The organism is Sorangium sp. So ce726 (genome assembly GCF_051521405.1).
Taxonomy (GTDB): Bacteria; Myxococcota_A; Polyangia; order Polyangiales; family Polyangiaceae; genus Sorangium.
This window is the reverse complement of sequence record NZ_CP150349.1, coordinates 6,564,216-6,621,886: the sequence shown is the minus strand read 5'-3', so window position 1 is coordinate 6,621,886 and position 57,671 is coordinate 6,564,216. Positions and strand designations below refer to the sequence as shown.

Annotated in this window: 40 protein-coding genes and 1 pseudogene (2 of these 41 cut by a window edge); 23 read left to right on the top strand and 18 right to left on the bottom strand. The window is 69.5% G+C overall.

The annotated features are described in order from the left end of the window. Window positions 1-198, bottom strand: the 5' end (the start) of a protein-coding gene (locus WME79_RS24615; RefSeq protein ID WP_437539563.1) for a PAS domain S-box protein. The gene continues 2,721 nt to the left of window position 1, outside the view; the window shows 198 of its 2,919 coding nt (coding positions 1-198); the start codon lies at window positions 196-198; its stop codon lies off the left edge, out of view. A gap of 350 nt (window positions 199-548) precedes the next feature. On the opposite strand from WME79_RS24615, the gene WME79_RS24610 reads away from it, so the two are divergent. Further along, entirely contained in the window at window positions 549-3,128 is a 2,580-nt protein-coding gene (locus WME79_RS24610) for a DEAD/DEAH box helicase (protein ID WP_437539561.1), read from the top strand. A 153-nt stretch (window positions 3,129-3,281) separates the two neighbouring features. Here WME79_RS24610 and WME79_RS24605 read toward each other — a convergent pair whose 3' ends face one another. Genes WME79_RS24605 through kdpF form a run of 6 tightly spaced genes read right to left on the bottom strand, consistent with a single transcriptional unit; the run spans window position 3,282 to window position 11,368 of the window. After that, window positions 3,282-3,998, bottom strand: a complete 717-nt coding sequence (locus WME79_RS24605; protein WP_437539559.1) for a response regulator — start codon at window positions 3,996-3,998, stop codon at window positions 3,282-3,284. A 15-nt stretch (window positions 3,999-4,013) separates the two neighbouring features. Then, window positions 4,014-6,737 (bottom strand): DUF4118 domain-containing protein, encoded by a 2,724-nt coding sequence (locus tag WME79_RS24600; RefSeq protein ID WP_437539557.1) that lies wholly within the window; start codon window positions 6,735-6,737, stop codon window positions 4,014-4,016. Between the two features lie 14 nt (window positions 6,738-6,751). Beyond that, complete coding sequence (gene kdpC / locus WME79_RS24595) at window positions 6,752-7,324, bottom strand: potassium-transporting ATPase subunit KdpC (RefSeq protein WP_437539555.1); 573 nt, start codon at window positions 7,322-7,324, stop codon at window positions 6,752-6,754. A gap of 20 nt (window positions 7,325-7,344) precedes the next feature. Then, entirely contained in the window at window positions 7,345-9,540 is a 2,196-nt protein-coding gene (gene kdpB, locus WME79_RS24590) for a potassium-transporting ATPase subunit KdpB (RefSeq protein WP_437539553.1), read from the bottom strand. Beyond that, window positions 9,537-11,279, bottom strand: a complete 1,743-nt coding sequence (gene kdpA, locus WME79_RS24585; protein ID WP_437539551.1) for a potassium-transporting ATPase subunit KdpA — start codon at window positions 11,277-11,279, stop codon at window positions 9,537-9,539. The genes kdpB and kdpA overlap by 4 nt, the downstream gene beginning before the upstream one ends. Next, on the bottom strand, window positions 11,276-11,368 hold the full coding sequence (kdpF, locus tag WME79_RS24580) for a K(+)-transporting ATPase subunit F (RefSeq protein ID WP_437539549.1): 93 nt from the start codon (window positions 11,366-11,368) through the stop codon (window positions 11,276-11,278). Before kdpF ends, kdpA begins: the two co-directional genes overlap by 4 nt. Before the next feature lie 294 nt (window positions 11,369-11,662). Here kdpF and WME79_RS24575 point away from each other — a divergent pair, with 294 nt between their 5' ends. Further along, window positions 11,663-13,999, top strand: coding sequence for an alpha/beta fold hydrolase (locus WME79_RS24575; RefSeq protein WP_437539547.1), 2,337 nt, complete (start codon window positions 11,663-11,665; stop codon window positions 13,997-13,999). 95 nt (window positions 14,000-14,094) lie between these two features. Continuing rightward, window positions 14,095-14,643, top strand: coding sequence for a DUF892 family protein (locus WME79_RS24570; RefSeq protein WP_437539545.1), 549 nt, complete (start codon window positions 14,095-14,097; stop codon window positions 14,641-14,643). A gap of 391 nt (window positions 14,644-15,034) precedes the next feature. On the opposite strand, the pseudogene WME79_RS24565 reads toward WME79_RS24570, so the two are convergent. The 4 genes and pseudogenes from WME79_RS24565 to WME79_RS24550 all read right to left on the bottom strand — a co-directional run. Next, window positions 15,035-15,682, bottom strand: a pseudogene (locus WME79_RS24565) (DNA alkylation repair protein); the annotation flags it as partial. Between the two features lie 96 nt (window positions 15,683-15,778). Beyond that, a complete protein-coding gene (locus WME79_RS24560; protein WP_437539543.1) occupies window positions 15,779-16,786 on the bottom strand; it encodes a chemotaxis protein CheB in 1,008 nt (335 codons plus the stop codon). A gap of 99 nt (window positions 16,787-16,885) precedes the next feature. Continuing rightward, window positions 16,886-17,254: a response regulator transcription factor gene (locus WME79_RS24555; RefSeq protein WP_437539541.1), complete on the bottom strand. Its 369-nt coding sequence runs from the start codon at window positions 17,252-17,254 to the stop codon at window positions 16,886-16,888. Between the two features lie 74 nt (window positions 17,255-17,328). Next, window positions 17,329-20,703, bottom strand: a complete 3,375-nt coding sequence (locus WME79_RS24550) for a CheR family methyltransferase (protein ID WP_437539539.1) — start codon at window positions 20,701-20,703, stop codon at window positions 17,329-17,331. Window positions 20,704-21,200: 497 nt separating this feature from the next. On the opposite strand from WME79_RS24550, the gene WME79_RS24545 reads away from it, so the two are divergent. Further along, window positions 21,201-21,935 carry a Uma2 family endonuclease gene (locus WME79_RS24545; protein ID WP_437539537.1) on the top strand — a complete coding sequence of 245 codons (735 nt, stop codon included), beginning with the start codon at window positions 21,201-21,203 and terminating at the stop codon, window positions 21,933-21,935. On the opposite strand, the gene WME79_RS24540 is transcribed toward WME79_RS24545, so the two are convergent. After that, complete coding sequence (locus WME79_RS24540; RefSeq protein ID WP_437539535.1) at window positions 21,932-22,792, bottom strand: lysophospholipid acyltransferase family protein; 861 nt, start codon at window positions 22,790-22,792, stop codon at window positions 21,932-21,934. The two genes, WME79_RS24545 and WME79_RS24540, sit on opposite strands and share 4 nt — an antisense overlap. 103 nt (window positions 22,793-22,895) lie before the next feature. On the opposite strand from WME79_RS24540, the gene WME79_RS24535 reads away from it, so the two are divergent. Continuing rightward, window positions 22,896-23,288, top strand: coding sequence for a DsbA family protein (locus WME79_RS24535; protein WP_437539533.1), 393 nt, complete (start codon window positions 22,896-22,898; stop codon window positions 23,286-23,288). A 343-nt stretch (window positions 23,289-23,631) separates the two neighbouring features. Then, window positions 23,632-24,876, top strand: a complete 1,245-nt coding sequence (locus tag WME79_RS24530) for a hypothetical protein (RefSeq protein ID WP_437539531.1) — start codon at window positions 23,632-23,634, stop codon at window positions 24,874-24,876. Between the two features lie 168 nt (window positions 24,877-25,044). On the opposite strand, the gene WME79_RS24525 is transcribed toward WME79_RS24530, so the two are convergent. The 3 genes from WME79_RS24525 to WME79_RS24515 all read right to left on the bottom strand — a co-directional run bounded on the left by WME79_RS24525 (window position 25,045) and on the right by WME79_RS24515 (window position 31,157). Next, window positions 25,045-28,842: a serine/threonine-protein kinase gene (locus tag WME79_RS24525; protein WP_437539529.1), complete on the bottom strand. Its 3,798-nt coding sequence runs from the start codon at window positions 28,840-28,842 to the stop codon at window positions 25,045-25,047. Window positions 28,843-29,179: 337 nt separating this feature from the next. Further along, window positions 29,180-30,478: a hypothetical protein gene (locus WME79_RS24520; RefSeq protein ID WP_437539527.1), complete on the bottom strand. Its 1,299-nt coding sequence runs from the start codon at window positions 30,476-30,478 to the stop codon at window positions 29,180-29,182. 397 nt (window positions 30,479-30,875) lie between these two features. Next, window positions 30,876-31,157 (bottom strand): DUF433 domain-containing protein, encoded by a 282-nt coding sequence (locus tag WME79_RS24515; RefSeq protein WP_437539525.1) that lies wholly within the window; start codon window positions 31,155-31,157, stop codon window positions 30,876-30,878. Window positions 31,158-31,490: 333 nt separating this feature from the next. Here WME79_RS24515 and zwf point away from each other — a divergent pair, with 333 nt between their 5' ends. The 3 genes from zwf to pgl are packed head-to-tail and all read left to right on the top strand — an operon-like array spanning window position 31,491 to window position 34,899. Continuing rightward, entirely contained in the window at window positions 31,491-33,080 is a 1,590-nt protein-coding gene (gene zwf / locus WME79_RS24510; RefSeq protein WP_437539523.1) for a glucose-6-phosphate dehydrogenase, read from the top strand. Beyond that, entirely contained in the window at window positions 33,077-34,150 is a 1,074-nt protein-coding gene (locus WME79_RS24505; RefSeq protein WP_437539521.1) for a glucose-6-phosphate dehydrogenase assembly protein OpcA, read from the top strand. The genes zwf and WME79_RS24505 overlap by 4 nt, the downstream gene beginning before the upstream one ends. 23 nt (window positions 34,151-34,173) lie before the next feature. Further along, entirely contained in the window at window positions 34,174-34,899 is a 726-nt protein-coding gene (gene pgl / locus WME79_RS24500; RefSeq protein WP_437539519.1) for a 6-phosphogluconolactonase, read from the top strand. A 160-nt stretch (window positions 34,900-35,059) separates the two neighbouring features. On the opposite strand, the gene WME79_RS24495 is transcribed toward pgl, so the two are convergent. Beyond that, window positions 35,060-35,995 (bottom strand): diiron oxygenase, encoded by a 936-nt coding sequence (locus WME79_RS24495; protein ID WP_437539517.1) that lies wholly within the window; start codon window positions 35,993-35,995, stop codon window positions 35,060-35,062. Window positions 35,996-36,635: 640 nt separating this feature from the next. On the opposite strand from WME79_RS24495, the gene WME79_RS24490 reads away from it, so the two are divergent. The 14 genes from WME79_RS24490 (at window position 36,636) to WME79_RS24425 (ending at window position 54,542) form a co-directional block, all read left to right on the top strand. Then, a complete protein-coding gene (locus WME79_RS24490; protein WP_437539516.1) occupies window positions 36,636-37,256 on the top strand; it encodes an anthranilate synthase component II in 621 nt (206 codons plus the stop codon). 11 nt (window positions 37,257-37,267) lie between these two features. After that, entirely contained in the window at window positions 37,268-38,740 is a 1,473-nt protein-coding gene (gene pabB / locus WME79_RS24485; RefSeq protein ID WP_437539514.1) for an aminodeoxychorismate synthase component I, read from the top strand. Window positions 38,741-38,754: 14 nt separating this feature from the next. Next, the gene (locus tag WME79_RS24480) at window positions 38,755-39,657 is read left to right on the top strand and encodes a prephenate dehydrogenase dimerization domain-containing protein (RefSeq protein ID WP_437539512.1); all 903 of its coding nucleotides are present in this window, start codon (window positions 38,755-38,757) and stop codon (window positions 39,655-39,657) included. 49 nt (window positions 39,658-39,706) lie between these two features. Next, on the top strand, window positions 39,707-39,979 hold the full coding sequence (locus tag WME79_RS24475; RefSeq protein WP_437539510.1) for a chorismate mutase: 273 nt from the start codon (window positions 39,707-39,709) through the stop codon (window positions 39,977-39,979). Between the two features lie 2 nt (window positions 39,980-39,981). After that, complete coding sequence (locus WME79_RS24470) at window positions 39,982-41,304, top strand: hypothetical protein (protein ID WP_437539508.1); 1,323 nt, start codon at window positions 39,982-39,984, stop codon at window positions 41,302-41,304. Beyond that, on the top strand, window positions 41,301-43,019 hold the full coding sequence (locus tag WME79_RS24465; RefSeq protein WP_437539506.1) for a thiamine pyrophosphate-binding protein: 1,719 nt from the start codon (window positions 41,301-41,303) through the stop codon (window positions 43,017-43,019). Before WME79_RS24470 ends, WME79_RS24465 begins: the two co-directional genes overlap by 4 nt. A 21-nt stretch (window positions 43,020-43,040) precedes the next feature. After that, a complete protein-coding gene (locus WME79_RS24460) occupies window positions 43,041-47,207 on the top strand; it encodes an amino acid adenylation domain-containing protein (protein WP_437539504.1) in 4,167 nt (1,388 codons plus the stop codon). Continuing rightward, window positions 47,204-48,820: a (2,3-dihydroxybenzoyl)adenylate synthase gene (locus WME79_RS24455; RefSeq protein WP_437539502.1), complete on the top strand. Its 1,617-nt coding sequence runs from the start codon at window positions 47,204-47,206 to the stop codon at window positions 48,818-48,820. The genes WME79_RS24460 and WME79_RS24455 overlap by 4 nt, the downstream gene beginning before the upstream one ends. A gap of 7 nt (window positions 48,821-48,827) precedes the next feature. Next, window positions 48,828-49,469: an isochorismatase family protein gene (locus tag WME79_RS24450; protein ID WP_437539501.1), complete on the top strand. Its 642-nt coding sequence runs from the start codon at window positions 48,828-48,830 to the stop codon at window positions 49,467-49,469. Continuing rightward, complete coding sequence (locus tag WME79_RS24445; protein ID WP_437539499.1) at window positions 49,466-49,705, top strand: phosphopantetheine-binding protein; 240 nt, start codon at window positions 49,466-49,468, stop codon at window positions 49,703-49,705. Before WME79_RS24450 ends, WME79_RS24445 begins: the two co-directional genes overlap by 4 nt. Before the next feature lie 67 nt (window positions 49,706-49,772). Continuing rightward, a complete protein-coding gene (locus WME79_RS24440) occupies window positions 49,773-50,552 on the top strand; it encodes a 2,3-dihydro-2,3-dihydroxybenzoate dehydrogenase (RefSeq protein WP_437539497.1) in 780 nt (259 codons plus the stop codon). A 28-nt stretch (window positions 50,553-50,580) separates the two neighbouring features. Beyond that, on the top strand, window positions 50,581-51,735 hold the full coding sequence (locus tag WME79_RS24435) for a 3-deoxy-7-phosphoheptulonate synthase (RefSeq protein WP_437539495.1): 1,155 nt from the start codon (window positions 50,581-50,583) through the stop codon (window positions 51,733-51,735). After that, window positions 51,732-53,144 (top strand): chorismate-binding protein, encoded by a 1,413-nt coding sequence (locus WME79_RS24430; protein ID WP_437539493.1) that lies wholly within the window; start codon window positions 51,732-51,734, stop codon window positions 53,142-53,144. The genes WME79_RS24435 and WME79_RS24430 overlap by 4 nt, the downstream gene beginning before the upstream one ends. A gap of 45 nt (window positions 53,145-53,189) precedes the next feature. Further along, a complete protein-coding gene (locus WME79_RS24425) occupies window positions 53,190-54,542 on the top strand; it encodes an MFS transporter (protein ID WP_437539491.1) in 1,353 nt (450 codons plus the stop codon). A gap of 99 nt (window positions 54,543-54,641) precedes the next feature. Here the strand turns inward: WME79_RS24425 and thrS are convergent, their stop codons facing one another. Together thrS and WME79_RS24415 are read right to left on the bottom strand one after the other, a co-directional pair. Next, entirely contained in the window at window positions 54,642-56,909 is a 2,268-nt protein-coding gene (thrS, locus tag WME79_RS24420) for a threonine--tRNA ligase (protein ID WP_437539489.1), read from the bottom strand. 386 nt (window positions 56,910-57,295) lie between these two features. Further along, window positions 57,296-57,671: the end of a glucokinase gene (locus WME79_RS24415; RefSeq protein WP_437539487.1), read on the bottom strand. The gene runs 716 nt beyond the window's last position; the window shows 376 of its 1,092 coding nt (coding positions 717-1,092); its start codon lies off the right edge, out of view; it ends in the stop codon at window positions 57,296-57,298.

Below are 57,671 nucleotides of genomic sequence, written 5' to 3'. Positions count from 1 at the left end.
CGGCTGCGCGAGATCCGACAGCTTCTTCTGGCGCAGCTCGTCCTCCGAGTAGCCCAGCAGCTGGCAAAGCGAGCTGCTGACGTGCAAGAGCCGCCCGCTCGATGCGTCGATCTGCGCGGTCCCCCTGCTGGGCGATCGCGTCGCCCAGACTGGCTGTCCGGCCGTCTCCCCCATCCGCCGCCCGCCCTGATCCTCCATGCACCCGCCCGCTCGGCCGTGTGTGCATGGCGTTTCCCCCTGTTGTTTCGTCCGGCCACGCTATCACGATCGCGTGACGCTGCGGGCGGTATGGCGCCCCGATCGCCTCCGTCCTCTGCTCGTCCGGATTGCCTGGGCGGAGCCTGCTGCGTCCGCTCCGCCCCTTCCGTCTGCTGTGTCGGTTGCGCCAGCGCGACAGCGGTGTCGGTTGCGCCTGCTGCGTCGGCCCCGTTCCGTTCGCGCGTCGCTGGCGATCCGACCTGGACATGGAGGAGTTTGCTTGCATTCTCGCTGAAACCAGGCTTCTGCATGGTGCGCCCGCGCCCACGGGCGCGCGCCCGACAGCCGCCATGGATCAAGCCTCCGCTCCGCTCCTCGCCCGTCTCCCGCCGTCACCTCACGACTTCACGGCGGACGACCTCCTGAACGGCTTCCTCGACTACGTCGCCGAGCGGGGGCTCGAGCTCTACCCGGCGCAGGAGGAGGCCATCCTCGAGATCTTCGGCGGCAAGAATGTGATCCTCAATACGCCGACCGGCTCGGGCAAGTCGCTCGTCGCGGCCGCCATGCACTTCAAGGCGATCGCCGAGGGGATGAAGTCGTACTACACGTGCCCGATCAAGGCGCTCGTCAGCGAGAAGTTCTTCTCGCTCTGCAACGACTTCGGCCCCGAGAACGTGGGCATGTTGACGGGCGACGCGGCCGTGAACCGCGACGCGCCCATCATCTGCTGCACCGCGGAGATCCTCGCGAACATCGCGCTCCGCGAGGGCGAGAAGGCGCTCTGCGACTACGTGATCATGGACGAGTTCCACTACTACTCGGATCGCGATCGCGGCGCGGCCTGGCAGATCCCGCTGCTCACGCTGCCGCAGGCGAGGTTCTTGCTCATGAGCGCCACGCTCGGAGGCACCGAGTTCTTCCAGGAGGAGCTCACGCGCCTGACGGGCGAGCAGACCGCCGTGATCAAGTCGACCGTGCGCCCGGTGCCGCTCGACTTCGAGTACCGCGAGACGCCGCTCCACGAGACCGTCGCGACCCTTGTGAAGAGCGGCAAGGCGCCGATCTACATCGTGAGCTTCACGCAGCGGGGCTGCGCCGAGGAGGCGCAGAACCTGATGAGCCAGGACTACTGCACCAAGGAGGAGAAGCGGGCGATCACCGCCGCCCTCGCGGGCGCAGTGCCGGGCTCCGCGTTCGGGGGCCCCTTCAAGTTCTCGAGCCCCTACGGCCGCGAGGTGCAGCGCTTCGTGAGGCACGGGATCGGGCTCCACCACGCGGGGCTCTTGCCGAAATACCGGCTGCTCGTCGAGAAGCTGGCCCAGCAGGGGCACCTCAAGATCATCTGCGGCACGGACACGCTCGGCGTCGGCGTCAACATCCCGATCCGCACGGTGCTCTTCACGAAGCTCTGCAAGTTCGATGGCGAGAAGACGGCCATCCTGAGCGTGCGCGACTTCCAGCAGATCAGCGGCCGGGCCGGCCGGAAGGGGTTCGACACGCAGGGGAGCGTCGTCGCCCAGGCGCCGGAGCACGTCATCGAGAACATGAGGCTCGAGGCGAAGGCGGGGAACGACCCGGCCAAGCGGCGGAAGATCGTCAGGAAGAAGCCGCCGGAGAAGGGCTATGTGCACTGGGACCGGCAGACGTTCGAGAAGCTGATCCAGTCGCCGCCCGAGCCGCTCGTGTCCCGGTTCCAGGTCACGCACGGCATGCTCGTCAACGTGCTCGGGCGCGAGGAGGGCGGCTGTCAGGCGCTGAAGCGGCTCATCCGCAGCACCCACGATCGGCCGGCGGTCCGGCGCCAGCACGGCAGGACGGCGATGCTCCTCTTCCGCTCGCTCGTGGAGGCGCGCATCATCGAGTTCGTCCCCAGGGAAGACGGGCCGGGCAAGCGCATCCGCATCAACGCGGATCTCCAGGAAGACTTCTCCCTGAACCACGCCCTCTCGCTCTACGTCCTCGAGACGGTGGGCAAGCTGGATCCCGACAGCGGCACCTATCCGCTCGATCTCTTGACGCTCGTCGAGTCGATCCTCGAGAACCCCGATCTCATCCTGCAAAAGCAGCTCGATCGGTTGAAGACCGAGAAGCTGGCGGAGCTGAAGGCGGCGGGCGTGGAGTACGAGCAGCGGATGGAGGAGCTCGAGAAGCTCGATTATCCGAGGCCAAACCGCGAGTTCATCTACGGGACCTTCAACGACTTCGCGCGGCGGCACCCCTGGGTGGGGCAGGAGAACATCCGGCCGAAGGGCGTGGCGCGCGAGATGTACGAGCAATACCTCTCGTTCAGCGAGTACATCCGGGAGTACAACCTGGAGAGGGCGGAGGGGCTGCTCCTCAGGTACGTCTCCGAGGTGTACAAGGCGCTCGTCCAGACGGTGCCTGAGTACGCGAAGGACAGCGACACCATCGACATGACCGCCTATTTCCGGGCGCTCATCCGCGGCGTGGACTCGAGCCTGCTCGACGAGTGGGAGCGGCTGCGCGATCCTTCGTTCCAGCCGCGCTCGGCGGCCCCGGGCGGCGCCGTCGAGCAGGCCGCGTTCGACGTCACGCGGAACGTCAAGGAGTTCACGGTGCTCGTGAGGAACGAGCTCTTCTTCTTCCTGCGCGCGCTGGCCCGCCGCGACTACGAGGTCGCCGCCGAGATGGTGGAGGGGGAGGAGGCGCCGTGGACGGCGGAGCGGCTGGACGAGGCGCTCCGAGCCTATTACGCGGAGCACGCCGCGATCCGCACCGATCCGGCGGCCCGGAGCCCGAGCAACACGATCATCCACCCCGCCGAGGACGGCGGCTCCTGGGTGGTCCAGCAGATCATCGCCGATCCGGAGGACCACAACGACTGGATGCTCGACTGCAAGGTGGATATCGATCGCTCGCGCGACGCGGGGCGGCCGGTCATCGTGCTCCGGCGCATCGCGAGCTGAGAGGGATCTGTCTCGCGAGCGAGGAGAGATTCAACGCAAAGGCGCAAAGACGCAAAAATGCATGAAATTTGTTCTTTTTTGCGCCTTTGCGCCTTTGCGCCTTTGCGTTGAAATCTCTCTCCGGATCCCCGGCCCTCCTCCTGGAGGGTGGAACTACGGCTCGACTCGAGTTCCCTTGAGCCGGTAGCCCACGCCGGGCTCGGTGATCAGGATCTGCGGTCGCGCCGGGTCACGCTCCAGCTTGTGCCGGAGCTGCGCCATGTAGACGCGCAGATAGTGTGTCTGCCCGGCGTAGGCAGGGCCCCACACCTCACCGAGGAGCTGGCGGTGCGTCAGCACCTTCCCCGCGTGTCGGATCAGCGTCGTGAGCAGCTTGTACTCGATCGGTGTCAGGTGGATCTCCTCGCCCGCCCGCAGCACGACCCGGCGCGCTAGGTCGACCTCGACGTCCTGCACCTTGAAGCTCGAGTTCTCCGCCTTCGCCCCGTGCGCTGCGTGGGCGGCATGGCGCAGCGCCACGCGCAGCCGCGCCAGGAGCTCGCCCGCGCTGAACGGCTTGGTCAGGTAATCGTCGGCGCCGCCGTCCAGCGCGTCGATCTTGTCCTGCTCCTGGCCTCGGGCCGACAGCACGATGATCGGGACCGCGCTCCACTCCCGGAGCCGCCGGGTCACCTCCAGGCCGTCCATGTCAGGGAGCCCGAGATCGAGGAGCACGAGATCCGGATTGCGCGTCGTCGCCTGGGCGATCCCGTCGGCGCCCGTCTCCGTCTCCACGAGCCGATAGCCGCGGGCCGCCAGCATCGCGCGCAAGAAGCGGCGCATCTGCGGCTCGTCCTCGATCAGCAGCACGAGAGGAGACGCTTCCGCCATCGCCCACCCACGATATCAAGCGCCCGCGGCCGCCGGCAGCTCCGGGGCGGCGAGGTTCGGCGGGCGGCCCTCGATGGGCAACGTCACGCGGAAGACCGCGCCCCCATGAGGCCGATTCTCGGCCGTGATCTGTCCGCCATGCGCGGCCACGATGCCTCGGCAGATGGTGAGGCCGAGGCCGAGGCCGCGCTGCGTCTGGCCCCGGCCCCGGTGGAATTTCTCGAAGATGGCCTCCTCCTCGCCGGGCGGCAGGCCTGGACCGCGATCCGCGATCTCGAGCATCGCCATGCTCCGCTCGGTGAACCCCCGGATCCCGATCGGGCTGCCGGCGGGCGAGTACTTGAGCGCGTTCTCGAGCAGGTTGATGAGCACCTGCTCCATCAGCACGCCATCCATCGGGACGAGCTCCGCCGCCCGGTCGAGCTCGATCGAGACCTCCCGACCTTCGAGGTGCTCCTCGACCCGGTTCAGCGCTGCCCCCACGAGCTCTTCGAGCGGCAGCCACTCCTTCTTCACCGCGAGCGCGCCGGACTCCAGGCGCGTCATGTCGAGCAGGTTGCGCACGAGGCGCTCGAGCCGCTGCGCCTCCTCCAGCACGGTCTGCGTCAGGTCGCGCCGGGCCGCCGGGTCGAGCGCGGCCCCCTCGTCGAGCAGCGCGCCCGCGACGCCCGTGATCGTGGCGAGCGGCGTGCGCAGATCGTGCGAGACCGAGCTCAGGAGGGCGTTGCGGAGCTCCTCCGCCTGGGCGTGGAGCTGCGCGCGCTGGGCCTGCCTCGCGAGCAGGGCGCGCTCCAGCGCGAGCGCCGTCTGCGTGGCGAAGGCGCCGAGCAGCTCGCGCCGGCTCAGGTCGAGGGACTGCCAGGATCCGCGCGGCCGGACGCTGAGGACGCCGATCGGCCCGGTGGACCCCTGGAGCGGCAGGTGCATCGCGCCCGCGCTCGGGAGCGTATCGGTCCCGGCCCCCGCGGCCTTGCCGCGCGCATACGCCCACTCCGCGACCGCCCGCTCCTGCTCGCTGGCGACCAGATCCTCCGCTGTCCCCGCGCAGACGGCGAGGCGGCCGTCGGGGCCGGGCAGGAGGACGACCGCATCCGCCTCGAAGACGTCGCGCACGTGGCGCGCCGCCGCGAGGCTGAGCTTGTCGGTCTCGCGCAGGGCGGTCAGCTCCCTGCTCATCGCGTAGAGCGCCGCGGTGCGCTGCTCGCGCTGGCCGGCGCTCTCGGCGTCGAGGCGGATGCGCACGGTGAGGCCGGCGATGATCAGCGCCACGAGCAGCATGATCGCGAACGTAAGGAGGTACCGGAGATCGCTGACCACGAAGGTCAGGTACGGCTTGACGAAGAAGTAATCGAAGGCGGCGACGCCGAGCACCGACGCGAGCACCGAGGGGCCTCGCCCGAAGCGGCTCGCGACGAAGACCACCCCGAGCAGGTAGACCATGATGAGGTTCGCCAGGTCGGAGAACGGGTGCATGGCCCACGAGAGCAGCGTGCAGAGCGCCACCACGCAGGCGCTGAGGGCATAAGCCAGCGGCGCGACGCGGCGCCGCTCCGGCGGCCCGACCTCGGAGCGCTGCGCCTCCGCGGTCCCCTGGATGACGTAGACGTCGATGTCGCCGCTCTGGCGCACGAGATCGTCGAGCAGCGAGCCGTAGACGAAGTCCTTCCAGCGAGGGTGGGTCGGCTTTCCGACGACGATCTTGCTGACGTTGTGCTGCCTGGCGTACCGCAGGACCTCCCCGGCGATCTCCGCGCCGTGGAGCTGGACCGTGCTGGCGCCGAGGCGCTCCGCGAGCGCGAGGTTCCGGTCGACCCGCGCGCGATCGGCCGCGGTGAGCCGCGCCTGCGCCGGCGTCCGCACGTACACCGCGTGCCACTCCGCCTTCAGGCTGCCGGCCATCCGCCGCGTCGCCCGGATGAGCCGCGCCGACATGGGGCTCGGGCCCACGCAGACGACGATCCGCTCGGCGACGGCCCACGTCTTCTGGATCCCGTGGGCGCGCATGTAGCCGCGCATCTGATCGTCGACCCGCTCGGCGGTGCGCCGCAGGGCGAGCTCGCGCAGGGCGATCAGGTTGCCCTTGCGGAAGAAGTGGGTCGCCGCGCGCTCGATCTGCTCCGAGAGGTAGACCTTGCCCTCGCGCAGCCGCTCGAGGAGGTCGTCCGGCGGGAGGTCGATGAGCTCGATCTCGTCGGCGCGCTCGATCATCGAGTCGGGCACCGTCTCCCGGACCACGACGCCGGTCACCTGGGCCACCACGTCGTTCAGGCTCTCGATGTGCTGGACGTTGACGGTGGTGTAGACGTCGATCCCCGCGTCGAGGAGGTCCATGACGTCCTGCCAGCGCTTCGGGTGCCGGAGCCCCGGCGCGTTCGTGTGCGCGAGCTCGTCGACGAGGAGGACCTTCGGACGGCGCTTCAGCGCGGCCTCGAGGTCGAAATCGCGCAGCGTCCTGCCGCGGTGCTCGACCTCGATCGGTGGCAGGCGGGGCAGCGGCGGAGGCCCGTCGAGGAGCGCCTCCGTCTCGGCGCGCCCGTGCGTCTCGACCCACCCGACGCCGACGTCGACCTCATCCTCGAGGAGCGACCGCGCCGCCTGCAGCATCGCGTACGTCTTGCCGACGCCGGGCGCGGCGCCGAAGAAGATCTTGAGCTTGCCCTTCCGCTCGCGCTCCTCCTCCTCGCGCGCCACGGCGAGCAGCGCCTCGGGATCCGGCCGGTCGTCGCGTGCGTCCTCCACCGCTCGCGCTCTCCTCAGCGGGCGCCGTCGAGGGCGAGGTTCAGGAGGAGCACGTTCACGTGGGGCTCGCCGAGGAGTCCGAGCCAGCGCCCCTCCGTGTGCCGCGCGACGAGCCGGCGCACGTCGTCCTCTGCCAGGTTCCGCGCGCGCGCCACGCGGCGCACCTGGTACTCCGCCGCCGCGGGGCTGATGTGCGGATCGAGGCCGCTGCCGGAGGCGGTCACCAGGTCGACCGGCACCGGCGCGGCGCCCTCCGGATCCGCGGCGCGGAGCGCCTCGATCCTGGCCTTGACCGCCTCGGCCAGGGCAGGGTTCGTGGGCCCGAGGTTGCTCCCGGCGGAGGCCTGCCCCGCGTAGGGGGCAGGGCTCGTCGCCGAGGGGCGGCCCCAGAAGGTGCGCGGATCGTTGAACGGCTGGCCGAGCAGGCTCGATCCGACCACGCGGCCGCCCTGGATCATGAGGCTGCCGTTCGCCTGGTGGGGGAACGCGGCCTGCGCGACGGCGGTCGAGAGCAGCGGGTAGGCGAACCCCGTGAGGCCGGTGAGGACGAGGAGGAGGACGAGGGCGGGTCGCAGGTGCGCGAGCATGGTGTTCTTTCCTTGGGGCCTCAGGCGAGGCCGAGGGCGGAGAGGAGCAAATCGATCCCTTTGATCCCCACGAACGGCACGATGAGCCCGCCGAGGCCGTAGACGAGCAGGTTCCTGCGGAGCATCCGCTCCGCGCCGACGGACCGGTAGCGGATGCCCCGGAGCGCGAGCGGGATGAGCGCGACGATGACGAGCGCGTTGAAGATCACCGCGGAGAGCACGGCGCTGCGCGGCGTGGCGAGCCCCATCACGTTGAGCCGCCCGAGCGCAGGATACGTCGAGACGAAGGCCGCCGGGATGATGGCGAAGTACTTCGCGACGTCGTTCGCCAGGCTGAAGGTCGTGAGCGCGCCCCGCGTCATCAGGAGCTGCTTGCCGATCTCGACGATCTCGATGAGCTTGGTCGGGTTCGAATCGAGGTCGACCATGTTCCCGGCCTCCTTCGCGGCCTGGGTGCCCGTGTTCATGGCGACCGCGACGTCCGCCTGCGCCAGCGCCGGGGCGTCGTTCGTCCCGTCGCCGGTCATGGCGACGAGCCGTCCGCCCGTCTGGTAATCGCGGATCAGCGCGAGCTTGGCCTCGGGCGTGGCGTGCGCCAGGAAGTCGTCGACGCCGGCCTCGGCGGCGATGGCGGCGGCGGTGAGCGGGTTGTCGCCCGTGATCATCACCGTCTTGATGCCCATGCGCCGGAGGTCGCCGAAGCGCTCCTTGATGCCGCCCTTCACGATGTCCTTGAGGTGGATGACGCCGAGCACCGCGCTGCCCTCGGCGACGACGAGCGGCGTGCCGCCCTTCCGGGCGATGGCCTCCGTCGCCGCGCGCACCGCGGGCGGGACCGCGCCGCCCTTCTCCTTGACGTAGGCCTCGATCGCGTCGACGGCGCCCTTCCGGATCTCGCGCGCGCCGCTGTCGACGCCGCTCATCCGGGTCTGCGCGGTGAAGGGGACGAAGCGGGCGCTGAGGGTCGAGAGATCGCGCTCGCGCAGGCCGTACTTCTCCTTGGCGAGCACGACGACGCTGCGCCCTTCGGGCGTCTCGTCGGCGAGCGACGCGAGCTGCGCGGCGTCGGCGAGCGCCTGCGCCCCGATCCCGTCCGCCGGGATGAGCTCCGTGGCCTGCCGGTTGCCGAGCGTGATCGTGCCGGTCTTGTCGAGCAGCAGCACGTCCACGTCGCCCGCGGCCTCGACCGCGCGCCCCGACATGGCGATGACGTTCGCCTGGATCATGCGGTCCATCCCGGCGATGCCGATCGCCGAGAGCAGCCCGCCGATGGTGGTGGGGATCAGGCAGACGAGCAGCGCCACGAGCACGGTGATGCTGACCGGGGTCCCCTGCGCCGCCGCCCGGACGCTGAAGATCGAGTACGGCAGCAGCGTCACGGTCGCGAGGAGGAAGACGAGGGTGAGCGCGGCGAGCAGGATGTCGAGCGCGATCTCGTTCGGCGTCTTCTTCCGCTTCGCCCCTTCGACCATCGAGATCATGCGGTCGAGGAACGCCTCGCCGGGGTTGGCGGATATGCGGACGATGAGCCAGTCGGACAGCACGCGTGTCCCGCCGGTGACCGCGCTCCTGTCGCCGCCGCTCTCCCGCACCACGGGGGCGCTCTCGCCCGTGACGGCGCTCTCGTCGACGGACGCGACGCCGACGGCGATGTCGCCGTCGCCGGGGATGATCGCGCCTGCCTCCACGAGCACGAGGTCTCCTCGCCGGAGGCTCGACGCCCGCACGGTGGTCCGCGCCGCGTCGCGCTCCGGGGCGGAGAGCTTCACGGCCTCGACATCGCGCCGCGCCTTGCGGAGCGTGTCCGCCTGCGCCTTTCCGCGCCCCTCGGCCACGGCCTCCGCGAAGTTCGCGAAGAGCACGGTGAACCAGAGCCACAGCGAGATGGCGAGGGTGAACCCGGCCGGCTCGGCGCCCTCACGCTCGTGGTGAAAGAGCGCGTGAACGAACAGGGCCGTGGTGAGCGCGCTCCCGGCGAGGACCACGAACATCACCGGGTTGCGGACCTGGTGGCGCGGGTCGAGCTTGCGGAACGCGGCGACGATCGCCGGCCTCAGGATCGCGGGATCGAGGAGCGGCCTCGCCGCGGTCTTCTTCCCCTCCACGTCGCGGGACGGGTGGCGCGGCCTCGGCGGCGGCGACAGCTCGGGGAGCACGGGAGCAGGCGCGCCGCGCCTGGGGCTCGCCTCGCCGGTGCGATGAAGATCCATGGTCATCGGGTCATCTCCAGGTGCTCGACGATCGGCCCGAGCGCGAGCGCGGGGACGTACGTGAGCGCTCCGACGAGCACGACGGTGCCTGTCAGGAGCGCGACGAACAGCGGTGTGTGCGTGGGCAGCGTGCCCGGGCCGGCCGGGACGAGCTTCTTCCGCGCGAGCGCGCCCGCGAGCGCGAGCACGGGGACGATCAGCGCATAACGGCCGATGAGCATCGCGACGCCGATGGCGGTGTTGTAGAACGGGCTGTTCGCGCCGAGGCCGCCGAAGGCGCTGCCGTTGTTGTTCGCGCCGGACGAGAACGCATAGAGCACCTCGCTGAACCCGTGCGGCCCGGGGTTGAAGACGCCCTTCTGGCCTCCCTCTGTCATCACCGCGATGGCGGTGCCAAGGAGGACCGTGATCGCGGGGAAGAGCACGACAAGGGACGCCATCTTCATCTCGAACGCCTCGATCTTCTTGCCGAGGTATTCCGGGGTGCGGCCGACCATCAGGCCGGCCACGAAGACGGCGATGACGACGAACATCAGCATGCCGTAGAGGCCGGAGCCGACCCCGCCGAAGACCACCTCGCCGAGCTGCATGAGCCAGAGGGGCACGAGCCCGCCGAGGGGCGTGAAGGAGTCGTGCATCGCGTTCACCGCGCCGTTCGAGGCTGCCGTGGTGGCGGTCGCCCAGAGGGCGGAGCTCGTGATCCCGAAGCGCGCCTCTTTCCCCTCCATGTTGCCGCCGGCCTGGAGCGCGCTCGCCGCCTGATCGACGCCCAGGCCGGAGAGGGCGGGGTTGCCCGCCTGCTCCGAGGCGATGCAGGCGACGAGGAGGACCGCGAAGATGGCCGTCATCGCGGCGAGCACCGTCCAGCCCTGGCGCCTGTCGCCCACCATCCGGCCGAACGTGTGGCAGAGCGCGGCGGGGATGAGGAGCAGCGCGAGCATCTCGAGGAAGTTCGAGAGGGCTGTGGGGTTCTCGAACGGGTGCGCCGAGTTCACGTTGAAGAAGCCGCCGCCGTTCGTCCCGAGCTGCTTGATCGCGATCTGCGACGCTGCGGGCCCCATCGGGATCACCTGATGAACGACCGCGCTGCCGCCCTGGTCCTTGACGGCCTGGAGCAGCGACGCGCTCTGGTAACTCCCGAAGCCCTGCACGACCCCCTCGGACACGAGGAGGATCGTGAGCAGGAGCGAGAGCGGCAGGAGGATGTAAAGGGTGCTCCGGACGAGATCGACCCAGAAGCTGCCGACGGTGTCCGCTGTCTTCCGCGTGATCCCGCGGATCAGCGCGACGAGCACGGCCATTCCGGTCGCCGCCGAGACGAAGTTCTGCACGCCGAGCCCGGCCATCTGCGTCAGGTAGCTGAGCGTCGACTCGCCGCCGTACGCCTGCCAGTTCGTGTTGGAGGCGAAGCTCGCGGCGGTGTTGAACGCGAGATCGGGCGGGACGGCGGCCATGCCCTCCGGGTTCAGGGGCAGGGCGCCCTGGAGCCGCTGAAGGGCATAGACGACGAGGAGCCCGGCCAGGTTGAACGCGAGCACGGCGAAGGCGTAGTCCTGCCAGCGCATCTCCTGATCCGGACGCACGCCCGCCGCGCGGTAGATGAGCCGCTCGACTGGCCCGAGCACGCGGACCATGAGGCCGCGCTCTCCCTGGTAGACCCGCGCCATGTAGAGGCCGAGCGGGACGGAGAGGGCAATGAGGACGGCCAGGTAGAGCGCGACCTGCAGCGCCGCGTTGGCTGTCATGACAGGCTCTCCGGCTTGAGGAGCGCGAAGAGCAGATAGACCAGCAGACCGAGGGCGAGGATGCCCGAGATCCAGGTGAACGCGATCATGGCGCTCAAACCCTCTCGCAGAGCTTGATGAGCCCCGCGAACAGCGAGAAAAGGAGGAGCGTCAGCCCCATATAAACACCATCCATGGCGACCTCATCGGCCGCGTGGAGCGCGCTTGCGTCCGTGCCGGCCGGGCGGGACTGAACGTAGTGCTCCGCGGGTCAAAGAGCCGTCAAGATGGGGGAGGGGCGCCATCAAGAAAGTATCAAGACGAAGGTGAGCTCGCGCGCCTCGGCCTTTCCCGCGGCGCGCAGCGCTGTTTGACATCGCCATGGCGACGGGAGAGAAGCGGCCATGCGAAGTCCGCTGGTTCCCGCGCGCTTTGGGTTGCTCTCCGTCCTCTCGGTCGCCGCGTGCGCCCCGCCCACCGGCTCGTCCCCGCCGAGGGCCGCCCCGCCCACCCAGGCCGCCCCGGCCGGGGTCGCCGCGGCGGTGAAGCAGGCCGCCTCGCCGGAGAAGACGCGCATCGCCGGACCGGAGGCGAGCCGCATCACGTATGCCCACCTCGGCCGGCAACCCCCGCTCGGGGCGCGGCTGCCCAGGGCGATCCAGTACGCGCCCGGCGGCAAGCTGATCACCTACCTCCAGCGGCAGGCGGACGGGCCGGAGCAGGCGCTCTTTGCCTTCGACACCACATCGCGCGAGATTCGGCAGCTCGTCGCATCGGGCGATCTGCTGAAGGACGCGAAGCCGCTGTCCCGCGAGGAGGAGCTCCGCCGCGAGCGACAGCGCATGTTCTCCAAGGGGATCACGGCCTATTCGTGGGCGAAGCGGGCGGAGGTCGCCCTCATCCCCTTCGGCGGCGACCTCTTCTTGCGTGACTTGCGCGATTTGCGCGACCCGAAAGGGGCGATCGCGCGGCTCACCGACACGCCCGAGCCGGAGATCGATCCGAAGGTGTGCGACGGCGGCGAGCGCGTTGTGTTCGTCCGCGGGCGCGAGCTCGTCATGATCGACGTCGCCTCGCGGCGCGAGACGGCGCTGACCCGGGGGGCGCCTGAGGGGGTCTCGCGCGGCCTGAGCGACTTCAACGGTCAGGAGGAGTTCGATGAGCCGAGCGGCTTCTGGATCTCCCCCGGCTGCGATCGGGTGGCTTACCTGGAGGTCGACGAGCGAGAGGTCGAGAAGGTGCCGGTCCTCGGCTTCCGCGACGGCAAGGAAGATCTCATGATGGCGCGTTACCCGCGCGTCGGCGGCAAGAACCCCCGCGTCCGGGCGGGCATCCTCGATCTCGCCACCAGGAAGACGACATGGCTCACGTGGAAGGGCGGCGGTGGCGAAGACGAGCGCTACCTCGGCCGGTTCGCCTGGGCGGAAGACGGCAAGGCGCTCTGGTTCCAGACCCTCTCGCGCGACCAGAAGCGCCTCTCGCTCCTCCGCGCGAGGCCGCGTTCGGGCGAGGCCGCCGAGGTCGTCGTCGAGACCTCGCCGACGTGGGTGGACTTCGCCGATATGCGGCTCCTCGAGCGCTCGCCGAGGTTCGTCTGGTCGACCGCCGAGGGCGGCCATCGCCACCTCGCGCTGCGGGACGCCGACTCGGGCGCCGAGCTCGCGAGGCTCACCCAGGGCGACTGGGACGTCACCTCGCTCCTCCCGCCGGACGAGGAGCGCGGCCTCGCGCGCTTCGTGGCGACCAAGGACGGCCCGACCGAGCGCCACCTCTACACCGTGCCGCTCGCGGGCGGCGAGGTGAAGCGGCTCACGTCCGACCCGGGGATGCACCAGATCACCGTGGATCCGAGGGGGCCGGGGTACGTCGAGCTCCACGCAGCCCTGGATCGCCCGTGGAAAGGGGCGGTGAGGGGCGCGGACAACGCCGAGATCGGCGCGCTGCCGGCGCCCGTGGACCGCGAGCTCGCGGAGCTCGAGCTGCGCGCCCCCCAGATCGTCGAGGTGCGCGCCGCGAGCGGCGACACGCTCTACGGCGCGCTGCTCGCGCCGCGGAGGATCGAGCCCGGCCGCCGCTATCCGGTCGTTGTGAGCGTGTATGGAGGGCCCGGCGTCCAGACGGTCTTCAACTCGTGGTCGCCATGGCTGCTCTGGAATCACCTCGCGGATCGCGGGGTGGTGGTCTTTCAGCTCGACAACCGCGGCTCGGCGAACCGCGGGCGCGCGTTCGAGTCCGCCATCTACGGGCGCCTCGGCGAGGTCGAGCTCGCCGATCAGATCGCGGGCCTCGATTTCCTGAAGACGCTTCCTTACGTCGACGCGGGCCGCGTCGGGATCTACGGCCACAGCTACGGCGGCAGGATGGCGCTGGACGCGCTCCTCATGGCGCCGGACCGCTTCCACGTGGGCGTCGCGGGATCACCGGTGACCGACGATCGGCTCTACGACACGGGCTATACGGAGCGGTACATGGGCCTCCTCGACAAGGAGGCCGCGCGGTACGAGGCGACCGATCTCACGAAGCGCGCGGGCAACCTGCGCGGCAAGCTGCTCCTCATGCACGGGCTCATGGATGAGAACGTGCACTTTGCGCACACGGCGAAGATGATCGAGGCGCTGATGGCCGCGGACAAGCGGTTCGACACCCTCGTGTTCCCGGGCGAGCGGCACGGCTACCGGTCGCCGGCCGCGAGCCATTACGCGAACCGCGCCATCGTCGAGTACCTGACAGAGCACCTCTGATCGCCCGCGCGCCGCGCCCGGCCGGCGCTCTGCCCGCCTCGCAGGCGCGGCGCGCGGCGGCCTGCGAATCGCATACGCCCCGGTCGGAGGCATCCATGAAGAAGCTTGCACAGATGAACAGGGACAAGGCCATCGACCTGCTCAGCGAGCGGCTGACCTTCGAGCGCGCAGGCGTCAAGCTGTACGACTCGGTCGTGGAGAAGATCGGGCGCGCGGCCGATCCCCTCCTGATGACCCGGCTTGGCCAGCTCAAGGAGCACCGGGACCAGGAGAAGGAGCACGAGGAGTGGCTCGAGGCGCAGATCCGCGCGCTGGGCGGGGACGCGCACGCCGAGACGGACATGTCGCGGCTCATCACGGTCGAGTCGCGGGGCATCGAGCAGATCGTGCTCGACGGGGACATGAACCCGACCCACCTCTTCCACGCGCTGCTCACCGCGGAGCTCGTCGACAACGCCGGCTGGCAGCTGCTGCTCGAGCTCGCCGACGAGGCCGACGACAACGAGGCGAGGCAGGCGTTCCGGCGCCGCCTGCACGAGGAGGAAGATCACCTGATCTTCACGCGCAAGGTCGTCGAGCGGCTCACGCGCAAGGAGCTGCTCGGGTTGACGGGCGAGCCGTTCACGATGGCGCACCCGGCGTGATCCAGCGCCGGACGGCGCGTGTCCTTCAAGGGAATGCGGGAAAAAGACAAACCGCAAGGACGCAAGGGGCGCAAGGGATGAGAGATGAGAGAGTTCCTGCCTTTCCCTTGCGCCCCTCGCGCCCTTGCGGTTTGTCTTCTCTTCTGTCGATTTCCCTGAGACCTCTCATGGGATCGGTGTTCTAGGCTCGCTTCGCGGCGGCGGGCTTGGCGGTGGCCTTGGCGCTCCTGCCGGCCTTGGCGGGCTTCGCGGCGGCCTTGGCGGGCTTCGCGGCGGCCTTGGCGGGCTTCGCAGCGGCCTTGGCCTTCGCAGCGGCCTTGGCGGGCTTCGCAGCGGCGGCCCTGGCCGGCTTTGCGGCAGGCGCGGCGGCCGGCTTCCTGGACCAGATCGCCTCGATGTAGGAGGTCGCGTCGGGCGTCTTGCAGCTCGTCTCGCCGTGGTCGATCTCGACCTTGCCGATGCGCCGCGCCGCCGTGAGCGCCTTGCCGCGCAGCGGCTCGTTCCGCCCGCCGATGCTGATGAGCGCGCTGTTCATCCCCTCGCGGGCGCGGTTCTTTGCCCGGTGGATCGACGCCTCGATCACCGAGAGCCGCTCCTCGAACACGCTGTCGGGCAGCGACGGGTCCTCGGTCGCGAGCAGGCCGAGGAGCGTCCAGCCCGCGCGGCCGAGCCACTCGTCGTTCGACGCGGTCCAGCGCGCCATCGCGTCCCGGGCGAACGGCGTCTTGAGCGCGACGCGCTTCATGAGCAGGTCGATGAGCACCGGAGAGCGCAGGCCGTGGAGCCACGCCTCGAGCTTGTCCCAGGTGAAGCGCCCCGGATCGGCGATCGACACCGCCAGCGTCCTCGCGTCGGCGTTGCCCGTCGCCCAGAGCGCCTCGGCGAGCTCGTGGTCGCGCTTGATCCGCTTCTCCAGCGCGTTCATGTGGGCGAAGCTCACGCCGAAGAGCGGATCGGTCATCCCGTGGCGCCGGTAGACCTTGCGGTTCTGCTCGGTGCCGAGCCGCTCCAGCTCGCTCATCACCTTGGTGACATCCATGGGCCACACCTAGCCCTTCTGGCCATCGTGCGCCATTGCTCGCCCGCCGCGCCCCTCGGCGGCGCCGCGGTCTCGGTCCGCTCCGCGAGCGGCCGCTCACCCCGTCGGCGGCAGCCGCCCCCCGTGGCGCCTCGGGTGGGCGCTCCCTGTCGGTCCGTTGCCCTCACCGGTGCCCAGCAGCGCCCGGCGCACCAGGGCGCTCCGCTCCTCGGCCACCCGGACTTTCTCCTCGAAATGGGCCATCATCTGCGGCTGGTTCCGCTCCGCCGCGCGCGCCGCCATCCTGCGCGCCAGCGCCGCGCTGTCCTCGATCGTGCGGAGCGCGATCCACAGCGCCGCATCGAGCGCCGAAGCCTGCTCGTCCTCCAGACCCTCCGGAGAGTAGCGATGGCCGACCTTGCACCTGAAATGGAGCATCGCGCCGTCGTCGCTCCGGATCAGGTTGCCGCCGCACCCCGGACAAGTGAAGTCGCTCTCGATCGCATCCACCTTCGCTCTCTCCGTCCCCGCTCGCGCCTCTGCGGGGGAGCGGCTGGCCTTCTGGTGCACCAGATCCGTGAGCAGCGGCGATAACCGCGCCAGCGGGACACAGTGGTCCACCGGGACGTTGTCGAGCGCGTTCTGCGGCATCTCCGAGAACAGGGCGTCCTGCGGATCCTGAACGACAGCGATACCGCCGTAGCGCTTCACGTCGAGCAGACCGGCCGTGCCGCAGTCGCGCATGCCGGAGAGGACCACCCCGATGACGCGGACGCCGTACACCTCTGCCGCGGTCCGGAACAAAGGGTCCACGGCCGGCCTGTGCCCGTTCTCGCGCGCGCTGTGCACCACGCGCACCACGCCATCGCCGAGCAGGAGGTGGTTGTCCACCGGCGCGACGTAGACCCGCCCTCGCTCGATCGGCTCGCCGTCGACCGCCACCCCCACCTGCAGGCGGGTCGACCGCCCGAGGATCGTGGCGAGCATGCTCCGCGCCGTCGGCGGAAGGTGGAGGACCACGAACAGAGACGCTGGCAGATCGGCAGGCAGCCCCCCGAGGAGCACGATCAGCGCCTCCACGCCTCCAGCCGACGCCCCGATCGTGATGATGTCCGGTTCCGGCACAGTGCGCCTCGCTGGGGAGAAGGGGGAGAAGGGGGAGAAGCGAAGCAGACGAGGAGCAGACGAGAAGAGGAGCGATGCCGCCCCGCTCGCAGGCGCCGCCTACGAAGGCCGGCGCGCCACCCGCGCCACGGTGGAGAGGAGCACGCCCATGCTCGCCGGCTTCTGGATCACGGCCGCCGCCTTGAGCTGCTCGGCCGCTGTCCGGAGATCATCGGGTGTCCGCGCCGAGAAGAGCACGATGGGCGGCCGATCCGACACGCCCTGCAGCCGCTGGATCAGCTCCTCTGTCGTCGCGCCGGACACGGTCAGATCGAGCAACGCGGCGTCGTAGCGCCGCTCCGTCATCGCGGCGATCGCCTGGTCGGCGGTCTCGGCCGACTCGACAGCATAATCGGCCATCCCCAGCAGCTCCCGGAGCATGTTGCTCGAATCCAGGTCGTCTTCCACCACCAAGATGGTCCCCTTCATGGGCCTGGTCCCTCCCCGCAGCGCCGCCCGACCGGCCGCGTGCGAGCGCAGGAGAGCGGGGTCGATTCAGCGCATCAGTCGTGTGCTTGTCGGTCCTCGATCAGGGGCAGCCTGACTGTGAAGGTCGCCCCCTTGCCTTCCGTGCTGCGCACAAAGATCTGGCCGCCGTGCGCCCTGACGATCTCCCTGCAAATGAAGAGCCCGAGGCCCATGCCGCCGGAGGAGTGGCCGGCTCTCTCCACCTGGTAAAAGCTCGAGAACAGGTGCGGCAGGTTGGCCGAGGGGATCCCCGGGCCGTAGTCCTCCACGTCGAGCTCGGCGCCCCCGCCGGCGCGCCGCAATCGCACCTCGATCTGGGGGGTGGCGCTCGCGTGCTTGAAGGCGTTGATGATCAGGTTCATGAGGACCTGCTCCAGCCGCGCGGCATCGCCCTTCACCACGAGCGGCTCCGCCGTGCCTGGGGGCAGCACGACGTGGATCTTTGGCGTTGTCGCGAGCGACTGGGCGCCCTCGGCGGCGCTCGCGACCAGCGGGACGAGGTCCACGTCCTCGAGCTGGAGCTCGAACTTCCCGGTCTGGATGCGGCTCGCGCTCACGAGATCGTCGACCAGCCGCGCGAGGCGCTCGCTCTGGGTGCGGGCGAGCGAGGCGAACCGGTGAAGGCGTGGGTCGCCGTCCGTGGGGAGCAGGCTGAGCAGCATGTCGAGGTAGCCGTGGAGGGGCACGAGCGGCGTGCGGAGCTCGTGGCTCGCGATCGCGATGAAGCGATCCTGCAGCTTGCGGAGGCTCCGGTCCGTGATGTCGCGGATGACGATCACGCCGCGCTCCGCCGTCTCTGCGGGGCGCGGGCTGGCGGTGTCGATGGGCTGGCCGGTGGCCTCGAAGTGCCGGCTCGTGCCGCCCGGGCCGGGGATGGAGAACTCGATCTGGAACTTCTCGCCTCGCGCGGCCCGCTGCTCCGGCGCGTCGTGGGCGGGCAGCAGCCGGCCCTTGTCGTCCATCGCGACCGGCCGGCCCTCACCGAACATCGTGAAATACGCGTCGTTCGTGAGCACCGGACGCCCGGCGCCGTCGACCACGAGGAGCGCGTCGCCCATGCTGTGCAGGATCGCGGAGAGCCGCGCCCGCTCGTTCTCGATCGGCGCGGAGAGCTCCTGGATCTCGCGGCTCCTCGCCTCGAGATCGGCGTTCGTCGTGTTCAGCTCCTCGATCGTCGCCTGGAGCTCCTCGTTGACGGTCTCCAGCTCCTCGTTGGTCGCCTGGAACTCCTCGTTCAGCGTCTCGACCTCCTCCATGGCGGCCTGCGCCTCCTCGGTGGAGACCATCAGCTCCTCGTTGAGGGCGCGGAGCTGCTCGTGCGCCGACGTGAGCTCCTCGTTGGCCCGGAGCAGCTGCCGGTTCTGCTCCGATAGCCGCCGGATCATCAGCCTGTCCTCCTCGCCAGCGCGCTCCGCCTGCGAGCGCGCGGCGGTGTGCGCGTCGACCTCGGAGCGCACGCGATCGAGCTCGGCCACCGTCCGATCGAGCTCCGCCTGGAGCTGCCCCGCCTGGGCGATCGCGTCGTCGCTCGCCTCCCGGCGCTGCACGGCCGCGGTGATGTCCTCGATCACCAGCAGCGCGACGCCGAGCTTGCTCGGGTCGAGCTCGATCTGGGGCGCGAGGCAGGAGAGCTGGATGGTGGTCTGCTCGCCTTGCGGCGTCGGGTCGAGGGCGATCTCGATCGGATCCCGCGCCTCGCCCCGGAAGGCGGCGTCGATGGCGTCGAGCAGCGGCCGGTGGGGGATGACCTGCGCCAGGTGCACGAAGTCCTGCCCGAGCGCCGTGCCGTGGATGCCGAGCAGGCGCCGCGCCGCGAAGTTGATCTCCAGGATGTCGTAGCGGCTGTCGATGACCACGAGGCCCTGGCGGAAGCCAGAGAGCAGCAGGTCGATGGACAGGCGGGCGCGCGGCTGCTCCCTGAGGGGCCGCATGGTCATGGGGAGGCTCTTGCCGCGGGGAGCGCGCCTGGGCAGCACGGGGGGGATGGAGGGCGCGGGGGGGATGAGGATGCGCTCGCCGCGGCGCACGTAGATCTTGTAGTGGATGTCGTGGGGGACGAAGTACTCGCTGAGCGGGCTCGTCGTCTCGGCCTTGCCGAGCACGAGGTAGCCGCCTTCTCGCAGGGAGAAGGCGAAGAGGTGCAGCGTGCGGCGCTGGAGATCGCTCGTGAAGTAGATGAGCACGTTGCGGCACACCACCAGATCCAGGTGCGGGAAGGGCGCGCGCTGGCCGAGGTCGTGCTCGCCGAAGACGGTGAGGCTGCGGATGCGCTTCTTGACCTGGTACTGGCCGTCGACGGCGACGAAGTAGCGATCGAGCAGGCCGTGGGGCAGGTCCTCGACGGCGCTCGCCGCGTAGATCCCGCGGCGGGCGAACGCGATCGCCTCGCTGTCGACGTCGGTCGAGAAGATGCGGATGTTGAAGGCGTCGAGCTCGTCCCCGAGCAGCTCGCTGACCAGGATGGCGAGCGAGTACGCCTCCTCGCCGGTGGCGCACCCGGCCGACCAGATCCGCAGCGCCTTGTTGTCGCTGCGGGCGTGCGCGATGAGCCCGGGCAGGATCACGTCCCGGAGCTGCGCGAAGAGATCGGGGTCGCGCATGAACTCGGTGACCTTGATCAGGAAGCTGTTGATGAGCCGCTGGAGCTCGTCGGGGTGCTCGGCGAGGTGCTGCCGGTAGGCCTCGATGGACTCCGTGTTCGTGGCCGCCATCCTGCGCCGGAGCCGGCGCAGGATGGTCGCCTGCTTGTACTTCCTGAAATCGATCCCGCTCCGCTCGCGCACGAGATCGAGGAGCTCCTGGAGCCGCTTCTCGTCGTCCGCAGGGGGCTCGACATACGTGCCCGTGAGCAGCTCGTTGAGGATGGGCCCTATCCGATCGAGATCGGCCACGATGTCGACGGTGCTCGGGGCCAGCGACTCGGGCATGCCCGGGAAGCTCGCCGTCTGGGGGTTCTCGATGATGACGGTGCCGCCGCTCTTCTTGACGTGGAGGGCGCCGGCGCTGCCGTCGGAGCCGTTGCCGGTCAGGATGACGGCGACGAGGCCCTCGCCGAAGACCTCCGCCGCGGTGCGAAAGAGCATGTCGACCGACGGCTTGGGTCGATCGGTGTTGTCGGGCCGGAGCCGGAGCTCGTGGTCGCTGATCTCCACATCGCGCCCCGAGGGCACGACATAAACGACGCCGTCCTCGAGCGGGGAGACCGTGGCGACGCTGCGGACGGGCAGCGCGCTGCGGCGGGCCAGCACGTCGACGAGGTGGCTGGGCCGTCGGGGGTCGAGGTGCTGGGCGATCACGATCGGCGCCGGGAACGGCGCCCTGAACGTGGAGACGAGCGTGCTGAGGGCCTGGATCCCACCCGCCGAGCAGCCGATCACCACGAGCTGAGGTTTGACGCGGGGGTCTGCCATGAATCTGTAATGAGCTCTTATATACGAGAACCTCAGGACGGATGAGGTGCGATGGGGCGGTTATGTTCAAAATAGGGTCAAAAAACACGGGCGCTCCTGAGCCTGGTGCGGCGCTTGGTCAGGCGCGTGACCGGCGGGCGCGGCGGCGTCGCGCCTCCGGAGGGGGTTCGAAGAAGGACGAAAATTCGCTGACAGCCGCGAGAGGATGGAGTGAAGAGCTCGTGATTCGCTAGAAGAGCTCGCGGCTCGCGGGCCGCCCTTGTGCGCCATTGCGCGCTCGTCCCGAATTTTATCATGCAGAGTTCTTCCGGGGTGCGCCTGTCGGCGCGGCGCGGGGGCGGAAGGCGCAGAGCGCGCCGGGAGCGGCGGGCCGTCGGTGCTCCTGGCATCGTCACGGAGCTCCGTCGCGGCCGGTGTGGGGCCGTGGTACGGGGGGCCCTCCGCGACACGTTCGACCGCGAGGGCGACGAGCGGTACTCTCCCTGGAGGAGCGACGCATGGCCTTTCAGAGCGACACCTCGTTCGTCCCGATCCCGCCGCCCGGCGAGGACGAGCTGCCGTACGATGACGGGGAGCCGATGGAGTCCGAACGGCATCGCAAGCAGATGGACCTCCTCATCGAGGCGCTGGATCTGCTGTGGAAGGAGCGCGACGACGTGTACGTCGGCGGCAACATGGCCGTCTACTTCAGCGAGCTCCAGGCAAAGAAGAACGACTTTCGCGGGCCGGACGTGTTCGTGGTGCTCGACACGGTGAGGCGCGAGCGCAAGTCCTGGGTCGTTTGGCAGGAGGACGGAAGGACGCCCGACGTGGTGATCGAGCTGCTCTCCGAGAGCACCGAGAAGGTCGATCGCACCGACAAGATGCGGATCTACGCGAAGCTCCTGCGCGTGCCCGAGTACTACCTGTTCGATCCGTTTACCGGCGTCCTCGAGGCCTACGTGCTCGATCTCGCCACGATGGCGTACGCGCCCGTCGCGCCCGGTGCGGGCGGCGACGTGGCGAGCCCGCGGTTGCACCTCCGGCTCGGCGTCCGCCGCGGCACGTACCACGGCCTCGAGGCCGACTGGCTCCGCTGGCTCGACCCAGAAGGGCGCGTGGTGCCCACGGGCGAGGAGCAGGCGCGGGCCGCCGAAGAGCAGGCACGCGCGGCGCAGCACGAGGCGACGCTCCTCGCAGCGCGGCTGGCCGAGTACGAGCAGCGGTTCGGCAAGCTGCCCGGCGGCGGCTAGCTCTGGTCGGAGGCTGTCGGGAGCCTCTTGGGAGAGGTGAAACTGAATTCCCCCTCCCGGAGCGCCTCGGGCAGTGCCGACGCCACGGCGGACCTGCACGCCTCCATCGCGGCGTGCAGCGCCTCGGGCGACGCCCCCGGCGGGTCGAGCGGCGGGTGCACCACGACCCGCACGACGCCGGGCGCGGCGGCATAACGCCCCTTCGGCTGGAGCGCGCCCGCGCCGTCGAGGGTCACCGGCAGGATGCGCGCGCCCGCGGCCGAGGCGGTCCGGAACGCACCCAGCCGGAAGGGCAGGAGCCGGCCCGTCGCGCTCCGCGTGCCCTCGGGGAAGAACACCGTCGACCACCGCTGCATCACGTTGCGCCGCGCCTCGCCGAGATCCGCGAGCGCCCCGCGGGCGCGCCGCCGGTCGACTGGGGTGTGGCCGTACAGGCGCATGCCCCAGCCCAGCACCGGCACGTGGAACAGCGCGCGCTTCGCCAGGAAGCGCATCGGTGTGCGCCCCTGCAGCACCACCAGGAGCGCGAGGATGTCGAGCGCGCTCTGGTGGTTCGCCGTGATCACGTAGCGCTCGCCCGGCCGCACGTGCAGGACGCCCTCGGCCTCGACCCTCACGCCGACCAGCCAGAGCGCCCCGCGCGCCCACACGACCGAGAGCCGATCGTGCATCCGCTGCCGGGGATCGAAGGGGAAGCAGAGCAGCCCGACCGGGAGCAGCACGACCAGAAACAGCATCGCCCAGATGTGGGCGAGCGCTGTGCGCACGATGTCGACTGGGCCGGCCGGCGCCGCGGCAGCGCTCGCGCCGCGCGCGTCACGCTCATCACGCGCGTCGGGCTGAACGAGGGATCGCACCGGCCGCGATGGTACCATCCCGGGCGCCGCGCCAGGGCTCCTCCAGGGCGACCCCCAGGACCTCGGGCGCAGCGCGCAGTCCACGAGCGCTCGGAGGCTCGCGATGGCCGGCCGCGTCGATATCTACTTCGATTACATCTCGGGTTACGCGTACTTCGCCTGGCTGCGGATCCAGGAGATCTGCGACCGCCGCGGCGTCGCGCTCGACATCCACCCGGTGCTCTTCGCCGGCCTGCTCGAGCACTGGAGCCAGCTCGGGCCCGCCGAGATCCCGCCGAAGCGGGAGTGGGCCTACAAGGACGCCTTCCGCCACGCCCGGCTCCACGGCATCGAGCTCTCCTGTCCCAAGGTCCACCCCTTCAACCCGCTGCTGGCCCCGCCCCAGGGGAGCCGACCGGCGCAAGGTGCGCGGCACCGGCGACGGCTGAGCGCCGGCCGCGCTGCGCCCTGGCCACGCGCAGCGCCCCCCCGGCAGCGCGCGCAGCGCCCCCGCTGATCCGCCGCGACGCGCACGGCCCGCGCGGCGCTGCACGCTCCCTCATCGCCCAGCGCGTCGAGCGCCTCGGCGTGGCGCTCGAGCGCCGTCACCAGCAGCATCCGGTGGCCCGACGCGCGGATGAGCATCGAGCGTCTCCCGGCCTTACGGCGCCGGCGGCGCTCTGCTCGGCCTCGGCGCACAGGCCAGACGCCAGCGAGCTGGCGTCATGCCCTGCTCTTGCCGCGATCGTGTCAGTGACGACAAGCCCCTACGCTACGGCACCTTTCCGGACCCCCAAGTGGCGGCCCGAATACCCGTGTCGAGAGTGGGGACGGAATGTATTGATACCCACATTTTCGGAATGAACCACTGGGGTGTGCTGGACTTCGACGGCCCCGGCGGCGGCGTGCTGAGCACGTCCACCACCGCTGGCTTCGTCGCGAAGTTCGATCACGGCGGCAGCCACATCTGGAGCAAGAGCTTCGATGAAGTGCACGTCGTCTCCGTGGCCGCGGATGGCGAAGACAACGTTTACATCGCCGGCTACACCAGCCAGGACGTCGACTTCGGAGGAGGAACGCTCTCCGTCGGCGACGGCACCGCGCTCTTCGTCGTGAAGCTCGACAGCGACGGCGATCACGTCTGGAGCAAGGTCTACGGCGGGGTCGATGTCTTCGACAGTGCCGGCGTCAACAGCATCGCGGTCGACTCCGCAGGCGACGTTTACATCGCCGGCTATTATTCGTACTACCTCACGATTGGCCTTGACACCAGCTGGGCGGACACGCTGGACGCCTTCCTGGTGAAGCTCGACGGCGCTGACGGCAGCCCGGTCTTCGGCAAGTTCTTCGGGGTGCCCTACGGGACCATGGCGGCGTCCTTCGGCGTCGCCGTGGATCCCGACGACAGCGTCGTCGTCTCGGGCACGTACTCCGGTACCGTGAATTTCGGCGGCAGCTCGTTCACCGCGAACAGCGGGGGACCTTGGATCATCGACTTCAACAAGGGAGACGCGTTCCTGGCGAAGTTCGAGAGCGACGGCGATCACCTGTGGAGCAACAGCTTCGGCGACGACGACTACGCGGGCGCCAATGAGGTCGCGATCGACGGCGCCGGGAATATCGTCGTGATCGGCGATTTCGGCGGCAGCGTCGACTTCGGCAGCAACACGGCCACGCTCACCGACCCGTGGAGCAGCGATATGAACGTGTTCCTGGCGCAATTCAGCGCCGCCGGCGTCGACCAGTGGAGCGACGGCTACGGAGGCACGGGTTGGGACGAGGGCCGCGGGGTCGCGGTGGACAGCGCCGGGAACGTGAGCGTCGTGGTGGCTTCCTCCGGAGCCGTCAACTTCGGTGGCTCAACGCTGACCAGCGCAGGAAACATGGATATCTTCGTCGCGCACTTCGATGACGCCGGCGCCCATGACTGGAGCAACAACTACGGCGATTCGAGCTACCAGGTCGCGGACGCCATCGCGCTGGACAGCTCCGGGAACGCGACGATCGCAGGATCGTTGATCGGTAGCGCCAATTTCGGCGGCTCGACGCTGACGAGCGCCGTGGGGGGATATAGCGACGTCGTGCTCGTCCAGTTCGAACCCTGACGCCCTCGCGGGGCGGGCGGCCTGCAGTTGACCGTCGCGACGGCGGCGGCGTTCCACATCCGCGAGGCATGAGTCTACGCGGTTTGAATGTGTGACGCTCCGCCGCCTCACCCGCTCCCCGCGTTGCTCCCTTCCCGGGCGCCCGCGCGGCGCCGCCGTCCTCCGCCGTCACTTGGCGACCGGCGGGGCCTCCGGCCCGTCGAAGCGCGGGACGAAGCCCTCCACCGAGGCCAGCGTCTCCAGCAGCGTGACGTGGCGGAGGCGCGGGATCGCGACGATCGTCGGCCCGCCGAGCTCCTCCTCCGGGACCGCGATCGTCGCCGCCGCCGCGAGCTCCGCCACCGTCACGCCCACGACCTGCGTCGTGCCGACGTTGCTCGGGCCCGCGCTCCGGACCTCGCGCGGCAGATCGGCCCAGTACGCCCGCGGGGGGCCCTGGAACGCCGCCTCGGCCGGGACGCGCGGCCAGAACGTCGGATCCGTCAGGCCGAGCTCCGCGACGAGCGCCGCGCGCTCGGCGCGGACGCCGCTCGCCGCCCTCGCGTCACCGAGCGCGTCGAGCGCCTCGGCGTACCGCTCGAGCGCCGTCACCAGCAGCGTCCGGTTGCCCGACGCGCGGATGAGATCGAGCGTCTCCCGGCCGTACGCGGCGAGCAAGCCAGCCTGGCCAGCGTCGCTGGCGTCGTTGGCGAGCAGCGCCCGCGCGTGAATCCGGCCGACCCGGCCGAGGCTCACGGCGTACGCGTCGCCCGTCCCCGCCGAGCCGATCTCGATCGCCCGCTCGTAGGCGGCGAGCGCCTCCGGGAGCAGGCCCTGCACGAAGTACACGTCGCCCAGGTAACCCTCCGCCCAGCCGCGCCCCATGCCGATGCCCAGCACGCCGCTCAGGTTGACCGCGTTCGCGATCAGCACGCGGGCCCGCCCGAGCTGGCCCATGTGGAACTGGTGCCGGCCCGCGTACATCGTTCCCATGTACAGGTAGAGACCGCTCAGGCCGTGCTCCTCGGCGTACGAGAGCAGCTGCGCGGTCGACCGGACCCCGAGATCCCAGTCGAACCGGCCCTCCGCGAGCACCGCGTGGTAGAACCACGTGCCGAGCAGCCGCACCGGGTCCCGCAGGCGCTCGGCGAGGCGCGCGGCGTCCGCGGCGTTCTGCTCGGCCTCGGCGTAGAAGCCGGCCTGGCTCAGCGCGACGCAGAGGATGCCGCGCGAGTGGCAGAGCTCGACGTACTCGCCCGCCGCCTCCGCGAGCTCGCAGCCGCGGCGGAGCGGCTCGGTCGCCGGGCCCACCTTGCCGGCCGCGCACAGCGCGCGCCCGAGGATGTTCGCCGGCAGGCACTGGTACGGGCGCAGCTCCGGGCTCGCGCCGATCGCCTCGAGCGCCTTGCGGCTGTGGGCCACCGCGTCGGCGAACTCGCCCCGCACGTAGTGCACGCGCGACAGCGCGCTGGAGAGGGCCGCCGTGACGAGCGGCGTCTCCGGCAGCGCCCCCTGCGCGCGGCGGAGCAGATCGAGCGGCTCCGCCGTGCTGCCGAGCAGGCACGCCACGCGCGCGAGCTCGTGCGCGCAGCGCGCCCTGAGCTCGATCCGCGCCGGGTCGAGCGGCAGCCGCTCGAGCAGCGCGAGCGCCTGCTTCAGCCGCCGGCTGGCGCCGTGCGGATCCTGGAGCCGATCGGCCTCGCCCGCCGCGAGCAGGTACGTCGACGCGGCGCGGTCGAGGTCGCCGGCGCGCTCGACGTGGTGCGCGAGCGTCCCCGGATCGCCGCCGCGCAGCTCGATGCGCCGCGCGATGCGCCCGTGGTAGTCGGGGCGCTCCTTAGGCGGGACGCGGGCGGCGAGCTGCTCGCGCGCCGCGTCGTGCGAGAACGACGTGAGGCCCCCGTCCTCGCTGAGGCAGACGTAGTGCGCCGCGGCGTCGCGCAGGGCGCTGTCGACCTCCGCCGGGTCGAAGAGCCCGAGCTCGACCAGATCGTCGCGCAGGAACTGGCGGCCGATGAGCGCGGCGACGCCGAGGACCTGGACCGTCGTGGGATCGAGCGCGTCGATGCTGCGCGAGAGGACGTCCGAGACCGACGCGGGCGCGAGGTAGGTCGCATCGGCGCGGGAGATCTCGAGCGCGCCGCTCCGGCTGCGCTGCAGGAAGCCCTCGGTCTCCATGTTGCGGACGACCTGGATGTTGAAGAGCGGGTTGCCCGCGGCGAGCAGCGGGACGCGGCGCACGAGCTCCTGGACGAGGTCGTCCCCCGCGCCGCGGCCGAGCGAGGAGAGGAGCGCCCGGTTCGCCTCGGGCCGGAGCGGGCCGAGGTCGAGGCGCTCGACGTCCTTCCACGCGAGCCACCCCGCCGAGCGCGGCGTCATCGGCGACGAGCCCGGGCCGCGCAGCGTGGACGAGCCGGGCGGAGGCAGCGACGAGCCGGGCGGAGGCAGCGACGAGCCACGAGCGAAGGGCGGCCGCGCCGTGCCGAGCAGCAGCACCGGCATCTCGCCGAGCTGATCCGAGAGGCGCAGCAGCACCTCCTGCGTCGCCTCGTCGGCCCAGTGCACGTCCTCGATCGCGAGGACGACCGGGATCTCCTCGGAGATCGCGCCGAGCAGCCGCAGGATCAGATCGGCGATCCAGCGCGTGCCGCCCGGGCCGATGGCGCCGCCCTCGTCGGCGAGCCCGACCGCGCGCGTCAGCTCCGGCACGAGCCCCTGGAGCAGGGCGGCGTCGTCGGCGATCACGAGGCTCACCAGCCGGCGGATGCGCGCCGCCCGGCTGTCGCCGTGCCGCTCCAGCCAGAGCGCGATCTGCGTCAGCGCCTCGCGGATCGCGGAGTACGGCACGAGCCCGGAGAGCTCCCTGCAGCGGCCGTACGCGACGATGGCCGTGCCCGTCTGCTCGGCGCTCCGGAGCAGCTCGGCGACGAGGCGGCTCTTGCCGACGCCCGTGTCGCCGACCACCACGGCCGGCCGCGGCTCGCCGCGCACCGCGCCCTGGAGGAGCTCCGTGAGCCGCCCGAGGTCCTGCTCGCGGCCGACGAACGGGGCGTCGTCGAAGGCCTCCGGCGCCGCGGCGTCGCGCTCGGGCGCCTCCGCCTCGGCCCCGGCCGGGGGCTGCGAGGTGCCGTGGAGCGTGACGTAATAGAGCTCCTTGAGCCGCGCGCAGAGCCGGGCCGCGCTGGAGAAGCGCCGCGCCGGGTCGCGCTCCAGGAGCTCCTCGACCAGCGCGACGACGGGCGCCGGCGTCTCGGGCGCCGCGTGGGCGAGCGGCACGAGCGTGCCGTAGACCTTCTGGTTGATGACGCTGTTGACGGTGCCGTCCGAGAATGGAAGCCGGCCGGCGAGCAGCTCGTAAAGCATGACCCCGACCGCGTAGAGGTCCATCCGGGGGCTCGGGCGCCCGAGCGCGCCGCGCTTCAGGCACTCGGGCGCCAGGTACGCGATGGTGCCCGCGTTGACGCGCGCGTGCTCGGGCTGAAAGCTCACGGTGAGCGTCGCCAGGCCGAAATCGAGGATCTTGAGCCGGGGCTCGTACGGATCGGTGAGGACGATGTTGCTCGGCTTGAGGTCGAGGTGGAGCACGTTGAGCGCGTGGCAGTGCGCGAGCGCCTCGGCCACGCGGCGCGCGATGCGCAGGGCCTCGATCGTGTCGAGCGAGCCCATCCGTGCGAGGTACCGGTCGAGCGTCTCGCCCTGCACGAGCTCCATGGCGAGGTAGAGGCCCACGCCGTCCAGGACGCCGTACGAGGAGAGCTTGACGAGCGAGGGGTGGCGCAGGCGGAGCAGCGCCTCGATCTCGTTCTGCTGGGCGAAGAGCTGCCCGGCGTTCTGGGCGCTCACGTCCTTGAAGATCTTGATGGCGGCGTCGTTCCCGGCCCCGTCACGGCCGCGGAACACGGCGCCAAAGCCGCCCTCGCCGAGGCGATCCTCGATCGTGTACTCGCCGATCCTGGCGCCGCGCTCGATCAAAGGATCGCCGACCATCGCTCCTGCCCTTCCGAGTACCCCGTCATCGTTCGCCGACGCACCATGATACTCCGGACGAGCGCCGCGATAGCGCGCAATGGCCCGGCCGCCTCCCGGAGGCACGCCGCCTCAACGGCTTGCCGCATCGCGGCTGTCTGGCCAAGAAACCTGCCTGCAACGTTGGGCGGCGAATCGGGCGCTGATCTTGACCCTCGCGCCCCGCGCGCGGCGACCGGAAAGGTGAGCTCGCACCCAGATCTGCGCCGCGAGCCCGGGATTCGGCGCCTGAAATGACGACGGCGGCAGCCCCCAGGAGGGGACCGCCGCCGCGTCCGCGCTCAGGCCGCGCCGGGGATCAGGTCCCGCCGCTGGCCGAACCGCTCGCCGAGCCGCTGACGCTCGCGCTCGCCTTGATGTTGATGTCGATCGAGGCCGACGCGCTGGCCGACGCATCGACCGCGGCCGCGACGCAGGCGACCGCCTTGCCGCCGGCCTTGAGCGCCACGTCCTTCACCTCGACGCCGGCCTTGCCGACGCCGGACACCGCCGCCGCCAGCTTCTTGCCGGAGCCGAGCTGCACCTTGGCGATCGCCGGGAGCGACGTCCGGAGCGCGGCGACGAGCTTCTGCGCGTCGGCGTTCACCTTGCCGTTCGCCACGATGCGGACGTTCGGCGCGTCGCACTTCGCCTCGCCGGCGGTCTTCGCCGTGCACTGGATCTGGCAGCTCGGGTCGACGCTCGGGGGCTTGAACTCGCCGGAGCACTTCGGCTCCTTGATCTCGGCGCTGCAGCCGCCGGAGCAGGAGCCGGAGCACTTCGCCGCGGCCTTGACCTCGCAGGAGCCGGAGCAGCTGCCCTCGCAGGTGCCCGAGCAGGACCCCTCGGCCTTGGCGTCGCACTTGCCCTCGCAGGAGCCGGCGCACGCCGCGCCCTTCGAGTCCTTGCCGTCGCACTTGCCGTCGCACTTGCCGCCGCAGGTGCCCTTGAAGCCGGCCTCGCACTTGCCCGAGCAGCTCGCGTTGCAGGTGCCGGTGCACGCCGCGCCGGCCTCGACGCTGCACTTGCCCTTGCACTCGGCGTCGCACTTGCCGCTGATCTCGCCGCCCTCACAGCTCGCCTCGAGCTTGCCGGGCTGCACCGGCGACCCGCAGTCGCCGAGGCACTTCTGCATGGCCGTGATGTCGGCGTAGCACTTCGGGGGATCGATCTGGACGGTGATCTTCGCCTCGGCGTTCGCCTTCACGGCGGCGTTCACCTTGGCCGAGACCGCGCCGCAGACCTTCTCGGCGCCCTTGCCGCCGCTCGGGTCGGCCTTGAGCTCCGCCTCGCTCATGCCGAGGTCCTTGCCGAGCTTGCCGCACGAGGCGATCAGGTCCGCCTCCATGGTGGCGGTGAGCTTGTCGAGCGACGCAGCCGCATCGAGGAAGCCCTTGATCTTGCCCTCGACCTCGGCGCCGCCGTCGAACTTCAGGTTCGCGATGCCGCCGTTCTTCAGCTCGTCGCAGCCGCCCGCGGCCGACGCCAGGTCACCGGCCGGGCCGGGCAGGCTGTCCGCGCCGGGGAACCCCTTGCCGCCGCAGTTCACGAGGAGAGGCGAGGCCAGGCCGAGAAGGGCCACGGGCATCGCGAACAACTTCCATCGATTGACGCTCATCTCAGAATCCCTCCGGCACCTCGATCGGTACCCCATGGAGCGCGGACCCTACACCAGCAGCCGCGACCTTGAAAGCTGGGACAGCCGCGATCCTGCGCGACGGTCACTCGCAATGCCGAGCAGCCCCCGCACTGCGGGCTCCAGCGACGGACGGCCCTAATTGCCCCAAGTCAGGATGGCTGTAAAGAATCAAGCTGAGCTCATCGCGCGGGGATGGCGGTCTGCATCGCAGGTGGCGCGAGAGGCTTCACATATATATATCGCGAGGGGGTTCACATATATATATCGCGCGAGGGGTTAGACATGGCGCGCACGGCAGTTCGCCCGTGGCGTCTCACGCGCGGCGCGCGCCCCGCCGCGCGCCGTCCCTTGCCCGCTGCGCCCTCTCGGGCGCCGCTCACTCCTCGTCCTCGTCGAAGGGGAGGTTCAGCTGGGCGAGCGGGCGCGCGCCGACCGCGGGACCGCCCTTCTTCTTGAAGAGCAGCTGCTCGCGCGCGATGTCGGCCTCGATGAGGTCCTGGTTGTCGTACGCGAACGCGAGCGCGTCGAGCACGCGCGCGGGCCCGAGGTTGGGGTAGCGCTTGAGCAGCGTCTCCACCGACGCGCCGCCGCGGTGCCACGCCCAGAGCCGCCGGACCGGGACGCGCGACCCGAGGACGTGGGGGCTTCCGGCGAGCACCTGGCTATCGCATCGCACGTGGGGGTGGGGGACGCGGATTCGCGGGAGCACCGGCGCGGCCATCGCGCGGAGGAGCCTAGTACCGGTCGCGATCGGATGGAAGGGCGCCGCGAGCCGGCGGGCACGCTCGTCGCGGGTGCCGGGCTGCGTGGGCGCCGGGCTGCGTGGGCGCGCTCCGCCCGCACGCCCGCGCGCGGTCGTCGCCGCGTCGCGGCCGCGTCGCGTGATCGCCGGCATCGTTCCGCGGCCCGCGCGTGCGATCCGGACTACCCTACGCCGCGGAGGCGCGCGAGCATCGTGCCCGTCGTCGTCACCGACCGGAGCTCACCCACCATGACCCAAGCCGAGAAGAACCCGCTTCGCGAAGGGATGCCCGAGGAGCGCACCGCCTCGCCGGCCGCGCTCGTGATCTTTGGCGCCTCGGGCGACCTGACCCGGCGCAAGCTGCTGCCCGCGGTCTACAACCTGACGCTCAGCCGGCTCCTCACCGGCGGCTTCGCCGTCGTCGGCGTGGCGCGGCGCCCGAAGCCGGATTTCGCGAAGGAGATGCGCGAGGCCGTCGGGAAGCACTCGCGGCGCCCGCTCGAGGAGGCCACCTGGAGCGAGCTCGAGAAGGGCATCAGCTACGTCCAGGGGTCGTTCGACGAGGCCGAGACGTACGCCCGGCTCGCCGCGGAGCTCGAGCGGCTCGACGCAGAGCGCGGCACCCGCAAAAACCGGGTCTTTTACCTGGCCGTCGCGCCCGACCAGTTCGCGCCCATCGTGCGCGGCCTGCGCGCGGCGAACCTCGTCGCGCCGCCGTCGCACGAGAAGGACGCGCCGTTCCAGCACGTCGTCGTCGAGAAGCCGTTCGGCGAGGACCTGGAGAGCGCCCGCACCCTCAACCGCGACCTGCTCGCCCACCTCGCGGAGTCGCAGATCTACCGGATCGACCACTACCTCGGGAAGGAGACCGTCCAGAACCTCCTCGTCCTGCGGTTCGGCAACACGATCTTCGAGCCGCTCTGGTCGCGCCAGCACGTCGATCACGTGCAGATCACCGTGGCCGAGGAGATCGGCGTCGAGGGCCGCGGCAAGTTCTACGAGAAGGTCGGCATCACGCGGGACATTGTGCAGAACCACGCGCTCCAGCTGCTCACGCTGGTCGCGATGGAGCCGCCGTCGTCGTGGGACGCTGACGCGGTGCGCGACGAGAAGGTGAAGGTGCTCCGCACGCTACGGCCGATCGAGGGCCCGGACGTGCTGTCGTCGACGGTGCGCGGGCAGTACGGGACCGGCATGGTGCGCGGCGAGAAGGTGCCCGGCTACACGGAGGAACCCGACGTCGCGAAGGACTCGACGACGGAGACCTACGTCGCGATGAAGCTTCACCTGGACAGCTGGCGCTGGGGCGGCGTGCCGTTCTACCTGCGCGCCGGCAAGCGGCTGGCGAAGCGGGTGGCCGAGGTGGTGCTGCACTTCAAGCCGCTCCCGCACGGCCTGTTCAAGGGCGCCCCCGGCGCGACCGAGGAGCCGAACGCGCTCGTGATGCGCCTCCAGCCCGACGAGGGCATCTCGCTCCGGTTCGCGGCGAAGATCCCGGGCGGCGGCATCGCGATCCGCGGCGTCACGATGGATTTCCGGTACGGCGCCGCGTTCGGCTCGAGCACGCCCGAGGCGTACGAGCGGCTCCTGCTCGACGCGTTGCGCGGCGACGCCACGCTGTTCACGCGCGCCGACGAGGTCGAGGCGCAGTGGGGCTTCGTCGATCCGATCTTCGAGGGGTGGCGGACGCAGCGCGCGCCCATCGCGCGCTACGCCGCCGGCAGCTGGGGCCCGCCGGAGGCCGACGCCCTCGTCGAGCCAACGTCGGATGACGCGCGCGCGGTGTGCGGGGCTGGCGACGGGGGGAAGGCCCCGGAGCGGGCGTGGAGGCGGCCGTGAGCGCGGGCCGCGTCGCCGAGGTCATCAAGCGGGTCGAGTCGGAGCTCGCCGAGTTCTGGTCCGCGCCTGACGAGTCGCGGGCGGAGCCGGCCCCGAAGACGCGCGCGTCGACGTTGAACTTCGTGGCGGTGGGGAGCCGCGCCGAGGTGGAGCGCCTGAAGGAGCAGGCCGAGGACCTCGCCGAGACGCACGCGGGCCGCACCTTGCTCATCACGCTCGACGACCGGCTCGACCCGCTGACCGTCCAGGCCGACTGGTCGGCCACGTGCCGCCGCGCGGGCGAGGTGCCGATCTGCTACGACCGCGTGGAGCTGACGTTCGGGGTGGCCGCCGCCGAGCGCGTCGCTTCGGTTGTGAGCGCGCTCACGATCTCCGATGTGGCGGTGATCGTCGAGCTCGCGCCCGGCGCGCCGAACGTGCTCGGCGACGCGCTCGCGCCGATCTGCAATCGGCTGGTGTTCGACTCGGCCGAGACGTGCATCGAGCGCATCGCGGAGGTCGCGCGCGGGACGAGGGCGCCGCTCGCGGACCGGGCGTTCGTGCGGACGTTCTCGTTCCGCGAGCTCGTGGCCCGGTTCTTCGACGACATGCCGGAGGCGTGCCGGGCGATCCGGCGGGTGGAGATCGCGCGCAGCGCGGGGGCGAAGCCGGATCCGGCGGCGCTGTTCCTCGGCTGGATCGGCTCGCGGCTCGGCTGGACGTTCGAGTCGCGGGGGCCCGCGCAGCCCGGCGGCGGCGTGGTCGGGCGCGCCCGCGGCGCGGACGGGGCGCCGATCGAGATCGCGCTGATCGACGGGCCGCCGGCGGACGCGCAGGCGTGGCGGCGGCTCGACGGCGTGCGCCTGTGGACGTCGCTGCGCGGCGAGCCGCTGACGCTCGGCTGCGTGCGGCTCGACAAGGCGCCCGGCACGGTGCGGTGGACGATGGAGGGGGCGCGGTCGGCGGAGCACCTGCACCCGCTCGGCTACCGGGACGAGACGTGGGTGCTGGCGAAGACGATCGACTCGCTGGAGGGCGATCGGCTGCTGCGCGAGGCGGTGCTCACCGCGGCGAAGTGGAGCGCCCTTTGACGAGCGCCGACAGGAGGACCGAGATGAACGGTGGTGAGGAGACGCTCGTCGCGGCGGACCCGGCGGAGCTGGCGCGGCTCGGGGCGGAGCTCATCGCGCGCGCCATCGCGGCGGCCGTCGATGCGCGCGGCGTCGCGCGCGTCGCGCTGTCGGGCGGGAGCACGCCGTCGGAGGCGTACCAGCGGCTCGCGGCGCTCTCGCTCCCGTGGGCGCAGACCGAGTGGTTCTGGGTGGACGAGCGCGCGGTCGCGCCCGATCACCCCCGCTCGAACCACGGCGCCGCGCGCCGGGATCTGGCGGCGGCCTCCATCCCGGAGGAGCGCTTCTTCCGCATGGAGGGCGAGTCGCCGGACCTCGCCGGGGCCGCGGCGCGGTACGAGCGGCTCCTGCGGGCGCGGTTCGGGGTCGCGTCGGCTGTCTCCTTTGACGTGATGACGCTCGGGATCGGCGACGACGCGCACACGGCCTCGCTGTTCCCCGGGACGGGGGCGGCGGGCATCGAGGACCGCCTGGTCGCCGCGATCCCCGCGCAGCCGGACAAGGGGCTGGAGCAGCGGCTCACGCTGACGGCGCCGGTGATCCAGGAGGCGCGGCTGAAGCTGCTCCTGGCCCGCGGGGCGGGCAAGCGCGGGGTCGTGGCGCAGGCGAAGCGGCCCGGCCCGGCCGACGAGGTGCCGGCGCGGGTCGTGCGCGGCGGGCCGGGGCGGCTCGTCTGGCTGCTCGACGCCGCCGCGGCGCAGGCCGGGTAACGAAGAGCGAGCGCATGAGCTCGTGCAGCGCGGCGCGATCGGCGCGCCGCGCGTCCTGTGCGTTCAAGCGACGCGCGTTCAGGTGATGTTGACGCGGGAGCCACCCCGCGGCAGCGCGGCCGATGGGAGCTTTCGGCAGGCGCTCTATCGCCTGTTGCGCCTATTGCCGAGCGATCGAGTCCGAGAGCCCGAGCACGCCGACTTGCTTCAGCAGGGCGACGAGCCTGACCTTCGTCTTCTCCCTGGCGTCCTGGTGCTCGGCGACGAACCTCTCCTGGGTGTCATCGACGATGCGATCGATCTCTTCGGCGCTGAAGCCCTGTGCGGCGAGCACCTTCCGCTCGAACGCGCGGTTCAGGTCGACGCCCAGAAAATCGTCGAGGTAACCGGGCACCATCGCGCGGAACGTCTCCTGCGTCTCCCGCGGGAGCCGAGCCCAGCTCGACTTCAGCAGCTTCGCAAAATACTTGGAATGCCGCCCTTCATCGAGGACGTGGTCGCCCATGACCCGCGCGAACGACCTCGCGATCTCCTTCTCCTTACCCAGGCTCGCGATCTCCGCGGTGAGCACGTTCTCGGCGAGCGTGACCGCGAGGAGCTGGAAGTCCATCCTCATGCTCTCGGGCAAGCTCGCGCTGGCACGCGCCGCCGCGTCGAGCTTCCAGTTCGACTCGGGAACCAGTAGCGGCTCGACTCCAATCTTCTGCTTCATCTGGACGATGTAATCGAGCGCCACGTAGGCGTGGTACCCTTCGTCGATTATCACCGTGAGCGCCTGCAGCTTGTCGACATCGCCGACGCCCTTGATGTGGTTGTGGAGAATATTCAAGCTGCAGTCGATGACGAACTTCGTCTCGAGCAGCCCGACCCCGTAGAGGAACTGATACGCGGCCTGGGCCAGGATGTACGACTGCACTGTACTTCCGCGCGACGCGACCAGCGGGTGATCACAAACGATGCTACGCGCGGTGGGGTAGAGCAGCTCCCCGCTGGAGCGCTCCGGGATCAGGATCCGTTGGGTGTAGCGCACCGTCGCCTTCTCATACCACGACGCTACGGTGTCGCCTTCCGGCGCGCTGGCCTCGACGTGTTGCATATCGCTCCTCTATCACCTCGACGCTGACATCCCGACTCCGGGACGAACGACCAACAGGGTCTACGAGGTTCGGGGCATCGGGTACCACGAGGTCAAGCCCACCGCAAGCGACGATGCCCATCATCGATGTCGGCGTGGATGCGTGGATGCGTGCATTGGTTCCTCGATCGCGCCCGAGTGTCGCTCGATGTCAGAGGTGTGAATTCTATCAATCCGTGAAGAGATTCCGCCGACCTGCACGAGCTCCTCGAGATATCGACAGGGGACGCCGGCGGATGTGGACGAATTTGTTGAAGCGGCAATCGTTGATGAGCGCTTGCTCCACGCGCCGGCCGACCAGCTCGCGAAAGGCAAGATCATGGCATCGCTCGTCGATCAATTTAAGTTGATCGCGAACAGACCCATGATATGCATTGTCGGCCGTCCTGACATGCCATCCTTATCGCTCTGATGTGGGTCCGCGGCGCGGTCAGTAGTGCCGGTGTACCGGCACGCTGCCGCTGAATCAGGGCGCTGGAGGCATGTGCCGGAAGATGAGCCGATCTCCAGGCAGCGGTTAAATCCGATGCTTGCGGGCGAGGAGGGTCTTCCGAGCGGATGCCGTATGGCACGGTAAACCCTTTCCGTGACGAGGCGCGCGGTGGCTTGTAGAACCCTGATCATCGACAACTTCGATTCATTCACCTACAACCTGTTCCAGTACATGGGGGAGGTCTGCGGCGAAGAGCCCACCGTTGTGCTGAATACGGAAGATTTCGCGGCGCTCGACATCGCGCGGTACGACTGCGTGATCGTCTCTCCCGGGCCAGGGACCCCTGCGCGGCCGGTGGACGTGGGAATCAGCGTCAAAGCGATCTTGAATGCGCAGGTGCCGTTGCTCGGCGTGTGCCTCGGCCATCAGTGCATGGCACATATCCATGGTATGGAAGTCGCGCATGCCCCGGCGCCGATGCACGGCCGGGTGAGCGCGATCCATCATGATAATGAGGGGGTATTCAAGGGGTTGCCTCGCGAGCTGAGCGTGGTCCGCTATCACTCCCTCGTCGTCCGCGACCTGAAGGATCCCTTCGTCATCACGGCGTGGGGAGAGGATGGAATGATCCACGGCATCCGGCACAAGACCCGCCCGCTGCATGGCATTCAGTTTCATCCGGAGTCGATCTGTACCGAGGCCGGTATGGATTTGCTGCGCAACTTCCGGGACATCGCGATGTCTCACAAGGCGCGCCGCTCGGTGCAGAACAACTATCTCGTGGCCTGACGGGGGTAGCCGTGACGTCCTTGCGCATCCACCATAGAAAAATCGGTTATTTCTCCGAGACCATCGATCTGTTTCGGGCCGAGTTCCTCCGCTCGGAGAGCGCGTTCCTCCTGGAGAGCAGCGTGACCCGGTCCGGCTTCGCGCGGTTCTCGTTCATGGGGGACGCTGACGGTCCTCTTGGCGAGACCGTGACGTATGACACGAGCACGCGGCAGGCAACGGTCGTCCGGGGAGGGGAGAGCCGCACCGTCGAGGTGGAGAGCGTCTTCGACCTGCTCAGGTCGAAGCTTGTTCAGAGCAAGGTCGAGGTCCCTCAAGGATTACCCTTCGATTTCAACCTCGGCTACGTCGGGTTCCTCGGCTACGAGCTCAAGGCGGAGACCATCGGCTCGGCCGCGCATCGCTCGCCCACACACGACGCGGCCTTCATCTTCGCGACCCGGGTCGTGGCCTTCGACCACGCCGAGAGGACCTGCTACCTCCTGCACCTCATCACGGACGACGAGACGGGCGGCGCCGCCGAGGCGTGGTTCGACACCGTCGAGGCGCGGATGAGGCGTGAGGCAGAGGCGCCGAAAGCAGCGCCGCCGGCCGCGCGCGCGTCAAAGAGGATGTCGCTGGCGGAGGTCGAACGGTGGATCGGCGAGAACGCCGTGATGCGCTTCGGCAAAGAGGCGTACATCCGGAAGATCCACGAGTCGCTCGTCGAGATCGTGAACGGGGAGAGCTACGAAGTTTGCCTGACGAACATGATCGACTTCTCGTTCGAGGAGCCGCCGTTCGAGCTGTACTGCGTCATGAGGAGCCTTACGCCCGCGCCTCACGCGGGCTACTTCCGCATCGGCGACTTCCACCTCGTGAGCTCCTCGCCCGAGAGGTTCCTCAGCGTCGACAGGAACGGGCGGGCCGAGGCGAAGCCGATCAAGGGGACCCGGCCTCGAGGTCGAACCGAGGACGAGGATCGCACGCAGGCGGAGGAGCTCCGGGCGAACGAGAAAGATCGCGCCGAGAACCTCATGATCGTCGATTTATTGCGGAACGATCTGGGACAGGTGTGCACCATCGGCTCGGTCCACGTGCCGAAGCTCTTCGACGTGGAGACCTACTCGCACGTTCATCAGCTGGTCTCGACCATCCGCGGCCAGCTCAAGCCGGGGGTCTCGGCGGTGGAGTGTGTCCGCGCGGTCTTCCCCGGCGGCTCGATGACCGGAGCCCCGAAAAAGCGCACCATGGAGATCATCGACCGGCTCGAGGAGGGCCCGCGCGGCGTCTACTCGGGGGCCTTCGGGTGGCTCGGGCTCTCTGGCGCGTGCGACCTCAACATCATCATCCGCTCGGTCCCGATCGATCGAGGGCACGCGTGGATCGGCGTCGGCGGCGCGATCACGGCCCTGTCGGATCCGAACGAAGAATTCGCCGAGACCATCGTGAAGGCGCGCGGCGTGGTGGAGGCCGTCGAGCAGCTGCGGAGGTCTCAATCGTGAGGAGCGAGGCGTCCATGAAGAACGACGCGAACGCGGCGTCGACCAGGTGCGTGGTCGTGGGGGCGAAGGGCTCGATCGGAGCGTTCCTTGCGACGCGGCTCTCGGGCGAGGGCCTCGACGTCACCGGCATCGACATCTCCGATGCGGCTTACGTCAACCCCACGATCGCGTTCCACGCCGACGACATCACCCGCCCGAGCGACCGCACGTGCGCCGCGCTGTCGCAGGCGCGCACGGTGGTGCTCGCCCTGTCGCAGAGCGTGCTCGAGAGAGCTCTCCCGCAGGTCCTGCCGCACCTGCACCCGGATTGCCTCATCGTCGAGACGCTGTCGATCAAGACACCATTTCACGACCTCCTCGATCAGCACCGGCCAGCTCAGCCGGTGCTCGGGATCAACCCGATGTTCTCGGGCGATCTCGACCCCAGAGGCCGACCCGTCGCCGCCGTGGTTCACCGGAGCGGCGCGGCGATCGCCGGGTTCTTGTCCCTCCTCGATCGGTGGCAGTTGAGGGTGGTCGTCATCGAGCCGCACGAGCATGATCGGACGATGGCGACGCTGCAGTCGCTGTGCCACGCGGCCATCCTGTCCTTCGGGAGGGCGCTGTGTCAGGCCGGGGTCTCCGCGTCGTCCATCGCCGCCCTCGCGCCGCCGCCGTTTCGTGTGCTTCTGTCCCTCGTTGCGCGCATGACGCAGAACCACCCCGACGTCTACTGGGAGATACAGTCGGCGAACCCTTACGCCGGGGAGGCGCGCCAGAGATTGCAGGCCTCCCTTCAGGCGCTGGACGCCGAGGTGTCAGCCGGAGAGCGCGAGCGATTCCATGACGAGCTCCACCAGATAAAGGCGGTTCTCATCGAGCAAGATCCGCGCTTCTTACAGACCTGCCGTCGGATCTTTCAAATCGTCGATACTTGATGTGTCGCTGCGCGCGTGAAGCGCGCATTACCAGGGGATAGCCGAGACCATGACACTTGACGGCTTCAGGGACCAGATCGACCGCATCGATGACGAGCTCGTCGACCTCCTCGGGCGCAGGCTGCACATCGTGCGGGAGGTCGCTCTCGCCAAGAAGATGAGCGCCACGCCCGTCATGCAACCCGCCCGCGTCATCGAGGTGAAGCGCCGCTGCAGGGAGCGGGGGAGCCGCCATCAGCTTCGAGGCGAGTTCATCGAAACCATTTATCAAGCGATCATCGATGAGGCGTGCCGCATCGAGGATGACCTCCTGAGGGGCTGAACATGTCTGACGCGAAATTCGAGGCGATGAAGGCCGCGAGCATCCTGAGCGACAACCTCCAGCGGGACTACCGGTACCGGGAGCGGACCCTCAGCCTCACGGCGAACGAGAACTACCCGAGCGCGCTCGTGCGCCTCACGTCGAGCGCGACCGCCGGCGCCTTCTACCACGTCTCGTTCCCCTTCGACGTACCGCCCGGAGAGTGGTATTTCCCCGAGTCCGGCCAGATGAACGAGCTGGCCGACATGGTCCGCGCGCTCGGGAGATCGCTCGTCAAATCCGAGACGTTCGACTGGCGTCCGAACGGCGGTTCTCCCGCGGAGCAGGCGCTGATGCTGGCCGCCTGCAAGCGCGGCGACGGCATGGTCCATTTCGCGCACAAGGATGGTGGCCATTTCGCCCTGGAGGCTCTGGCTTCGAAGGCGGGCATCGAGATCTTCCATCTCCCGGTCGACCCGAAGTCGCTCCTCATCGACGTCGCGCGGCTCGACGACATGGTGCGGAAGAACCCTCGCATCAAGATCGTCATCCTCGATCAGTCCTTCAAGCTCCGCTGGCAGCCGCTCGACAAGATCCGAGCTGTCCTGCCCGACTCATGCACGTTGACGTACGACATGAGCCATGATGGCGGGCTCATCATGGGCGGGGTCTTCGACTCGCCGTTGCGGTGCGGCGCGGACGTGGTGCACGGCAACACGCACAAGACCGTGCCCGGCCCGCAGAAGGGCTACATCGGATTTCGATCCGGCAGCCACCCCTTGCTCGCAGAGACCTCCATCTGGCTGTGTCCGCACCTTCAGAGCAACTGCCACGCCGAGCTGCTCCCGCCCATGTGGGTGGCGTTCAAGGAGATGGAGGTGTTTGGCCGCGAGTACGCGCAGCAGGTCGTCAAGAACGCGAAGGCGCTGGCTCGGCGCCTGTACGACCTGGGCTTCGACGTCTCGGGAGAGGAGTTCGGTTTCACCGAGATGCACCAGGTCCATTTCGCGGTGGGCACCCTGGACAAGGCGCTCAACCTCTGCATGAACACGCTCCATCAGGGCGGGATCCGCTCGACCAACATCGAGATCCCCGGCAAGCCCGGTGTGTACGGCATCCGCCTGGGCGTCCAGGCGATGACCCGTCGCAACCTCGTCGAGAAGGACTTCCAGACGGTGGCCGGGTTCATCGGTGACCTCTACTTCAAGAAGATCGAGCCCGCCGTGGTGGCGGCGCGGATCGAGGAGTTCCTCCGGGGCTTCCCGCTCGCGCCCCTCAAGTACTCGTTCGACCAGGGGCTCGATCAGGACATGTTGACCGCCTTGTGCCGTGGAGCCCTCAAGTGACCGCCGCTCGACCCATCGCGTTCATCGAACAGCCGTTCCCTCGTGCCTCCGAGGAGATGACGCTCGGCCAGCTGGTCGGCAACGTCCTCCTCGAGCACGGCATCGAAGATCTGTTCTGCATTCCTGGCGACTTCACGATGCAGCTGTCGCGCGAATTCGATCGTACGAGCGGGCTGCGGCTCCGGACGATGTCGCACGAGTACGGCACGACGCTCGCCGCGCTGGGCTACGCGGTCGCGCGACGCGTCCCGGGCGCGCTGTGCTTCACCTACGGCGTGGGGGTCCTCAACGCCACGAACGCCATCGCGCAGGCCTATGTGGAGCGGGTCCCCCTGATCGTGGTGTCCGGCGGCCCTGGCAAGCGCGAGCGTGAAGCCGAGATCTTCCTCCATCACCAGATCACGGATCATGACGCGCAATACCGGATCATGCGCGAGGTGACCGTGCATCAGGCGCGGATCCACGATCCGCACGTGGCCGCGGAGCAGATCCGCGACGCCCTCCGCGTCGCCCTCGAGGCGTCGCGCCCGGTCTACGTCGAGATCCCTCGGGACCTCTACCTCACGAAGGTTCGCTACGTCCCGAGGAGGCCGCCCGCGCCGCCGGCGCCGGGGCGCTTCTCCGCGGACGCCTTCAGCGCCGCGCGCCACGCGATCGAGCTGCTGCGCGAGGCCGCGAGGCCGGTGTTCGTCCCAGGGCTCGAGCTCAAGCGCTTTCGGCTGGAGGGGCCGGCCGAGCGGATCGTCGATGCGCTCGGGCTGCCTTGGGTGGCGACGCCCATGTCGCAAGGGACGCTCGACCCTGCCCACCCGAACTACCGAGGTGTCTTCGCTGGTCCGGCGTCGCCCGACCTCACCACCCGTACACTGGTCGAGGAGTGCGATCTGCTCTTCCTCGTCGGCGAGCCGAACTCGGACGTCAACATGGGCGTGGCGGGGAACGTCCCCGTGGGGCGGCTCGTTCACGCCTACGACGGTCGTGTCCGGGTCGGCCGGAAGATCTTCGCGGCGACGACGATGGAGTTTGTCTCCGCGCTGGCGGAGGTCGCCGCGTCTCAGCAGGCCGGGTCGCCCCGCTCTCTCGAGGCCAGCGAGGCGCCGTCGAGCTCCGAGAGGGACGTCCGCGACCAGCCCGACAGCGAGCCGCTGACCCCGTTCACGGTCACCCAGGAGCTCGAACGGTATTTCGCGGCAGAGCGGGATGCGGTCCTCATCGTGGATTGCGGCGACTCGTTCTTCATGTCGCTCAGCATGTGCCCCGCCGACGTCCTCACGTCGTCGCTCTACATGAGCATGGGGATCGCTGTCCCGGGAGCGATCGGCTATCAGCTCGGCAGCGGCAAGCGCCCCATCGTCCTCGTCGGCGATGGTGCCTTCCACATGACAGGGATCGAGCTCATGCACGCGAAGCGGTTCGGCGTGAGCCCGATCGTCATCGTCCTGAACAACAGCAGGTGGACGTCGCTCTCGACGGACGAGAGCGATCACGCGCTGATCCGGCAGGAGCACCTCGAGTTCTCGAGGCTCGCTCACTATATCAATGTCAAGTCGTTCACCGCGCGGACCGGCGCCGATCTCCGCCGGCAGCTCGCGGAGGCGCTTGAGCTGAACGAGCCGATCCTCATCGACGCAGTGATCGACCCCTCGATGCGTTCGTACCTCTGCGAGCGCTTCTTCCACGGGATCAAGCAGCAGCAGCACCTGCCCAAGCAGTGAGCCTGGCCAAGGAGCGGAAGAATGTCTCAGGTTGCCCGCGTACTACCGCTTTCCCCAGCCCAGCAGCCGATCTGGCTGGGCCACCAGCTCGATCCCGAGAGCGCAGCATACAATGTCGCGAGCGTCATCGTCGTCGAGGGGACGCTCGACCATTCCACCCTCTTGCGCGCCCTCGCCCGGGCCGTGAACGAGGCAGACGTCTTGCGCGCTCGGTTTCGCGAGGTCGACGGGGACGAGCAAGGCGCTCCGGTCCAGGTGATCGAGCCCGAGCTCGCCTTCGACTGCCCCCTGAGCGACCTGCGAGCTCATGCCTCGCCGGAGGCGGAGGCCAGGGCCTGGATGGAGCGGGATCTCGCCGCCCGGATCGACCTCGGCGGCGGCTGCCTGTTCTCGACGCGCCTCTTCCTGCTCGGAGAGCGCCGCTCGTGGTGGTACTTCAAGTCCCATCACATAGCGCTCGACGGCTTCGCGATGTCGATGTTCTTCAAGCGCGTCGCCGAGCTCTACTCGTGCCTCGCCAGCGGAAAGGAGATCTCGCCGACGCCGTTCGGTCCCCTCGCTGCCCTCATCGAGGGTGAGCAGGCGTATCAGGGATCGGACGCGCACCGGCGGGACCGAGCGTACTGGCGCGACAAGTGCTCCCGGGGGACCGACGTCGCGAGCTTCACCAGCGAGGTCGCGCTGCCGTCGAAGCGCTTCCTGCGGTGCGACGCAAGCATACCGCAGCAGACGGTGGCGAGGCTACAGCGCATGGCCGAGGGAGCATCCGCCCACTGGGTTCCTGTGCTCATCGCTGCCTTCGGCGTGTTCCTGAGCCGGGTGAGCGGCCGGCAGCAGGTGGTGCTCGGGGTCCCCTTCCTCAATCGCCTCGGCTCGGTCGCGACGAGGATTCCTTCGACCATGGCGAACGTGCTTCCCCTGCACGTCCGCGTCCGGCCGGCTGATACGGTGCGCGACGTGCTCGCCAGCGTTTCAGGCGAGCTCTCGCAGATGCGCCTCCACCAGCGGTATCGGGCGGAGGATGTCCGCCGCGATTGCAACCTCCTCGGAGAGGATCGCCGCCTGACGGGGCCGCAGATCAACGTCGACCTCTTCACGTCGGACCTGGACTTCGGCGGGCAACGGGGAGCGCCGCAGATGCTGAGCGCCGGACCGGCCGATGACCTGTCGTTCCTCGTCCAGCCCGGGGCCGAAGGCGAGGGACTGCGCCTCGTCGGCATGGCCAATCCGGCGCTCTATCGCGAGGAGGAGCTGCGCCTCAACATCGCGCGCTTCCTGGAGTTCCTCGAGCGGTTCGCCGAGGGCGTCGACACGCCGGTGGGGCGACTCGACGCATTCACCTCGGAAGAGCGCCGCTTCTTCTTCGTACCGCAGCCGGCGGCCAGCGCGGCGCGAGCGGCGGGCGGCGTGGAGACCGGGACGCTGATCGCCGCGTTCGAGCGGCGAGCGCTCGAGGCGCCAGAGGCCGTCGCGCTCACCTTCGGGGATGAGCACATCACCTACGCGGAGCTCGACGCCCGGGCGAGCCGGCTGGCGAGCGCCATGGCGGACGCCGCCGATTTCGTCGGCGACCCGCGGGTCGCCCTGCTGATCGAGCGGTCTGTCGAGACGATCGTCGCCATCCTCGCGACGTTCAAGGTCGGCGCTGCCTACGTGCCGATCGACCCTGACGCGCCTTCCGGACGCATCGACGCGATCCTGGCCGACACGCGGCCTGTCCTTCTCCTGGTCGACGCGCACAACAGGCCTAAGCTGGGATCACCGCCCTACAAGACGCTGGTCATCGAGCCGGACAAACTCGCGTCGGCGCGGCCAGCGACCGACGCCCTCACGCCGTGGAGGCGCGCGGCGGGGCGCCCGTCCGCCGACGACCTGGCCTACATCATCTATACCTCCGGCTCTACCGGCAGGCCCAAGGGCGTCAAGATCACCCATCATAACGTCGTACGGCTGTTCAAGACCACCGATCGCTGGTTCGAGTACCGGCGTGACGACGTCTGGACGCAGTGCTTCTCCTACGTCTTCGACGCGTCGGTCTGGGAGATCTGGGGTGCGCTGCTGCACGGGGCGCGGCTCGTCATGGTCCCGCCCGAGATCGCGCGCGCCCCCGAGGCGCTGCTCGAGCTCATCGTCAGGGAGAAGGTGACGGTGTTCGGACAGATCCCGTCGGCGTTCTACCGTCTCATGGAAGCCGAGGAGGATCGCCCGGAGCTCGCGTCGCAGCTCAGCCTCCGAGTTCAGTGCTTCGGTGGCGAGGCCTTGGATCTCGGTCGCCTCAAGCCCTGGTTCAGGCGCCACGAGGAGGGCAAGCCGAAGCTCCTGAACATGTACGGCATCACCGAGACGACCATCAATGTGACGTATCAGTTCGTCACGAGGTCGCAGGTCCTGGCCGAGAGCGGGAGCCTCATCGGCAGGGCGTACGACGATCTGCGCGTCATGGTGCTCGACGACGCGCTGCGCCCCGTGCCGGTCGGCGGCTACGGTGAGATGTACGTCTCCGGCGAGGGGCTCGCGCCAGGGTACTTGAACCGACCCGACCTCGACGCGGTCAGGTTCGTCGCCGACCCCTATGGCCCTCCTGGGTCACGCATGTACCGGAGCGGTGATGTCGCGGTCTTGCACGAGGACGGCTTGCTCGAGTATGTGGGCCGGAGCGATCAGCAGGTGAAAGTACGGGGCTATCGGATCGAGCTCGGGGAGATCGAATCGCACCTGCGCGACCACCCCGCCATCTCGGACGCCGTCGCGTCCGTGCAAGTCGACACGTTCGGCGATCCGAAGCTGGTCGCGCACGTGGTTCCGGCCGTGGACGCCGCGTCGCCACGCGCGGTCGACGCAGACTCGCTGCGGGACTATCTGCGCGAGCGGCTGCCGCCCTACATGGTGCCGCACGCCATTGGGGTCCTCGCCGCGATGCCGTTCAATCAGAACGGGAAGGTCGATCGGCGAGCGCTCCCCGAGATCAAGGTCACTTCGGAACGTCGCGTTGAGCCCGCCCGCGACGCCCTCGACGAGCGCGTCATCGAGGTCTGGCGCGGCCACCTCGGGGTCGAGCGGCTCGGCATCGACGACAACTTCTTCGAGCTCGGAGGCGACTCGATCAAGGCGATCCGTGTGTGCCGCACCCTGAGTATGCCCGTGATGACCCTCTTCAAGGATCCCACGCCGCGCGCTTGCGCCGACTTCCTGCGCGCGGGCGGATCTGCCGCCGAGCAGGAGCAGGAGAGCTTCCTCCACGCCTTCGGCCGCGGCGCCGCCGACTCCGGGATCAACCTGCTGTGCGTGCCCTTCGCCGGTGGCAACGCGCTCGCGTTCAGGCAGCTCGCCGAGGGCCTCCCCGGATCCGTCGCGTGCTGGTCGGTCAACTTGCCAGGTCATGATCCCACGCGACCCGGCGAGGAGCTCCTGAGCATCGACGCGGTCGCGGATGGCGTCGTGAAAGCGGTCATGGCGAGCATCAAGGGGCCGATCGTCGTCTACGGGCATTGCGCTGGGAACGCGATCGCCCTGGCCGTCGCGAGCAAGCTGGAGAGCGCCGGCGCAGAGCTCGTGGAGCTCGTGATCGGCGCGATGCTGCCAGATGACGATCCCCAGGCGGTCCTGTCTGGCGTATCCGGACGGACGGGGCGCGACATCATCACGTTCCTGCGCAGCCTCGGTGGGTTCAAGGACGTGCTGGACGAGGACACCCTCGCGGCCATCGCCGACATGACGAAGCACGACTCGATGGAGACGGCGACGTTCTTCGCGACGAAGGCGAGCTCGCCTCAGCGCCTCTCGGCGCCTATCCACGTCGTCGTCGGCGACAGCGATCCGCTGACCGAGGGCTATCAGGTCCGCTACCTCGATTGGCGAGCGTTCTCCGAGCAGGTGAGCCTGTCCGTCATCGAGGGAGGCGGTCACTATTTCGTGACGGATCGCGCCGCCGCGCTGGCGGAGATCCTGGAGAGGCGGCTCCTCGCCCACGCCTCGCTGAGAGGCGGTCGCGCGCCGCGCAAGCTGCGGCCGTTCTATAACCCCTTCGACGAGGCCGACAGCTCGTTCTGGCTGCTCGCCAACGAGAAAGGCCAGCGCTCGCTGTGGCCGCAGTTCGCCGAGATACCTGTCGGGTGGCGCGTCGAGCTCGGCCCCGCGTCGCGGGAGGCATGTATGGAGGCTCTCGCGCCTCAAGGAGGGCTGTCGTGAGCGATGCATTCGAGTTTCCGAGGTGGCCCGAGTCGTTCGCTGCGGCGTACCGCGCCAAGGGATACTGGACCGGCGAGACGCTCGGCGGAATGTTGAGGAGGGTCGCGCGAAGCGTGCCGGACCGTGTGGCCGTCACGGACGGGCCGGTGAACCTCACGTACGCGGAGCTTGACGCGAGGGCGGACCGGTTGGCCGGCGGGTTGGCGGCGCTGGGGCTCTCGCCAGGCGATCGCGTCGTCGTCCAGCTCCCCAACACTGTCCAGTTCGTCGAGGTGATCTTCGCGCTCTTCCGGCTGGGAGCGATCCCCGTCTTCGCCCTCCCGTCGGATCGGATCTCGGAGATCACCCATATCTTCCAGATATCGGGCGCGAAGGCCTATGTGATCCGGGACAGGGCGCTCGGCTTCGACTACCGAAAGATCGCCGAGGAGGTCGTCTCGCGGATCCCGCGGGTCGAACGGGTCATCGTGGTCGGAGACCCGGGGGCGTTCGTCCCTTTCGAGACCCTCTATGGGCGCCCAGACGAGCGGCCGGAGCGGGCAGGCAGTGACCCCGCGCTCGTCACGCTCTCTGGCGGCAGCACCGCCCTGCCGAAGCTCATCGCGCGCACACACGACGACTACCTGTACAGCGTCAGGGCGAGCGCCGAGATCTGCGGGCTCACGCCCGAGAGCGTCTATCTGTGCGCCCTGCCGGCCGGCCACAACTTCACCCTGAGCTCGCCGGGCATCCTGGGAACGTTGTGCGCGGGGGGCCGGGTCGTCATGACGACCGATCCGAGCGGAGCGACCGCGTTCTCCCTCATCGAGCGAGAGAAGGTCACGTTCGCGGCTCTCGTTCCTAGCCTCGCGCTGGCCTGGCTCCACGCCGAGCGGACGTGCGATCTGTCGAGCCTGCGATTCCTCCAGGTGGGCGGCGCCAAGCTCGGCGCGGAGATGGCTGCTCGCCTGGAATCCTCGCTCGGGTGCCAGCTGCAGCAGGTCTATGGCATGTCCGAGGGGCTCGTCTGCTACACGCGGCTCGGTGACCTCTCCGAGAGGGTGCTGAACACGCAGGGGCGGCCCATCTCCGTGGACGACGAGGTGCGCATCGTCGACAAGGACGATCAGCCGGTCCCGGACGGCACCCCGGGCGAGCTCCTCGTGCGTGGGCCCTACACGATCCGCGGCTACCTCAACGCCGAGGAGCACAACGCGCGGGCCTTCACGGCCGACGGCTTCTATCGGACGGGCGACATCGTCGCGCGGCGGGACGACGGCTACCTCGTCGTCGCCGGGCGCTCGAAGGACCAGGTGAACCGCGGCGGCGAGAAGATCGCGGCGGAGGAGGTCGAGGGGCACCTCCTCGCGCACCCGCGCGTACGGGAGGCGGCGATCGTCTCGATACCGGACGTCTACCTTGGCGAAGCGTCGTGTGCGTTCGTCGTCGCGGACCCGGGGGGCGAGCTGAACGCCGCGCAGATAAGGGCCTTCGTGCGCGGGCGCGGCGTCGCGGCGTACAAGGTGCCCGACCAGGTCCGGTTCGTGCAGTCGTTGCCGAAGACGACCGTCGGGAAGATCGACAGGAAGGAACTTAGGAAGCAGCACGGCGGCTCTGCCGCTGCGTTGCCTTGAGGACGATATGGGAATCCCGAGAATCAAGCCCTATGACCTGCCCACCGTGGTCGATTTCGCGCGCGCTCCGCACTCCTGGAGGGTCGAGCCGGCGCGCGTAGCTCTGCTGATTCATGATATGCAGAACTACTTCCTCAAGCCGTATGAATCAGCGGCGTTCACCGGCGCGCTGGTCGCACAGATCCACGCGATCCGGAGGGCGTGCAAGCTCCGCGACGTCCCGGTGTTCTACACCGCGCAGCCGGGGGGCCAGAGCAAGGCCGAGCGCGGGCTCCTCCTGGATTTCTGGGGGCCCGGGATGCCGGAAGACGGGGAGGCCCGGAGCATCGTCGGCGGGCTGGAGCCGTCGCCCGGCGACCACATGATCGTCAAGCATCGTTACAGCGCGTTCAAGCAGAGCGAGCTGCTGGAGATGCTCAAGCGATCGGGTCGAGGACAGCTCATCATCTGTGGCGTCTACGCGCACATCGGCTGCCAGGCGACGGCGCTCGACGCCTTCATGGCCGGCGTCCAGCCGTTCGTCGCCGCGGACGCGCTCGCCGATTTCTCGCTTGAGCATCACCGCATGGCGCTGAGCCAGATCGCGAGCTGCTCAGGGAAGGTGTCGACCACCGCCGAGCTGATCGAGCAGCTGGGAGGCGCGTCTTGAGGCTGGAGCTCGGCGAGAGCAGCCTCACGCGCGACCGGTTCCTCGCCGACGTGGCCGAGGTGCTGTGCGTGAGCGCGGAGGAAGCGGCCAGGATCGGCGATCCGTTCGACGCTGGTCTCGACTCGGTCCGCCTCCTCGTGCTCGCGGAGAAGTGGCGCAAGATGGGTGCCCGCGTGGGGTTCGTGGAGCTCGCGGAGCGGCGGAGCCTCGACGAGTGGTGGGACCTCGTCCGCTGAGGCCCACCCGCGGCCCGAGCTGGCCGCCCGGAGAGGAGCGGGGAGGCACGAACACGTGACACATCCGATGAAGCCGAGATTCGAGAGCAAGTCCTTCCTGGTGACCGGGGCCGCGCAGGGTATCGGGGCCGCGGTCACGCGCCTGCTCGTCGCGCAGGGGGCCTTCGTCCACGCCGTCGACGTGAAGGGCGACGCCTTGCAGGCGCTCGCGGCCGAATTGAACCAGCGCGAGCGCGCCGTGGAGCCGCGCCGCGTCGACCTCCGTGTCCCCTCGGAGGTGGAAGCCGTCGTGGCGGTCGCCGATGAGGCGCGCCCGCTCGACGGTGTCGTCAACGCAGCCGGGATCCTCGTGCCGGCCGCGTTCGAGGCGGCCACCCCCGAGAGCTGGAGAGAGACCTTCGACGTCAACACGAGCGGCGTCTTCTTCGTCTCGCAGGCCGCCGCGCGGCGCATGCTGCCGCGGAGATCGGGCGTGATCGTCACGGTCGCATCCAACGCCGCGAACACCCCGCGCGTCGGAATGGCGGCCTACTGCGCCTCGAAGGCAGCGGTCACGATGCTCACGCGGTGCATGGGGCTCGAGCTGGCCAGGCACGGCATCCGATGTAACACCGTCTCTCCTGGCTCGACGGATACGCCCATGCTCCGCGTGCTCACCGGGGACTCCGCGGAGTCGCATCGAAGGCTCATCGAGGGCGATCCGGGCCGTTATCGTGTCGGCATCCCGCTGGGCCGCGTCGCCGAGCCAGACGACATCGCGCGAGGGGTCGCGTTTCTCCTCTCGGACGAGGCGCGCCACATCACGATGCACGATCTCGTCGTGGACGGCGGCGCCACCCTTGGTTGAGATCACCGTAGAGAGGGCACAAGTGGAAATGAACAATCTTCAGCGCCGCGAGCAAGAGTATTGGCGACCGCAGGGTTGGCGAACCATGGAACAGCGCTGCGTGCCGCCCTACGCCGGCCAGGAGGTCGCAGCGGTGACCGGGCGGCTCTCGGAGCTCCCGGGCCTCGTGGACGCCGAGGAGGTGCGCCGCCTCAAGGCGGAGCTCGGGGCCGTGGCCGAAGGACGAGCGTTCGTCCTGCAGATGGGCGACACCGACGAGCGGTTCAGGGAGTCGAGCCCGCGCAACGTCCGCGCGCGCATGGCGACGCTCGGCTCGATGAGCAACTACGTGGGTTTCATGCTCGACAAGCCGGTGATCTCCATCGCGCTCGCAGCGGGGAGCTACGCGCAAACGCCGCTTTGCGCGACGGAGGTCGTCGATGGCGTGACCATCACGAGCTACTACGGGGAGATGGTGAACGATCCGTCGCCACACCCGTGGGGCCGGACGCCCGACGCGAGGAGGATGCTCTGGGCCTACGAGGCCGCGCAGGCGACGCTGGCGACGATGCGCCAGTGCGGGCTCCGGGTCTTCACCTCGCATCAGGTGGCCAATCTGCTCTTCGAGGAGGCCCTCGTGCGGAGGTGCTCGTCCGCGGCCAGCTATCACGCTGCGAGCGCGCACCTCCTGTGGCTCGGGGCCGAGCACCTTCGCGCCGGGAGCGCTTATCTTGAGTTCCTTCGCGGCGTGGACAACCCGATCGGCGTTCGCGTCGGGCCGGAGCTCTCCGCGTCGGAGCTGCTTTCCATCTATATGGCCCTCAACCCGAGGAAGGAGGCGGGGAAGATCGTCGTGATGACCAGCCTCGGGAGCCAGCTCGGACCCTTGCGGGAGTACGTCCATGCGTTTCAGGGCGCTCACGCCCCCGTCGTCTGGATGTCGGCGCCGGTGCATGCGGACTCGATGGCGCAGTCGCTCGACGCGGCGATGGCGGAGGTGGGCGCGGAGGTCGAGAGGACCGCATCCGCGCACCTGACCGAAGGGAGCCGGCTCGGGGGGCTGCACATCGAGTCCTCGCGCAGGGCCCTCGCAGAAGGGGAGGCTGACGAGCGCGACACCGCGCCCGCCGAGCGCGGGCGGCTATTCGAGAAGACGCTCCAGGTTTGCAGCAAGGTCGCCCACGTATGCGCGAGGACCCAATGAAGACGACCCGTGTCATCACGTTCGACAACCCGCACCCGGAGGTGACGGTCGACGTCTACGCGTCGGCGGTGGCGCAAGCGCTGGAGGCGCGCTACCCGGCCTTCGCTGACGAGTTCCTCGGGCTCTTCAGCCACACCTCCGAGGAGGGGACCACGTCGATCGTAGCCGTCGGGAGCGAGCTCTCGATCGAATGCCACAACGCAGGCGACGTCCTCGAGCTGCGGCTCGTGAACGGGGAGACGGTCGAACGCGAGTGCTCGTGCAAGCTCGACGATGAGGCCGATTTTCACGAGCAGCTGTTCAGGGCCGTCGCGGCCTTCGTCGACGAGCTCAGGCCTTTCCTTGCGCGCCACCACGGGCTTCTGCCGTCGACCCTCTTGCTCGGTGGATGGCGGTGCGGCATCGATCCCAAGAGGCCGGGCGAATTGCTCGCCTTCACGATCCCACGCATCGCGTGCCGGTTGGCCGCGGGCGAGTGCAGCTTCACCCACTTCGAGAGCGACGAGCTCCACGACGTCGGGGCGCGGCTCGTGACCTTCCCTTACGAGTTCAGCCTGTCGGCCAACCCGCGCGTGACGAAGCGCCAGCTGATCCCCGAGTGCCGCGAGTACGTCGACGCGCTCGTCGGCCTCATCCGCGAGCTCTCGGGTGAAGCCGCGGACAAGGTCGTCATCGGGCGTGAGGTCCGTCTCACGCTCCAGACGAAGATCTCGCCGATCCTGCTGCTCCGGCTGACCGCCCCCGCGCGCGGCAAGAAGTATGAATACGTCTTTCGCTGGCGAGGCGGGGACTCGTGGGTCGGTGTATCGCCAGAGACGCTCCTCATCAAGGAGGGCGCCGACATCGTCGTCGAGCCTCTGGCAGGCACGCGAAAGGGCTCCGACGCGAGGGAGAAGAGCAGCCGGTACCGCGAGGAGCTCCTCCGTGACGCGAAGGAGACGGAAGAGCACGAGACGGCTGCCAGGATGTTCCATGAGAACCTGAGCGCGGTGTGCGTGCCTGGGTCGATCAAGCGGGTCGAGTCTCGCAATGTCATCGATCTCGGCTACGTCCAGCACCTCAAGAGCACCATCACCGGAACCGTCAAGCCGGACATGAACGTGTTCGGCGCGCTCTCCGCGGTGTATCCCCCGGCGACGATCTGGGGTAAGCCCATCGCATTGAGCGGGCAACGCATTCGCGCCTACGAGAAGATCGATCGCGGCTTCTATACGGGAGCTTTCGGTTATTTCACTCTGGACGACGACGCAAAATTTGCGCTCGCGATCCGCACTGCGAAGATGAGCGGTAACGATATTCATGTGTACGCTGGCAGTGGAATCGTGAAGGGGAGTGACCCGTACCGGGAATGGCTGGAGACGTCCCTCAAGATGAGCCCATTCCTCACGAGCGAGTTTCTCGTCGGCTGATGCTGGCGAATCTGGCTTGAAACGAAGGGAAAGCAGGTTTCTTGGATGAGCGCATCGTCTCGCACTCTCACAACCGTCGGTCTGGCACTCGGGCTATTCCTTGCCGCCCTCGAGTCGACCGTCGTGGCCACCGCGATGCCGACCGTCATTGGCGAGCTGGGCGGCCATGCGTGGTACGCACTGCCGTTCGCCGTCTACATGCTGTCGATGACCGTGACGAGCCCGCTGTGGGGACGCGCCTCGGACCGGCTCGGACGGCGTAGGCTCTACCTGTTCGGCGTGTTCCTCTTCCTCGCCGGCTCCGCGCTGTCCGGCGCGGCGGGATCCATGCTGACGCTCATCGCGGGGCGCGTGGTGCAAGGCCTCGGCGCGGGGGCGCTCGGCACGTTGACCTTCGCCATCGTCGGTGAGCTCTATCCGCTCAAGGAGCGCTCCCGGATCCAGGGCATGTTGAGCGGTGTCTGGGGCCTGTCAGGGCTCATCGGCCCCCTCGTGGGGGGCTTGCTCGTCGATCATGCGAGCTGGCGGTGGGTCTTCTACCTCAACATGCCCTTCGGCCTGATCGGCGCGGCCTTCGTGGGGCGATTCCTCGAAGAGTCGCCGATCCCCGAGAAGGCGGCCCCCCTCGATCTCGCGGGGGCCGCTCTGTTCACCGCGGGCAGCGGCGCGCTCGTATGGGGCCTCGAAGCGCGCAACTGGCCCTTCCTGGTCGCCGGCGTCGTCGTGCTCGCCTGGGCGCTGCGCATCGAGAGCCGACACCCCGCGCCGCTCCTGCCGTTGCGCCTCTTGCAGGCGCGACTCCCGCGGGTCGCCGTGATCGGCAACTTCCTGGCCGGCGCAGCCTTCTTTGGAACGGTGTCTTACCTCCCCCTCTATGCTCAAGGCGTTGCTCGCACAGGGGCGACCGCGGCCGGTCTGCTGCTCACCCCGATGGTGCTCGGGTGGACCCTTGCGTCGATGAGCCTCGGCACGGTCCTGCCGCGGCTCGGCGTACCGCGGCTCGCGCGGCTCGGCGCCGGGCTCCTCGTCGCGGCGTTTGCGGGGTTCGTCGCGCTCACCGGAGCGCCTCTCCCTCTGATCGGCGCGTGCGGCTTTGTCGCCGGGACAGGGATGGGGGCCATCATCCTGAGCCTGCTCGTGGGCGCTCAGGAGTGCACGCCCAGGCAGGAGCTCGGCGCGCTCACGGCGGTCCTCATGTTCGCGCGCAGCCTCGGCGGCGGCCTCGGCGTCACGCTCATGGGCGCGCTCATCGGCGACACGGAGGGCGTCGACCCCACGGATCTCGCGCGAGGTCTCCGCTTCGCCTTCGTCCTCGGGCTGGCGTTCGTGGCGCTCGGCCTGGCGTTCGTTGCGCAGCTCCGAGCGGCGGATCTCAAGCGGGCAGCCGAGGCCGCCTGACGCCGGGGGGCTCTGGAGAAGAGCCCCTCTCAAACGGGCAGCCGAGGGCGCCTGAAGCCGGGGCCCTGGAGAAGGGCCCCACGACGCCGCGGGTGAACGTCAGGTCACGACGGGGACCGCGCACTGCTCGCGCAAGAACTCGGCGAGCGCCTCGGTCGGCATGAAGCCGCGGTCGCTCCCGTCACGCAGGCGGACGGTGGCGCCTTTCGCCTCCACCTCCTTGTCGCCGACGACCAGCATATGGGGGATCTTCTCGACCTGCGCCTCGCGGATCTTCGCGCCGAGCTTCTCCGAGCTCCGGACGAAGCTCGCCCGGATGCCCCGAGCGCGCAGCGCCTGGGTGACCTGCTCGGCGTGGTCGTTGTGTTTGTCCGACACCGTGACGACGCGCGCCTGCTCCGGTGAGAGCCACGCCGGCAGCGCGCCCGCGTGGTGCTCCAAGAGGACGCCGATGAAACGCTCGATCGAGCCGAGCAGCGCCCGGTGGAGCATGATTGGCTGCTCGAGCTCTCCCTTGGCGTTCACGAACCCGAGCGTGAAGCGCTCCGGGTTGTTGAAGTCGTACTGGAGCGTCGAGCACTGCCACCTCCGGTCGAGCGCATCGACGAGCTTGATGTCGATCTTCGGCCCGTAGAACGCCCCTCCGCCGGGGTCCACCTGGTACTCGAGGCCGAGGGTCTTGAGGGCCCCCTCGAGGGTGCTTTCGGCCTTGGCCCAGTCCTCGAGGCCGCCGACGTACTTCTCCGGCCGTGTCGAGAGGTTGATGTCGAACTGCTCGAAGCCGAACGTGCGGAGCATCTTCAGGATGAAGCGGAGGACGCGGTGGATCTCCTGCTCGACCTGGTCCGCGCGGCAGAACAGGTGCGCGTCGTCCTGGGTGAACCCTCGCACGCGCATCAGGCCGTGCATGACGCCAGCGGCCTCGTACCGGTACACGGTCCCGAGCTCCGCGAGGCGCATCGGGAACTCGCGGTAGCTCCGCGTCCGGCTCTTGACCATGAGGATATGAAACGGGCAATTCATCGGCTTGCAGCAGTAGTCGTGCCCGTCGACCGACATGGGGGAGAACATCCCCTCCCGGTAGAAGTCCCAGTGGCCCGAGGTCTTCCACAGGTCCGCCTTGGCGATGTGCGGCGAGTAGACGATGTCGTAGCCCTCCTCGAGGTGCATCTTGCGCCACTGGTCCTCGATGATCGTGCGCAGGAGCCCGCCCTTCGGGAGCCACATGACGAGGCCGGCCCCGATCTCCTCGATGTAATGCGGCTCGAAGTGCACCTCGACGTCGGCGTCCTGCCGGGCGCTCACCGCGGTCCTGAAGGCGCTCTTCGACTCCTGCGCCGCCGCGCCGCGGAGCCGGACGTGCAGGCGCGGGCGCGCCTCGTCGTCGCTGCCGCCCGCGATGCCCGGAGGCGCCTTCGGCGCCTCGCCGAACTTCACCGTTCGCCGGATGGTCCGCCCGGGGAACGTCGAGGCCGCGGCGCCGAGGGCGTGCTCCACGAGCGCGCGGTCGAGCGGCGCGTCCGCGTCCACGCCGACGTAGAGGTCGATCTCGTCCTTCTCGGAGTACGCGTGGGAGTCGTAGCGCTCGGAGACGAGGTAGAGCTCGAGATCCCGCCCGAGCGTCCTGTGGTCACGCTTCTTCGCCTCCTCCAGGCGGCGCACGTACTTGTCGAGGTCCTCCTTGTTGGGGAAGGCCACGCCGCGCACGCGCTGGAGCGACTGCTTCGTGGCGTCAGCGCGCCAGTAGGCCGCCGAGGACGACGTGATCTTGAGCCCCTTGATGAACCCCGCGTGGGGCAGGTGCGGGCCGCGGCAGAAATCCACGAACTCGCCGCAGCGGTAGATCGACACGCTGTCCTCGGGGATCCAGGACAGGATCTCCGTCTTGTATTCGTTCTTCTGCCCGAGCCCCTCGAAGACGCCCAGCGCGTCCTTCTTGGCGACGAGCTGCCACTCGAACTTGATCTTCTGCTCGATGAGCTTCTTCACCTCGGCCTCGATCATCTCGAGGTCGGAAGGGGTGAAGGTCCGACCGGCAACGTCGAAGTCGTAATAGAACTCGTCACCATGGCTCTTCGGGCCCATCGTGACCTTGGCGCCCGGGAACAGCCGCAGCACGGCCGTCGCCAGGAGGTGCTCGGCGGAGTGGTTGATCGTGTCCCTGCCCTCGGGCGTATCGGCCTTCAGCAACTCCAGCTTCGCGCCGTCCCGGAGGGGCGCGCGGAGGTCCTGGATCACCCCGTCGACGCGCGCGACGACGACGGCCTCGGCGAGCCTCGGCGAGATGGCCCGGGCGGCGTCGAACGCCGTGTTGCCATCCTGGAGCGCGAGGGCCTTCCCATCAGGTAGAATGACCGAAGTTGCCATGACGTGACCTTTCTTTCCTTTTACCCGACTGTACGAGCGTCAGGTGGGTCGGTCTTAAAGCACCGTGGCTCCAACGTGTCAACGCCGCGAGGCCGCGCGCGGCCGCTCGATCCAAGCGTGAGGCCAAGCGTGAGGCCAAGCGTGAGGCCAAGCGTGAGGCCAAGCGTGAGGCCAAGCGTGAGGCCGAGCGCGAGGAGCTCGTCCGCTCATGCTCGGATCGTGCCCGGCGCGAGGCGGCGCCGCGCGATATGGCCTCTTGCCACCTCTCGCCACCTCGGGGCGAACTCGCGCTCATCCGCCTTGGACCGACGGCGCCGAGTCGACAAGAGACATGGAGTCGCGCGCGCGACTCCACGCCTCTGTCATGGGCACGAGGACACGGGGGGTCAGGACCTCCGGGACGCCGCGCGGGCCCGGGGCTGCTCCGCGGCGGCGAGCTCTCTGGCGTAGGCGAGCGCGCCCCGCACGCCGACCAGGGGATCGGTGACCACCGCGACGGGCACCCCCTCGAGGAGCGGCGTGAGGCGCCCCTTCTTCAGGAAGGACTTCATGAAGAGCTCGCGCCTCTGGGTGACGAGGCTCCTCGCGATGTTCCCGAGGACGAAGACCCCGCCGAGCGCGAGCTCGCGCAGGGCGAGGTTGCCGGCCTCGGCGCCGTAGATCTCGACGAACAGGTCGACCGCGCGCGCGGCGGGCCGGAACGCGCGGGCGAGCCCGAGCTCGGCGATCGCCGCGTTGCGGTCGCCCTCGGCGAGGCGGCGC

Bases quoted from the DNA above. Each gene is read 5' to 3' on its own strand.
- WME79_RS24460 (WP_437539504.1), top strand. From the start codon at position 43,041: ATGTCTCAGGTTGCCCGCGTACTACCGCTTTCCCCAGCCCAGCAGCCG.
- WME79_RS24575 (WP_437539547.1), top strand. From the start codon at position 11,663: ATGCGAAGTCCGCTGGTTCCCGCGCGCTTTGGGTTGCTCTCCGTCCTC.
- WME79_RS24610 (WP_437539561.1), top strand. From the start codon at position 549: ATGGATCAAGCCTCCGCTCCGCTCCTCGCCCGTCTCCCGCCGTCACCT.
- kdpA (WP_437539551.1), bottom strand. From the start codon at position 11,279: ATGACAGCCAACGCGGCGCTGCAGGTCGCGCTCTACCTGGCCGTCCTC.
- WME79_RS24480 (WP_437539512.1), top strand. From the start codon at position 38,755: ATGAAGAACGACGCGAACGCGGCGTCGACCAGGTGCGTGGTCGTGGGG.
- WME79_RS24425 (WP_437539491.1), top strand. From the start codon at position 53,190: ATGAGCGCATCGTCTCGCACTCTCACAACCGTCGGTCTGGCACTCGGG.
- zwf (WP_437539523.1), top strand. From the start codon at position 31,491: ATGACCCAAGCCGAGAAGAACCCGCTTCGCGAAGGGATGCCCGAGGAG.
- WME79_RS24570 (WP_437539545.1), top strand. From the start codon at position 14,095: ATGAAGAAGCTTGCACAGATGAACAGGGACAAGGCCATCGACCTGCTC.
- WME79_RS24475 (WP_437539510.1), top strand. From the start codon at position 39,707: ATGACACTTGACGGCTTCAGGGACCAGATCGACCGCATCGATGACGAG.
- kdpC (WP_437539555.1), bottom strand. From the start codon at position 7,324: ATGCTCGCGCACCTGCGACCCGCCCTCGTCCTCCTCCTCGTCCTCACC.
- WME79_RS24525 (WP_437539529.1), bottom strand. From the start codon at position 28,842: ATGGTCGGCGATCCTTTGATCGAGCGCGGCGCCAGGATCGGCGAGTAC.
- WME79_RS24545 (WP_437539537.1), top strand. From the start codon at position 21,201: ATGGCCTTTCAGAGCGACACCTCGTTCGTCCCGATCCCGCCGCCCGGC.
- kdpB (WP_437539553.1), bottom strand. From the start codon at position 9,540: ATGACCATGGATCTTCATCGCACCGGCGAGGCGAGCCCCAGGCGCGGC.
- WME79_RS24430 (WP_437539493.1), top strand. From the start codon at position 51,732: ATGAAGACGACCCGTGTCATCACGTTCGACAACCCGCACCCGGAGGTG.
- WME79_RS24450 (WP_437539501.1), top strand. From the start codon at position 48,828: ATGGGAATCCCGAGAATCAAGCCCTATGACCTGCCCACCGTGGTCGAT.
- WME79_RS24535 (WP_437539533.1), top strand. From the start codon at position 22,896: ATGGCCGGCCGCGTCGATATCTACTTCGATTACATCTCGGGTTACGCG.
- thrS (WP_437539489.1), bottom strand. From the start codon at position 56,909: ATGGCAACTTCGGTCATTCTACCTGATGGGAAGGCCCTCGCGCTCCAG.
- WME79_RS24495 (WP_437539517.1), bottom strand. From the start codon at position 35,995: ATGCAACACGTCGAGGCCAGCGCGCCGGAAGGCGACACCGTAGCGTCG.
- WME79_RS24520 (WP_437539527.1), bottom strand. From the start codon at position 30,478: ATGAGCGTCAATCGATGGAAGTTGTTCGCGATGCCCGTGGCCCTTCTC.
- kdpF (WP_437539549.1), bottom strand. From the start codon at position 11,368: ATGATCGCGTTCACCTGGATCTCGGGCATCCTCGCCCTCGGTCTGCTG.
- WME79_RS24470 (WP_437539508.1), top strand. From the start codon at position 39,982: ATGTCTGACGCGAAATTCGAGGCGATGAAGGCCGCGAGCATCCTGAGC.
- WME79_RS24555 (WP_437539541.1), bottom strand. From the start codon at position 17,254: ATGAAGGGGACCATCTTGGTGGTGGAAGACGACCTGGATTCGAGCAAC.
- WME79_RS24440 (WP_437539497.1), top strand. From the start codon at position 49,773: ATGAAGCCGAGATTCGAGAGCAAGTCCTTCCTGGTGACCGGGGCCGCG.
- WME79_RS24435 (WP_437539495.1), top strand. From the start codon at position 50,581: ATGAACAATCTTCAGCGCCGCGAGCAAGAGTATTGGCGACCGCAGGGT.
- WME79_RS24605 (WP_437539559.1), bottom strand. From the start codon at position 3,998: ATGGCGGAAGCGTCTCCTCTCGTGCTGCTGATCGAGGACGAGCCGCAG.
- WME79_RS24550 (WP_437539539.1), bottom strand. From the start codon at position 20,703: ATGGCAGACCCCCGCGTCAAACCTCAGCTCGTGGTGATCGGCTGCTCG.
- pgl (WP_437539519.1), top strand. From the start codon at position 34,174: ATGAACGGTGGTGAGGAGACGCTCGTCGCGGCGGACCCGGCGGAGCTG.
- WME79_RS24530 (WP_437539531.1), top strand. From the start codon at position 23,632: ATGAACCACTGGGGTGTGCTGGACTTCGACGGCCCCGGCGGCGGCGTG.